The organism is Microbacterium sp. (assembly GCF_035556355.1).
Classification (GTDB): Bacteria; Actinomycetota; Actinomycetes; order Actinomycetales; family Microbacteriaceae; genus Microbacterium.
In genome coordinates this window covers 54,969-111,525 of record NZ_DATMFG010000045.1, presented here as the reverse complement: position 1 = coordinate 111,525, position 56,557 = coordinate 54,969, and the positions used below count along the sequence as shown (strand labels likewise).

The 56,557-nt window shown below is 70.0% G+C and carries 50 protein-coding genes and 2 tRNA genes (1 of these 52 running past the window's edge); 30 read left to right on the top strand and 22 right to left on the bottom strand.

Annotation, left to right across the window (positions count from 1 at the left end; all coding sequences use genetic code 11):
* Positions 1-155: 155 nt before the first annotated feature.
* Entirely contained in the window at positions 156-1,799 is a 1,644-nt protein-coding gene (gene pgm / locus VNR19_RS13395; RefSeq protein ID WP_325727539.1) for a phosphoglucomutase (alpha-D-glucose-1,6-bisphosphate-dependent), read from the bottom strand.
* Positions 1,800-1,895: 96 nt separating this feature from the next.
* On the bottom strand, positions 1,896-2,924 hold the full coding sequence (locus VNR19_RS13390) for an Ltp family lipoprotein (protein WP_325727537.1): 1,029 nt from the start codon (positions 2,922-2,924) through the stop codon (positions 1,896-1,898).
* A gap of 294 nt (positions 2,925-3,218) precedes the next feature.
* Here VNR19_RS13390 and pheA point away from each other — a divergent pair, with 294 nt between their 5' ends.
* Genes pheA through menC form a run of 4 tightly spaced genes read left to right on the top strand, consistent with a single transcriptional unit; the run spans position 3,219 to position 6,844 of the window.
* On the top strand, positions 3,219-4,178 hold the full coding sequence (gene pheA / locus VNR19_RS13385) for a prephenate dehydratase (RefSeq protein WP_325727535.1): 960 nt from the start codon (positions 3,219-3,221) through the stop codon (positions 4,176-4,178).
* Positions 4,178-4,621: a pyridoxamine 5'-phosphate oxidase family protein gene (locus tag VNR19_RS13380; protein ID WP_325727533.1), complete on the top strand. Its 444-nt coding sequence runs from the start codon at positions 4,178-4,180 to the stop codon at positions 4,619-4,621. The genes pheA and VNR19_RS13380 overlap by 1 nt, the downstream gene beginning before the upstream one ends.
* Positions 4,618-5,712, top strand: coding sequence for a M20 family metallopeptidase (locus VNR19_RS13375; RefSeq protein ID WP_325727531.1), 1,095 nt, complete (start codon positions 4,618-4,620; stop codon positions 5,710-5,712). The genes VNR19_RS13380 and VNR19_RS13375 overlap by 4 nt, the downstream gene beginning before the upstream one ends.
* Before the next feature lie 22 nt (positions 5,713-5,734).
* The gene (menC, locus tag VNR19_RS13370) at positions 5,735-6,844 is read left to right on the top strand and encodes an o-succinylbenzoate synthase (protein ID WP_325727529.1); all 1,110 of its coding nucleotides are present in this window, start codon (positions 5,735-5,737) and stop codon (positions 6,842-6,844) included.
* Positions 6,845-6,863: 19 nt separating this feature from the next.
* Here the strand turns inward: menC and VNR19_RS13365 are convergent, their stop codons facing one another.
* A complete protein-coding gene (locus VNR19_RS13365; RefSeq protein ID WP_325727527.1) occupies positions 6,864-7,955 on the bottom strand; it encodes an LLM class flavin-dependent oxidoreductase in 1,092 nt (363 codons plus the stop codon).
* Between the two features lie 201 nt (positions 7,956-8,156).
* Between VNR19_RS13365 and VNR19_RS13360 the strand changes: the two genes are divergently transcribed.
* The 5 genes from VNR19_RS13360 (at position 8,157) to VNR19_RS13340 (ending at position 14,532) form a co-directional block, all read left to right on the top strand.
* Positions 8,157-9,164 (top strand): LacI family DNA-binding transcriptional regulator, encoded by a 1,008-nt coding sequence (locus VNR19_RS13360; protein WP_325727525.1) that lies wholly within the window; start codon positions 8,157-8,159, stop codon positions 9,162-9,164.
* A gap of 192 nt (positions 9,165-9,356) precedes the next feature.
* Entirely contained in the window at positions 9,357-11,150 is a 1,794-nt protein-coding gene (locus VNR19_RS13355; protein ID WP_414684180.1) for a glycoside hydrolase family 13 protein, read from the top strand.
* A gap of 32 nt (positions 11,151-11,182) precedes the next feature.
* Positions 11,183-12,556 (top strand): ABC transporter substrate-binding protein, encoded by a 1,374-nt coding sequence (locus VNR19_RS13350; RefSeq protein ID WP_325727521.1) that lies wholly within the window; start codon positions 11,183-11,185, stop codon positions 12,554-12,556.
* A 129-nt stretch (positions 12,557-12,685) separates the two neighbouring features.
* Positions 12,686-13,654, top strand: a complete 969-nt coding sequence (locus tag VNR19_RS13345; RefSeq protein WP_325727519.1) for a carbohydrate ABC transporter permease — start codon at positions 12,686-12,688, stop codon at positions 13,652-13,654.
* Entirely contained in the window at positions 13,651-14,532 is an 882-nt protein-coding gene (locus tag VNR19_RS13340; RefSeq protein ID WP_325727517.1) for a carbohydrate ABC transporter permease, read from the top strand. Before VNR19_RS13345 ends, VNR19_RS13340 begins: the two co-directional genes overlap by 4 nt.
* 18 nt (positions 14,533-14,550) lie before the next feature.
* Here VNR19_RS13340 and VNR19_RS13335 read toward each other — a convergent pair whose 3' ends face one another.
* Complete coding sequence (locus VNR19_RS13335) at positions 14,551-15,756, bottom strand: diacylglycerol/lipid kinase family protein (protein ID WP_325727515.1); 1,206 nt, start codon at positions 15,754-15,756, stop codon at positions 14,551-14,553.
* 63 nt (positions 15,757-15,819) lie between these two features.
* Here VNR19_RS13335 and serS point away from each other — a divergent pair, with 63 nt between their 5' ends.
* The 5 genes from serS to VNR19_RS13310 all read left to right on the top strand — a co-directional run bounded on the left by serS (position 15,820) and on the right by VNR19_RS13310 (position 20,853).
* Entirely contained in the window at positions 15,820-17,085 is a 1,266-nt protein-coding gene (serS, locus tag VNR19_RS13330) for a serine--tRNA ligase (protein ID WP_325033399.1), read from the top strand.
* Positions 17,082-17,990, top strand: a complete 909-nt coding sequence (locus VNR19_RS13325; RefSeq protein WP_325727512.1) for an HAD family hydrolase — start codon at positions 17,082-17,084, stop codon at positions 17,988-17,990. Before serS ends, VNR19_RS13325 begins: the two co-directional genes overlap by 4 nt.
* A 160-nt stretch (positions 17,991-18,150) precedes the next feature.
* Positions 18,151-18,235: transfer RNA gene (locus VNR19_RS13320), tRNA-Ser, on the top strand.
* A gap of 16 nt (positions 18,236-18,251) precedes the next feature.
* Positions 18,252-19,544: an LCP family protein gene (locus tag VNR19_RS13315; RefSeq protein ID WP_325033397.1), complete on the top strand. Its 1,293-nt coding sequence runs from the start codon at positions 18,252-18,254 to the stop codon at positions 19,542-19,544.
* Between the two features lies 1 nt (position 19,545).
* Positions 19,546-20,853, top strand: coding sequence for an LCP family protein (locus VNR19_RS13310; protein ID WP_325727510.1), 1,308 nt, complete (start codon positions 19,546-19,548; stop codon positions 20,851-20,853).
* Between the two features lie 21 nt (positions 20,854-20,874).
* Here the strand turns inward: VNR19_RS13310 and VNR19_RS13305 are convergent, their stop codons facing one another.
* Entirely contained in the window at positions 20,875-21,573 is a 699-nt protein-coding gene (locus tag VNR19_RS13305; protein WP_325727508.1) for a hypothetical protein, read from the bottom strand.
* Positions 21,574-21,735: 162 nt separating this feature from the next.
* Between VNR19_RS13305 and VNR19_RS13300 the strand changes: the two genes are divergently transcribed.
* Positions 21,736-21,827, top strand: a tRNA-Ser gene (locus VNR19_RS13300).
* 21 nt (positions 21,828-21,848) lie between these two features.
* Here the strand turns inward: VNR19_RS13300 and VNR19_RS13295 are convergent.
* Both VNR19_RS13295 and VNR19_RS13290 read right to left on the bottom strand, forming a co-directional pair.
* The gene (locus VNR19_RS13295) at positions 21,849-23,081 is read right to left on the bottom strand and encodes an alpha/beta hydrolase family protein (RefSeq protein WP_325727506.1); all 1,233 of its coding nucleotides are present in this window, start codon (positions 23,079-23,081) and stop codon (positions 21,849-21,851) included.
* 57 nt (positions 23,082-23,138) lie between these two features.
* A complete protein-coding gene (locus tag VNR19_RS13290; RefSeq protein WP_325727504.1) occupies positions 23,139-24,098 on the bottom strand; it encodes a GlxA family transcriptional regulator in 960 nt (319 codons plus the stop codon).
* 111 nt (positions 24,099-24,209) lie between these two features.
* Between VNR19_RS13290 and VNR19_RS13285 the strand changes: the two genes are divergently transcribed.
* Both VNR19_RS13285 and VNR19_RS13280 read left to right on the top strand, forming a co-directional pair.
* Complete coding sequence (locus VNR19_RS13285) at positions 24,210-24,650, top strand: hypothetical protein (RefSeq protein WP_325727502.1); 441 nt, start codon at positions 24,210-24,212, stop codon at positions 24,648-24,650.
* 17 nt (positions 24,651-24,667) lie between these two features.
* Positions 24,668-25,240: a dihydrofolate reductase family protein gene (locus VNR19_RS13280; RefSeq protein ID WP_325727500.1), complete on the top strand. Its 573-nt coding sequence runs from the start codon at positions 24,668-24,670 to the stop codon at positions 25,238-25,240.
* Positions 25,241-25,257: 17 nt separating this feature from the next.
* Here VNR19_RS13280 and VNR19_RS13275 read toward each other — a convergent pair whose 3' ends face one another.
* A complete protein-coding gene (locus VNR19_RS13275; protein ID WP_325727498.1) occupies positions 25,258-25,908 on the bottom strand; it encodes a response regulator transcription factor in 651 nt (216 codons plus the stop codon).
* Positions 25,905-27,107 (bottom strand): sensor histidine kinase, encoded by a 1,203-nt coding sequence (locus VNR19_RS13270; RefSeq protein ID WP_325727496.1) that lies wholly within the window; start codon positions 27,105-27,107, stop codon positions 25,905-25,907. The genes VNR19_RS13275 and VNR19_RS13270 overlap by 4 nt, the downstream gene beginning before the upstream one ends.
* Positions 27,108-27,226: 119 nt before the next feature.
* On the opposite strand from VNR19_RS13270, the gene VNR19_RS13265 reads away from it, so the two are divergent.
* Positions 27,227-28,027 (top strand): GAP family protein, encoded by an 801-nt coding sequence (locus tag VNR19_RS13265; protein WP_325727494.1) that lies wholly within the window; start codon positions 27,227-27,229, stop codon positions 28,025-28,027.
* Between the two features lie 43 nt (positions 28,028-28,070).
* Here VNR19_RS13265 and VNR19_RS13260 read toward each other — a convergent pair whose 3' ends face one another.
* Positions 28,071-28,727: a hypothetical protein gene (locus tag VNR19_RS13260; RefSeq protein WP_325727492.1), complete on the bottom strand. Its 657-nt coding sequence runs from the start codon at positions 28,725-28,727 to the stop codon at positions 28,071-28,073.
* A gap of 408 nt (positions 28,728-29,135) precedes the next feature.
* Between VNR19_RS13260 and VNR19_RS13255 the strand changes: the two genes are divergently transcribed.
* The 5 genes from VNR19_RS13255 (at position 29,136) to VNR19_RS13235 (ending at position 33,453) form a co-directional block, all read left to right on the top strand.
* Entirely contained in the window at positions 29,136-29,534 is a 399-nt protein-coding gene (locus VNR19_RS13255) for a DUF7144 family membrane protein (RefSeq protein WP_325727490.1), read from the top strand.
* A 31-nt stretch (positions 29,535-29,565) separates the two neighbouring features.
* A complete protein-coding gene (locus VNR19_RS13250; RefSeq protein ID WP_325727488.1) occupies positions 29,566-30,204 on the top strand; it encodes a hypothetical protein in 639 nt (212 codons plus the stop codon).
* Between the two features lie 117 nt (positions 30,205-30,321).
* A complete protein-coding gene (locus tag VNR19_RS13245; RefSeq protein ID WP_325727486.1) occupies positions 30,322-31,044 on the top strand; it encodes a glycosyltransferase family 2 protein in 723 nt (240 codons plus the stop codon).
* Between the two features lie 108 nt (positions 31,045-31,152).
* A complete protein-coding gene (locus VNR19_RS13240) occupies positions 31,153-31,776 on the top strand; it encodes a DUF3159 domain-containing protein (protein ID WP_325727484.1) in 624 nt (207 codons plus the stop codon).
* Between the two features lie 177 nt (positions 31,777-31,953).
* Positions 31,954-33,453, top strand: a complete 1,500-nt coding sequence (locus tag VNR19_RS13235) for a cytochrome b (RefSeq protein ID WP_325727482.1) — start codon at positions 31,954-31,956, stop codon at positions 33,451-33,453.
* 12 nt (positions 33,454-33,465) lie between these two features.
* Here VNR19_RS13235 and VNR19_RS13230 read toward each other — a convergent pair whose 3' ends face one another.
* Positions 33,466-34,131 carry a class I SAM-dependent methyltransferase gene (locus tag VNR19_RS13230; protein WP_325727480.1) on the bottom strand — a complete coding sequence of 222 codons (666 nt, stop codon included), beginning with the start codon at positions 34,129-34,131 and terminating at the stop codon, positions 33,466-33,468.
* A gap of 70 nt (positions 34,132-34,201) precedes the next feature.
* A complete protein-coding gene (locus tag VNR19_RS13225) occupies positions 34,202-35,233 on the bottom strand; it encodes an alpha/beta fold hydrolase (protein WP_325727478.1) in 1,032 nt (343 codons plus the stop codon).
* Between the two features lie 170 nt (positions 35,234-35,403).
* Here VNR19_RS13225 and VNR19_RS13220 point away from each other — a divergent pair, with 170 nt between their 5' ends.
* Both VNR19_RS13220 and VNR19_RS13215 read left to right on the top strand, forming a co-directional pair.
* Positions 35,404-36,012: a MarC family protein gene (locus tag VNR19_RS13220; RefSeq protein WP_325727476.1), complete on the top strand. Its 609-nt coding sequence runs from the start codon at positions 35,404-35,406 to the stop codon at positions 36,010-36,012.
* Between the two features lie 53 nt (positions 36,013-36,065).
* Entirely contained in the window at positions 36,066-36,737 is a 672-nt protein-coding gene (locus VNR19_RS13215; RefSeq protein ID WP_325031668.1) for a VOC family protein, read from the top strand.
* Between the two features lie 18 nt (positions 36,738-36,755).
* Here the strand turns inward: VNR19_RS13215 and VNR19_RS13210 are convergent, their stop codons facing one another.
* Entirely contained in the window at positions 36,756-37,781 is a 1,026-nt protein-coding gene (locus VNR19_RS13210) for a 1-aminocyclopropane-1-carboxylate deaminase (RefSeq protein WP_325031669.1), read from the bottom strand.
* Between the two features lie 141 nt (positions 37,782-37,922).
* Between VNR19_RS13210 and VNR19_RS13205 the strand changes: the two genes are divergently transcribed.
* Positions 37,923-38,582 carry a GntR family transcriptional regulator gene (locus VNR19_RS13205; RefSeq protein WP_325031670.1) on the top strand — a complete coding sequence of 220 codons (660 nt, stop codon included), beginning with the start codon at positions 37,923-37,925 and terminating at the stop codon, positions 38,580-38,582.
* 117 nt (positions 38,583-38,699) lie between these two features.
* Here VNR19_RS13205 and VNR19_RS13200 read toward each other — a convergent pair whose 3' ends face one another.
* Positions 38,700-39,410: an alpha/beta fold hydrolase gene (locus tag VNR19_RS13200; protein ID WP_325727473.1), complete on the bottom strand. Its 711-nt coding sequence runs from the start codon at positions 39,408-39,410 to the stop codon at positions 38,700-38,702.
* A gap of 185 nt (positions 39,411-39,595) precedes the next feature.
* Complete coding sequence (locus VNR19_RS13195; RefSeq protein WP_325727471.1) at positions 39,596-40,267, bottom strand: GAP family protein; 672 nt, start codon at positions 40,265-40,267, stop codon at positions 39,596-39,598.
* Between the two features lie 62 nt (positions 40,268-40,329).
* On the opposite strand from VNR19_RS13195, the gene VNR19_RS13190 reads away from it, so the two are divergent.
* Entirely contained in the window at positions 40,330-40,539 is a 210-nt protein-coding gene (locus VNR19_RS13190) for a hypothetical protein (protein ID WP_325727469.1), read from the top strand.
* Between the two features lie 10 nt (positions 40,540-40,549).
* Here VNR19_RS13190 and VNR19_RS13185 read toward each other — a convergent pair whose 3' ends face one another.
* From VNR19_RS13185 to VNR19_RS13175, 3 genes are all read right to left on the bottom strand, one after another.
* Positions 40,550-42,592, bottom strand: a complete 2,043-nt coding sequence (locus VNR19_RS13185; RefSeq protein ID WP_325727468.1) for a vWA domain-containing protein — start codon at positions 42,590-42,592, stop codon at positions 40,550-40,552.
* Positions 42,593-42,631: 39 nt separating this feature from the next.
* A complete protein-coding gene (locus VNR19_RS13180) occupies positions 42,632-44,020 on the bottom strand; it encodes a sigma 54-interacting transcriptional regulator (RefSeq protein WP_325031675.1) in 1,389 nt (462 codons plus the stop codon).
* A gap of 70 nt (positions 44,021-44,090) precedes the next feature.
* On the bottom strand, positions 44,091-44,420 hold the full coding sequence (locus VNR19_RS13175; RefSeq protein WP_325031676.1) for a DUF7882 family protein: 330 nt from the start codon (positions 44,418-44,420) through the stop codon (positions 44,091-44,093).
* Positions 44,421-44,590: 170 nt separating this feature from the next.
* On the opposite strand from VNR19_RS13175, the gene VNR19_RS13170 reads away from it, so the two are divergent.
* Positions 44,591-45,037, top strand: coding sequence for a MarR family winged helix-turn-helix transcriptional regulator (locus VNR19_RS13170; RefSeq protein WP_325031677.1), 447 nt, complete (start codon positions 44,591-44,593; stop codon positions 45,035-45,037).
* A 24-nt stretch (positions 45,038-45,061) separates the two neighbouring features.
* On the opposite strand, the gene VNR19_RS13165 is transcribed toward VNR19_RS13170, so the two are convergent.
* Entirely contained in the window at positions 45,062-45,406 is a 345-nt protein-coding gene (locus VNR19_RS13165) for a hypothetical protein (protein ID WP_325031678.1), read from the bottom strand.
* A 109-nt stretch (positions 45,407-45,515) separates the two neighbouring features.
* On the opposite strand from VNR19_RS13165, the gene VNR19_RS13160 reads away from it, so the two are divergent.
* Both VNR19_RS13160 and VNR19_RS13155 read left to right on the top strand, forming a co-directional pair.
* A complete protein-coding gene (locus VNR19_RS13160) occupies positions 45,516-45,941 on the top strand; it encodes a CrcB family protein (protein ID WP_325727466.1) in 426 nt (141 codons plus the stop codon).
* Positions 45,938-46,309 (top strand): fluoride efflux transporter FluC, encoded by a 372-nt coding sequence (locus tag VNR19_RS13155; protein ID WP_325031680.1) that lies wholly within the window; start codon positions 45,938-45,940, stop codon positions 46,307-46,309. The genes VNR19_RS13160 and VNR19_RS13155 overlap by 4 nt, the downstream gene beginning before the upstream one ends.
* Positions 46,310-46,321: 12 nt before the next feature.
* On the opposite strand, the gene VNR19_RS13150 is transcribed toward VNR19_RS13155, so the two are convergent.
* The 3 genes from VNR19_RS13150 to VNR19_RS13140 form a co-directional block, all read right to left on the bottom strand.
* On the bottom strand, positions 46,322-51,184 hold the full coding sequence (locus VNR19_RS13150; RefSeq protein ID WP_325727464.1) for a hypothetical protein: 4,863 nt from the start codon (positions 51,182-51,184) through the stop codon (positions 46,322-46,324).
* Positions 51,185-51,188: 4 nt separating this feature from the next.
* Positions 51,189-55,124 (bottom strand): hypothetical protein, encoded by a 3,936-nt coding sequence (locus tag VNR19_RS13145; RefSeq protein ID WP_325727462.1) that lies wholly within the window; start codon positions 55,122-55,124, stop codon positions 51,189-51,191.
* Between the two features lie 110 nt (positions 55,125-55,234).
* A protein-coding gene (locus VNR19_RS13140) for a S8 family serine peptidase (RefSeq protein ID WP_325727460.1) crosses the window boundary here: on the bottom strand, positions 55,235-56,557 show its 3' portion. 2,607 nt of this gene lie beyond the right edge of the window; only the last 1,323 of its 3,930 coding nucleotides appear in the window; its start codon lies beyond the right edge, outside the window; it ends in the stop codon at positions 55,235-55,237.

The following is a 56,557-nucleotide window of genomic DNA, read 5'->3' as shown; positions in this document are numbered from 1 at the left end:
TTTGGCGCGGGGTGAGCGCCGCGTTAGCGTGAGACACGAGAACCTCCTGGTTCAGAGCGGATGCGGTAGCAGCTCCACTCTGCCGGGAGGTTCTCGTCACATCAGGGAAGCCAGATCAAACAACCTCCCTGGGCAGTACATCTAGAGAGAGACCGTCACACCCCGCCGAGGGCCTCCGACACGACCGCGCGCGCCTCCTCCTGCACCTGCGCGAGGTGCTCGGGGCCGCGCAGCGACTCGGCGTAGAGCTTGTACACGTCCTCGGTGCCGGAGGGGCGCGCGGCGAACCACGCGTCATCCGTCACGACCTTGAGTCCGCCGATCGCCGCGCCGTTGCCGGGCGCGTGAGACAGCTTCGCCGTGATGGGCTCGCCGGCGAGCTCGGTCGCGGTGACCGCCTCGGGCGAGAGCTTGGCGAGGGCCGCCTTCTGCGCCGGAGTGGCGGGCGCGTCGACGCGCTGGTACGCCGACGACCCGAACTGCGCCTCGAGCTCGGCGTACCGCTGCGACGGGGTCTTTCCCGTGACGGCGAGGATCTCGGACGCGAGCAGGCACAGGATGATCCCGTCCTTGTCGGTCGTCCACACCGAGCCGTCGCGCCGCAGGAACGACGCTCCCGCGGACTCCTCGCCGCCGAAGACGATCGACCCGTCGAGCAGCCCCGGCACGAACCACTTGAACCCGACCGGCACCTCGTACAGCCGGCGTCCGAGCGCGGCGACAACCCGGTCGATGATCATCGACGACACGAGGGTCTTGCCGATCGCGGCATCCGTGGGCCAGTCCGGCCGGTGCGTCATGAGGTAGTCGATCGCGACCGCGAGGTAGTGGTTGGGGTTCATGAGCCCCGCGTCGGGCGTCACAATGCCGTGCCGGTCGGCGTCGGCGTCGTTGCCCGTGAGCAGGTCGTAGTCGCCGCGTCTCGCGACGAGGGCCGCCATCGCGTACGGCGACGACGGGTCCATGCGGATCTTCTCGTCCCAGTCGAGCGTCATGAACTTCCATGTCGGGTCGACGTCGGGGTTCACGACGGTGAGGTCGATCCCGTACATCTCGGCGATGAGCGCCCAGTAATCGACGGATGCTCCGCCCAGCGGGTCCGCGCCGATGCGGATGCCCGACGCGCGGATCGCCTCCATGTCGATCACGTTCGCGAGGTCGCGCACGTACGCGTCGCGGAAGTCGTACTCGCCCAGCGCATCCGCGTCGATGTCGGCGAACCGCGTGCGGATGACGCCGTCGAGTCCCGCGGCGATCAGCTCGTTCGCGCGCTGCGCGATCCGGCTGGTCGCGTCGACGTCGGCCGGTCCGCCGTCCGGCGGGTTGTACTTGAAGCCGCCGTCCCGCGGCGGATTGTGGCTCGGTGTGACGACGATGCCGTCCGCGCGGCCCGGATCGTCGGCGGCGCGGCCCCGGTTGTGGGTGAGGATCGCGTGGCTCAGCGCCGGCGTCGGAACCCACGAGTCGCGCGCATCCACCCGCACGTCCACCCCGTTGCCGACGAGCACCTCGATCGCGCTGCGCTCGGCCGGAAGCGACAGTCCGTGCGTGTCGCGTCCGAGGAACAGCGGTCCGGTGATCCCCTGCGACCGCCGGTACTCGACGATCGCCTGCGTCGTGGCGAGGATGTGGTCCTCATTGAAGCTCGTCGTGAGGGCCGAACCGCGGTGACCGCTCGTGCCGAACGCGACGCGCTGGGCCGGGTTCGAGGCATCCGGTTTGCGGTCGTAGTACGCGGCGATGAGTTCGTCGACGTCGATGAGGTCGGATGCTTCCGCTGGCTGTCCTGCACGAGTCATGCGTTTAGTCTGCCGCGCGGTACGCGGTTCTGTCGCCGGGTTGCATCCGGGCGCGTGAATCGTCACACGCCCGGATGCCCCGTCATCGCGAGTCGATCAGTAGCCGACCGCGGCGAGAGCGAACTCGATCTGCTCGGGTGTGAACCCCTCGAAGGCCAGCTGCTCGTACAGGCCCTGCCGCGAGAACGCCGTGTAGTCGAGGTACGACTGCGCAGTCTCGGCGGCCTCGGCGTTCCAATCGGCATCGACGAAGTCGACCGCGAACGTTGCATCCTCGGTGGAATAGCCTTCGAATTCGAGCTGGCCGATCAGGCCCTGCCGCGAGAACCCGCTGTAGTCCAGATACGACTGCGCGTCCTTCACCGCGTTCTGCTGCGCGAGCGTGAGGACGGGCTTCGGCGCCTCGGCGGTGACCAGGATCTCGGTGCCGGGGTCGGCCTGGCGCCCCTCCGACAGAGTCTGCGTCAGGACGACCCAGTCGTCGCCGGTGCCGTCCGGCACAGCGAGCACGAATCCGGCGTCCTCGACCGCGGCACGGGCTTCCGCGACGGTCAGGCCGACGAGGCCCGGGACCGCCTCGCGGTCGTCCACCGGGGCCGGTTCTTCGACCACGGGCTCTTCGCGGGAGATCTGCGTCGTGTCGGTGGGCGACGACGCGGTGCCGAGACTCGCGGCGATGGCGCCGTTCACGGCGCTGATGACGATTCCGAGTGCGACGATCGCACCGGTCACGATCCACGCGACCTTCTTGTACCGGTCGTATCCGTCGAGCGGGCGTCCGTCCTTGTCGCGCGCCGCGCCGGCGAGGATCAGGATGAGGTCGATCAGCCACCAGATGCCGAATCCGCCGAACGTGATCAGCTTCAGGATGCCGGTGCCGACCTTCCCCAGGTAGAAGCGGTCGACGCCGAAGACCCCGAGGAAGTACGACAGCAGCCACGCGGCGATGAACTGCTTGCCGGGAACACCGGGCGCCGCGGGCGCTTGGTACGGCGGCGGTGACCCCGGCGCGGCGTACTGCGGTGCGGAGTACTGCGGTGCCGAGTACTGCGGTGCGGAGTACTGCGGCGTCGCGTCGGGGGCCGGCGCCGGCGCGGCCGGCGGGACCGGAGGAATGCTGTTCATGGACGTTCCTTCGTCGATGCGTCAATGGGGAAGGGATGGAGCGGGCGGATGCTCCCCAAGCGACTTCGCCCGCGCACGCGAACCCTCGCCGCATGCAGTGAAAGCGGTCGGGCGACTTCCATCGACGAGGTGACCCACAGGGTTCAGCCGAATCGTTCGCTCTCCGTCGTCCCGACCGCTGACTTCATGCTCGCCGCGCACGAGGGTCGCGGTTGGGACGAAAGGCCCGTCGCGTTGCAGCGTCGGCCCCGACGGCCGAGCGACGTGTCTTCGCCCCGGACTAGGCTGAACGCCGTGACCGACCAGCCCGAGGCTCCCCGTCGCCGCACGTACAGCTATCTCGGCCCGGCGGGCACCTTCACCGAAGCGGCGCTCGCACAGGTTCCCGAGGCGCGAGACCAGATCTGGCGGCCCGTGCGCAACGTGGGCGAAGCGCTCAACGACGTCATCGAGGGCACGTCCGACGCCGCGATGATCGCGATCGAGAACTCTGTGGACGGCGGCGTCTCGACGGCGCAGGACGCGCTCGCGACCGTTCCCGGCCTCCGGATCGTGGGGGAGTACCTGGTCCCCGTCGAGTTCGTCCTCGTCGGTCGCCCGGGCACCCGCCTCGAAGACGTGTCGCTCGTGGCGGCGCATCCGGTCGCCTACGCGCAATGCCTGCAGTGGCTCACCAAGACCCTGCCCGCGCACGCACACATCCCGGCGGCGAGCAACGTGGCCAGCGCCGTCGGCCTGATCGACGGGACGAGCGACGCGGATGCCGCGATCGCCCCACCCGGGATCCTCGAGCACCACGAGCTCGAGCTCCTCGCCGAGAACATCGGCGACAACCCGAACGCGGTGACCCGCTTCGTGCTCGTGGGGCGCACGGTTCCGCCGCCCCCGCCGACGGGAGCCGACAAGACATCGCTCATCGTGGAGCTGCCCGAAGACCGACCGGGCGCGCTGCTCGAGATGCTCGAACAGTTCGCGACGCGGGGCATCAACCTGTCGCTGCTGGCGTCCCGCCCCATCGGCGACGCCCTCGGCCGGTACCGCTTCGTGATCGATGCCGACGGGCACATCCAGGACGAGCGCATGGCCGACGCACTGCTCGGACTCCGGCGCTTTAGCCCGAAGGTGGTGTTCCTCGGGTCGTACCCGCGCGCGGACCGGGTGGTCGTCCACTATCCCGAACGATATTCCGACGACGTGTTCGTCGAGGCCCGCGACTGGCTGCGCGGGCTGCTCAGCGGAGAACCGGAGGTCTGATGCCGGCGAAGCTCGAACTCGATCCCACGAACGAGATCCACGCCCGCACGCTGGAGCGGCTCGAGACGGATGAGATCGGCTGGCTCGGCACCAACGGGCGCAACGGGTACCCGCACGCCGTGCCGGTCTGGTTCTTCTGGCACGAAGGCAAGATCCTCGTGTTCGTGCAGCCGCACTCGGTGAAGACGCGCAACATCCAGGCCGACCCGAAGGTGCTGTTCCACCTCGAGACCGACGGGGTCGGCGACGACGTGCACATCATCCAGGGCACGGCGGCGATCTCGCCCGAGTCGACGAGGGTGTGGCTCGACCGCCTCGGTGACGCGTACTGGGCGAAGTACCGGGCCGGCCTGGACCGCCTCGGGTGGAAGATCGACCGCATCAAGGACGAGTACTCGGTCGCGGTCGTCATCACGCCCGAGAAGTTCATCGGCTGGCTGTGAACCTCGACCTGCCGTCGATCGTCGACACGATCCGCGTACTCGTCCAGTGCGAGTCTCCGTCCGCCGACCACGCCGCCGTGGCGCGATCGGCCGATGTTGTCGCGGCACTCGGCGGACGGCTGCTGGGCGCGGCGCCTGAGCGCTTCGTGATCGACGGCGTGGCGCACCTGCGCTGGCGATTCGGCGACGAGACCCGCGTGCTGGTGCTCGCGCACCACGACACGGTGTGGCCGATCGGCACGATCGAGCGGATCCCGTTCGCGATCTCGGGCGACGTCATGACGGGTCCCGGATGCTTCGACATGAAGACCGGCCTCGCGATGGCCCTGCACGCCGTCGCGTCGCTCGACGACCGTGACGGCGTGACGCTGCTCGTGACCGGCGACGAGGAGGTGGGTTCGCCGAGCTCGCGTCGCCTCATCGAAGACGCCGCGCGCGGAGCGCGGGCCGCGCTCGTGCTCGAGGCCTCAGCCGACGGCGGCGCGCTCAAGCTCGAGCGCAAGGGCGTCTCGCTCTACGAAGTGGTCGTCGACGGGCTCGCCGCCCACGCGGGTCTCGAGCCCGAGAAGGGCGTGAACGCGACCGTCGAGCTCGCCCACCAGGTGCTCGCCATCTCGGCGCTTGCCGACCCCGCGCACGGAACCTCGGTGACGCCGACGGTCGCAGGCTCCGGCTCGACGACGAACACCGTGCCGGCACGTGCCTCCGTGTGGGTCGACGTGCGTGCGCGCACCGCGACCGAGCAGCAGCGCGTCGATGCGGCGATCCGGGCGCTCGCTCCGGTGACACCGGGGGCGGAGGTGTCCGTGCTGGGTGGTGTCAACCGGCCGCCGCTGGAGGCCGCGGCATCCGCCTCTCTGTTCGCTCGTGCGCAGGCGCTCGCCGCGGCACTCGGCCTCGACCCGCTCGTCGGCGTGGCGGTCGGCGGCGGAAGCGACGGCAACTTCACCGCCGGCATCGGCGTCCCGACCCTCGACGGCCTCGGTGCTGTCGGCGGGGGAGCGCACGCCGAGCACGAGCACGTCATCGTCAGCGGGATCGCTCCGCGCACGGCCCTCGTAGCCGCGCTCGTCGCGGAACTGGCATCGTGAGACCCGAAGGGGGAACCGCCCGATGAAGATCGAAGGCTTCGAGCTGCGGCGCGTCGCGATGCCGCTCGTGTCGCCGTTCCGCACGTCGTTCGGCACGCAGACCGCGCGCGACATCCTGCTGGTGAAGGCGGTGGCGGATGCGGCATCCGGCTGGGGCGAGTGTGTGACGCTTCCCGACCCGATCTACTCGCCCGAGTACACCGAGGGCGCCGTCGACGTCATGAAGCGGTTCCTCATCCCCGCGCTCGCGGCGGCGGGGGTGTCGGATGCCCCGTCGGTCGCCGAGGCGCTCAAGAAGTTCAAGAGCCACCGCATGGCGAAGGGCGCGCTCGAGATGGCGGTGCTCGACGCCGAGCTGCGCGCCGAAGGCCGCTCGTTCGCGCGCGAGCTCGGCTCGGTGCACGATCGCGTGCCGTGCGGGGTCTCGGTCGGGATCATGGACTCGATCCCGCAGCTGCTCGACGCCGTCGGCGGTTACCTCGACGCGGGGTATGTGCGCATCAAGCTCAAGATCGAGCCCGGGTGGGACATCGAGCCCGTCCGCGCCGTGCGCGAGCGCTTCGGCGACGACGTGCTGCTCCAGGTCGACGCGAACACCGCGTACACGCTGGGCGATGCGCGGCACCTCGCGAAGCTCGACGCGTTCGATCTGCTGCTCATCGAGCAGCCGCTCGAGGAGGAGGACCTGATCGGCCACGCCGACCTCGCCAAGGTCGTGAAGACCCCGATCTGCCTCGACGAGACGATCACCTCGGCGCAGACGGCGGCTGCGGCGATCCGCCTCGGCGCGACGCAGGTCATCAACATCAAGCCCGGCCGTGTCGGCGGGTACCTCGAAGCGCGCCGCATCCACGACCTCGCCGCGGCGCACGGCGTACCGGTGTGGTGCGGCGGCATGGTCGAGTCGGGCATCGGGCGCGCGGCGAACGTCGCGCTCGCGTCGCTGCCCGGTTTCACGCTCCCCGGTGACGTGTCGGCGAGCGACCGCTTCTATGCAACCGACGTCACGCCGCCGTTCGTCATGCACGACGGGCACCTCGGCGTCCCGCAGGGGCCGGGGCTGGGCGTGGAGCCGATTCCGGAGATCCTCGACGAGATCACGACCTCGGTGGAGTGGGTGCCCGCCGCCTGAAACGCGGCGGCCGGCGGGCTCAGCCGGCGAGGTCGAGCTCGGCCGCGAGCAGCTCGAGCGTCTGGGTGCGGCCGGGTGCGGCATCCGTCGGCTCCGCGTCGTACGACGCCGCGATCGGCGAGATCATGACCTCGTCGACGTCGTGCTGCTGCGCGAAGGACGACAGGGCGGATGCCACGTCAGCCCCCGTGCCGACGAACCACTTGGCGCGGGCGGAAGCCATGACGGACTGCGCGAGCCCGTCGAAGCTCTCGTTCGCCTTCGCCTGCTCGACCGTCTCGAGCGGCACGAGCGGCATGTTCGTGCGCAGGCGCGCCATCATGTGCAGCTGGGGGAGTGCGCGATCCTCCGCCTCTTCGGCGGTCGGCGCCGCGATGACGTTGGCGGTGAGGAACGTGCGGGGTTCGGGGTGCTGCTCGTTCGGCTGGAACTGCGACCGGTACAGGTCGAGGGCGCGCTCGAGACCCTCACCCGAGAAGTGGTTCGCGAACACGTACGGCAGCCCGTAGGCGGCGGCGAGCTGCGCGGAGTAATCGCTCGACCCCAGCAGCCACACCTCGGGGGCGCTCGTCGCGGCCGGCGTCGCGTGCACGCCGTACGTTCCGCCGGACGTGTGGTTCGACGGGCTCACCAGCCGGATCGACGCTCCCTCGCTCGACACGAGCGCGACGATGTCGGCGACGTTGTCGGGGAAGCGGTCGACATCGCTCGTCGTGCCGCTCTGCCGCAGCAGCTGTGTGATGACGGGGTCGCTGCCGGGCGCGCGGCCGATGCCGAGGTCGATGCGCCCCGGTGCGAGCGCCTCGAGCGCCGCGAACTGCTCGGCCACGACGAGCGGTGAGTGGTTCGGAAGCATGACGCCGCCCGACCCGACGCGGATGCGCTCGGTGCGCGCCGCGCCTGCCGCCGCCAGCACGGGGGGAGTCGTGGAGGCGACAGCAGGCATGTTGTGATGCTCGGCGAACCAGTAGCGGCGGTATCCGAGGCGATCGGCGGTCTGCACGAGATCGACGGATGCCGCGATCGCCTGCGCGCTCGTCTGCCCCGCGCGCACCGGCACGAGGTCGAGAACCGAAAGGGCGAGGCGGGGCGCAGGCGTGGAAGTGCTCATCTCCGAGAGCAACCCGCGGACGCATCCGCTCATTCCTGTTCCCACCTGTTCCCATCTTTCGCGAGTGCACGACTTCGCGCCCGATGCACGACGTAGCCACGTCGCCATGCGGTGCACTCGACGCCACGTCGTGCACTCGCGGCCTGGGGAGCCCTTGCAGGGGCTTGCGCTGAGACGCAAGTTCTTGCGTACACTGAGCGCATGTCGAAGCGTCTCGCCGAAGTGGCGCGCAAGGTGGGGGTCAGCGAAGCGACCGTCAGTCGCGTGCTCAACGACAAGCCCGGGGTGTCGGATGCCACGCGCCAGGCCGTGCTCACGGCCCTCGACGTGCTCGGCTACGAGCGCCCGACGAAGCTGCGCGGCGGACGCGCGCGCCTCGTGGGTCTCGTGCTTCCCGAGCTGCAGAACCCGATCTTCCCCGCGCTTGCCGAGATCATCGGCGGCGGCCTGACGCAGAACGGCTACACGCCTCTGCTGTGCACGCAGAACGCGGGCGGCATCACCGAGTCCGACTACGTGGACCTGCTCTTGCAGCAGCAGGTGTCGGGCGTGGTCTTCCTGGGCGGCAACTACAGCCAGGCGGATGCCCCGCACGCCCACTACGAGCGGCTGCGCCAGGTGAACCTGCCGACGGTGCTCGTGAACGCGCGCATCGACTCGCTCGACTTCGCGACGGTGTCGACGGATGACGGCGCCGCGGCGGAGCAGGCGATCCAGCATCTGCACCAGCTCGGGCACCGGCGCATCGGTCTGCTGCTCGGCCCGCCGGATCACATCCCGTCCCAGCGCAAGCTCGCCGCGGCGCGACCCCTGCTCGAGAAGCTCGGCTCGCCGCTCGGCGAGGAGCTCATCGTGCACGGCCTGTACTCGCTCGAGTCGGGTCAGGCCGGCGCTTCGCGCCTGTTCGCGTCGGGCGCGACCGCGATCGTGTGTGCGAGCGATCCGCTGGCGCTGGGCGCCGTGCGCGCGGCCCGTCGCGCGGGTCTGCGCGTTCCGGAGGACGTGAGCGTCGTCGGGTTCGACGACTCCGCACTCATGAGCTGCACCGAGCCGCCGCTCACGACCGTGCGTCAGCCGATCGAGTCCATGGGCCGCACCGTCATCGAACTCCTCCTGTCGCAGGTCGCCGGCACGACCGAGGCCGGCGATGAGCTGCTCTTCGAACCCGAGCTCGTGCTGCGCGGTTCGACGGGCCCCGTCCCCGAGTAACCGCCGGCCGTTCCGCCGCCCGGTCGCTGCGCTCGCTCAGCGTCCGGGAAGGAGCCTGCGCGCGCGTCGCTCCGCCCTGCGAGCGCGCTCCCCGATCCGACAGCGATCATAATCTTGCAAAGATTCATCACAGTCTTGCGTGTGCGAAGCGGACACACTACCGTCATCTCTACCGAACTTACGTTGATTCCGATGACGAGGAGCTCAGTGGACAGCGACGTCCTGACCCGCGCGAGCGAGGCAGCTGAAACCCGTGGCGCTCTCACGCCCAGCACCGATGATCCGCAGTGGTGGCGGTCCGCCGTCATCTACCAGGTGTACGTGCGCAGCTTCGCCGACGGGAACGGCGACGGCACGGGCGACCTCGCGGGCGTACGGCAGAGACTCGGCTACCTCAAGAAGCTCGGCGTCGACGCGCTGTGGTTCAACCCGTGGTACCCGAGCCCGATGGCCGACGGCGGGTACGACGTGCAGGACTACCACGACATCGATCCCCGGTTCGGAACTCTCGCCGAGGCGGAGGCGCTCATCCAGGAGGCGCTGGCGCTCGGCATCCGCACGATCATCGACATCGTCCCGAATCACGTGTCCGACCAGCATCCGTGGTTCCAGGCCGCGCTCGCGGCAGGTCCTGGCAGCCCCGAGCGCGAGCGGTTCTGGTTCCACCCGGGCAAGGGCCCGAACGGCGACGAGATGCCGACGCGGTGGGTGTCGAACTTCCAGGGCGAGACGTGGACGCGCACGACGAACCCCGACGGCACGCCGGGGGAGTGGTACCTGCACCTGTTCACGCCCCAGCAGCCTGACCTGAACTGGAACCACCCCGACGTGCGGCGCGAGCACGAGGACATCCTGCGGTTCTGGTTCGACCGGGGTGTCGCGGGCGTGCGCATCGACTCGGCGGCACTGCTGATCAAGGATCCCGATCTGCCCGAGGTCGGCGAGAAGCAGGGCCCAGGCTCGCACCCCACCGAGGACCGCGACGAGCTTCATGACGTCTACCGCTCGTGGCGCGCCATCGCCGACTCGTACCCCGGTACGCGTGTGCTCGTGGGCGAGATCTGGCTGCCCGACATCGTGCGGTTCACGAACTACCTGCGTCCCGACGAGATGCACACCGCGTTCAACTTCGACTTCCTCGCGCGGCCGTGGGGCGCGGAGTCGTTCCGCGAGTCCATCGACGCGACCCTCGCGGCGCACGCCCCGGTCGGCGCACCGAGCACGTGGGTGCTCAGCAACCACGACGTCACGCGCCCCGTCACGCGGTACGGCCGCGAGGACACCGCGTTCGCCTTCCTCAAGAAGCGCTTCGGCGTGCCCACCGACCCCGAGCTCGGCCTGCACCGCGCCCGCGCCGCGGCGCTCCTCGTCGCGGCTCTGCCGGGCAGCCTCTACATCTACCAGGGCGACGAGCTCGGCCTGCCCGAGGTGGAGGACCTGCCGATCGAGCTGATCCAGGATCCGATGCACCATCGGTCCGGCGGCGTCGATCCGGGACGGGACGGATGCCGCGTGCCGCTGCCCTGGTCGGGCGAGCGCCCGCCGTTCGGATTCAGCCCCGACGGAGTCCAGACGTGGCTGCCGCAGCCCGAATCGTGGCGGGCGCTCACGGTCGAGGCGCAGGAGGCGGACCCCGCATCGACCCTCAACCTCTATCGCGAGGCGCTGCGCGTGCGCCGTGACCTCGATCCCGACGTGCCGCTCGAGTGGTGGCACGACGCCGTTCCCGCCGGCACGCCCGGCGCCGACGACGTCCTGGCCTTCCGACGCGGCGACTTCGCGTGCGTCGTGAACACCGGCGGGAGCCCCGTGCCGCTGCCCGTCGGCGCGGAGCTCCTGCTCGCAAGCGGCCCGCTCGACGGCGGGCGACTGGCGGGCAACTCCACAGCGTGGCTGCGTGTCTCCGACGAGACGACGGATGCCGGCGCATCCGACGCGGCGACGGGCACCACACCGCACATCCCGGAGGATGCCGCGGCAGCGTGACGCGGCATCCGCCCACCAAGAAAGGAAAGACGATGAAGTCACCAGCAAGGGTCCTGCTCGCCGGTGTCGCCGCGGTGGCGACCGTCGGCGCACTCGTGGGCTGCTCGACGAGCAGCAGCGGGGGAAGCGGCGAGAGCGGCAAGGTCGAGCTGCGCGTCGCGACCTTCCCGCCCGGAGCGGACGCGGCGGCCTACGAGGCGTTCGCCGCGCAGGAGAAGCAGTTCGAGGACGAGCACCCCGACATCGACATCATCGGCGTCGAGTACGAGTGGGAAGGCCCGACGTTCGCCGTGCAGCTGGCCGGCGGCAGCCTGCCCGACGTGTTCACGGTGCCGTTCACCGACTCCAAGACGCTGCTCGAGAACGGGCAGCTCATGGACGTCACCGCCGAGATCAAGGAACTCGGCTACGAGGACGCGTTCAACCCGATCATCCTCGACGGCGTGAAGGACTCCGACGGCAACATCTACGGCTTCCCGCGCCAGGCCTACGCGATGGGCCTGCACTACAACCGCGACCTCTTCGAGCAGGCCGGGCTCGACCCCGACCAGCCGCCCACCACGTGGGACGAGGTGCGCGAGTACGCGAAGAAGATCACGGATGCCACGGGCAAGGCCGGCTACGCGCAGATGGCGATCAACAACACCGGCGGCTGGCAGCTGACGGCGCAGACCGTCGCGCGCGGCGGTCGCACCCAGGTCGACAACGAGGACGGCTCGGCCGAATCGACGATCGACAACGCGGCCACCAAGGCGACGCTCGAGTTCCTCCACGACCTGAAGTGGGAGGACGGTTCGTTCGGATCGAAGGTCGACCTCGACTGGGGCACGATCAACCAGGAGTTCGCCGCGGGCAACATCGGCATGTACACATCGGGTTCCGATGTCTACACGGCGCTCGTGCGCGACTTCGGCCTCGAGCCCGACGTCTACGGGCTCGCGGTCGTCCCGATCGAGGGCGACGACCCGGGCACTCTCGGCGGCGGTGACATCGCGGTGATCAGCCCGACCGTCGACGACGCCACGAAGGCGGCGGCGGTCGAGTGGATCGACTGGTATTACATGCAGAAGCTCCTCGACGAGGACGCCGCGGTGCAGGACGCCAAGACGCTCAACGACTCCGGCCAGGCCGTCGGCACGCCGGTGCTGCCCGTGCTCAGCCGTGAGCTGTACGAGGAGTCGCTCGTGTGGATCGAGGACTACATCAACGTGCCGCGCGACCAGATGAAGCCGTTCATCGACAGCATCTGGGACCAGACGCCGGTCGGCGAGCCGAAGAAGGCGACGCAGGAGATCTACGCGCTGCTCGACACCGTCGTGCAGACCGTGCTCACCGACGAGAACGCCGACATCGACGCGCTCCTCGCGCAGGCCCAGGCCGACGCGCAGGCGATCCTCGACCAGTGATCCGGTAGGCGGCGCTTCGTCTCGGCTCCGCCCTCGCTGAGCCACCGGGTTCCCCGGTCCGGACGCTGAGCGAGCGAAGCGAGACGAAGCGCCGCCGCCGGACGGCCCATCGAACAACGAAAGCCCCGCATGACTGCGACCATTCCGGAACGCCCGGCCGCGGCATCCGTCGCCCCCGCCCCACCCCCCGAGCGCCGACCCACGCGACGCACACCGCTCACGTGGTACCGCGGCGGCGGTCTCGCGAACCTGCTGTTCGTGCTGCCGATGGTCTTCGTGTTCTTCTTCTTCTCGTGGTCGCCGATCGTCCAGTCGGTGATCATGAGCCTGCAGAAGACGAACCTCATCGTGAGCGAGTGGGTCGGGTTCGACAACTACGTCGCGGTGCTCACCGACCCGCAGCTGGGTCGCGCCGTCATCAACACGCTGTTCTTCGCGCTGCTCGCGCTGCTCTTCGGGTTCCCGCTGCCGCTGTTCATGGCGGTGCTCATGAGCGAGGTGCGGCGCGCCAAGGGCCTGTACTCGGCGCTCGCGTACCTGCCGGTCGTGATCCCCCCGGTGGTCGCGGTGCTGCTGTGGCGCTTCTTCTACGACTCGTCGCCGAACGGCGTCTTCAACACGGCGCTCTCGTGGTTCGGCATCCCGCCGCAGCCGTGGATCTCATCGGCCGTGCAGGCGATGCCGTCCCTCGTTCTCGAGGCCACATGGGCGGCGGCGGGCGGGTCGATCATCATCTACCTCGCAGCCCTGCTGTCGGTGCCGCCCGAGCTGTACGACGCGGCCGAGGTCGATGGCGCCGGCATCTGGCGCAAGGTGTGGCACGTCACACTGCCGCAGCTGCGCGGAATCCTCTTCATCATGCTGATCCTGCAGATCATCGCGACCGCGCAGGTGTTCCTCGAGCCGTTCCTGTTCACGGGCGGAGGGCCGGCCGGGGCGACGAAGACGATCCTCCTCTACATCTACGACAAGGCGTTCCGGAACTCGCTCGGCGGCGACTACGGCGAGGCGACGGCGGTCTCGGTGCTGCTGGCGATCGTGCTCGCGATCCTGTCGTGGCTCTACTTCAAGCTGACGAACCGCTGGAGCGCCTCATGAGCGAGCGCACGATCGTCTCGGCATCCGAACGTCGCCGACCCGGCACCCGCGCGGGCCTCGCCGTCACGCACGTCTTCCTGTTCGCGACGCTCGTGATCGCGGGCCTCGGGCCGATCCTGTGGCTCGCGAAGGCGGCCGTGACCCCGACGCAGGACACGCTGCAGCAGCCGTTCGCGCTGTGGCCGAACGGCATCGACTGGGAGAACCTGTCGACGGCGTGGAACGACATCCACATCGACCAGTACTTCTTCAACACGATCGTGATCGCGGCGGGGGCCTGGCTCACGCAGCTGTTCATCGCGACGACGGCCGGTTACGCGCTGTCGGTGCTGCGGCCGAAGTACGCGCCGATCCTCAACGGGCTCGTGCTCGCGACGCTGTTCATCCCCGGCATCGTCCTGCTCGTGCCGCTGTACCTCACGATCGTCAACCCGCCTCTGCTGGGAGACGTGAGCCTGCTCAACAGCTACCTCGCGGTGTGGCTGCCGATGGGCGCGAACGCCTTCAACATCCTCCTCGTGAAGCGCTTCTTCGACAGCCTCCCGCGCGAGGTGTTCGAGGCGGCGAAGACCGACGGCGCCGGACCCTTCCGGCTCTTCTGGTCCATCGTGCTTCCGATGTCGAAGCCGATCCTCGGGGTGGTGTCGGTCTTCGCGATCATCGCCGCCTGGAAGGACTACCTGTGGCCGATGCTCGTGCTGCCCGATCCGGCGGTGCAGCCGCTGTCGGTGCGCCTGCCGGCGGTGCAGTCCCAGACCGAGCTCGACGTCTTCCTCGCCGCGCTCGCGATCGCGACGCTCATCCCGATCGCGATGTTCCTCCTGTTCCAGAACGTCTTCCTGCGGTCGGCGGGCCTCGGGGGAGCGGTCAAGGGCTGATCGATCCGGTCCTCGCCGTCAGAGGCCGTCTACTTCATGCCCCTTCGGCACGGTCACGATGAGGTCGCGCGGCGCGATGCGCGTGCGCACGTGCACCGCTTCGCCGAACTCGTCGCCGTCGAGCTGCACGGGCTGCGCCTCGGTGGGCGCCAGCTCGATGCCCTCGCCGCGCGTGTAGAGCACGGAGTTGTCCCGCGTCGTGATCGCGAGCACCTTGCGGCCCGCCCGGAAGCGGCGCAGCACGCTGTTGTCCCACGCGACGCGCCGCCACACGAAGAGCCAGCCGAACGCGCCCTTCGGCTGGAAGATGACGATGTCGAGGGCTCCGTCGGTCACGGATGCCTCGGGGATCAGCTCCAGGCCGGCGGGGAGCGACCCGCAGTTGGCGAAGAGCACGCTCTGCACGCGCGCGGAGTGCAGTCGGCGTCCGGGCAGCTGGTACACGACGCGGAAGGGCTTCGCGCTGGCGAGCGAGCGTGCGGCGCCGTCCACGTAGGCGACCCATCCGACCGTCTTCTTCAGCTGCGGGTTCGTGTTGGCGATCATCGCCGCGTCGAGGCCGATGCCGCCCATGACCACGAATGCATGCTCGGCGGTCTCGCCGTCGGGTCGGCGCAGGGCCGCCCAGCCGAGGTCCATCTCGAGTCTGTCGCCGTCGAAGGTCGCCGCCACCATGGCATCCGGATCGTCCAGCGGCAGCCGCAGATTCCGCGCGAGCAGGTTGCCCGTTCCGCTCGGCACGATCGTCAGCGGAACGCCCGATCCGCCCATCGCCTCGCTCACGGCGCGCACGGTTCCGTCGCCGCCCGCGACGAGCACCGCGTCGACCTTCTCGTCGAGGGCCTGCCGCGTGACATCGTCGCCGAGGTCTTCGACCGTCGTCTCGTAGAAGAGCGGCTCGGCCCATCCGGCGGCCTTCGCGTGGTCGGCGACGCTCTTGCGCAGGGCGTCCGCGTCGACCTTGGTCGGGTTGTACACCAGAGCGGCGCGCTTGCGCGGCTCCTCCTCGGCGGGGAAGGGCTTGCGCTCGCCCTCCTCGCCGACGCGGCGGGCCTCGCCCTCACGCCCGGGCTTGTCGGGCTCGACGTCCTCCGGCTCGCGGATCGTGTCGTCGGGTGCGGCGGCGCGCTCGGGATCCGGCGCATCCGTGTGCTCGTGCACGTCGGCGGGCTGGTCCGGATCGTCGCGGCGGGGCTCGTCCCCGGACCCGGATGCGGCTGTCATGGCTCCAACCCTAAGACCGCACCGCCACGGTGTGCGCGAAGTTCGCCCGACTAGACTCGTGGGGTGATCGATCCAGTGCTTCTTCGCGAGAATCCCGAGCTGGTCAGGCGCTCGCAGGAGGCCCGGGGGGAGTCGCCCGACACGGTCGACGCCGCGCTCGCCGCCGACCGGGCCCGCCGCCAGGCCATCGCCGCCTATGAGGAGCTGCGCGCGCAGCAGAACGCGCACGGCAAGCGCGTCGCGCAGGCTCCGAAGGAGGAGAAGGCGGCGCTCGCCGCCGAGGCGAAGGAACTGAGCGTCCGGGTGAAGGAGGCCCAGCAGGCCGTCACCGTCGCCGAGCAGGCCGCCGACGAGGCGATGGCGCGCATCGAGAACGTCATCATCGACGGTGTGCCGGCGGGGGGCGAAGCGGACTTCGTCACGCTGCGAACGCACGGCGAGGTTCCCGCGTTCTCGTTCGAGCCGCGCGACCACCTCGAGCTCGGCGAGCTGCTCGGCGCGATCGACATGGAGCGCGGCACCAAGGTGTCGGGCAGCCGCTTCTACTTCCTCACCGGGATCGGTGCGCGCCTCGAACTGGCGATCATGATGCTCGCGCTCGATCGCGCGCTCGAGGCGGGCTTCACGCCGCTCACGCCGCCCACGCTCGTGCGGCCCGAGGTCATGCGCGGCACCGGGTTCCTCGGTCAGCACTCCGACGAGGTCTACCACCTCGAAGACGACGACCTCTATCTCGTCGGCACGAGCGAGGTGCCCCTCGCCGGGTACCACATGGGCGAGATCATCGACCTCTCCAAGGGCCCCAAGCGCTACGCCGGCTGGTCGACGTGCTACCGCCGCGAGGCGGGGTCGTACGGCAAGGACACGCGCGGCATCATCCGGGTGCACCAGTTCAACAAGCTCGAGATGTTCGTCTACACGACCCTCGAGGACTCGGAGGAGGAGCACCTGCGGCTCCTCGCCCAGCAGGAGCGGATGCTGCAGGACCTCGGCCTCTCGTACCGCGTCATCGACGTCGCCGCGGGCGACCTCGGCTCGAGCGCGGCGCGCAAGTACGACATCGAGGCGTGGGTGCCGACGCAGCAGGCGTATCGCGAGCTCACGTCGACGTCGAACTGCACGACCTACCAGGCGCGTCGCCTCGACATCCGTCACCGCCCGGACGGCGGCAAGACGCAGCACGTCGCGACGCTCAACGGCACGCTCGCGACGACCCGCTGGATCGTCGCGCTGCTCGAGACCCACCAGCGGGAGGACGGCTCGGTCACCGTGCCGGAGGTGCTGCGGCCGTACCTGGGCGGGCTCGAAGTCATGGAGCCCGTGTCTTGACCGAAGCTCATCTTCCGCCCACGGGCAGCGTCAAGGTCGTCAAGCCGAAGAAGGCGGCCAAGCTCGTCGAGCGGGTCGCGCGCGACACCGAGGACCCGGCGGTCGTCGTCGAGCGGCTGCTCATCGTGCTCGACATCGACGGCACCGTGCTGCTGGAAGACGAGTCGCTCAGCCCCGGGGTCGTCGAGGCCGTCGAGCACGCGCACAAGGCGGGCCACGAGGTCATGATCGCGACCGGGCGCAGCTGGGAGGGCACGCGAGGCATCCTGCGCGTGCTGCAGATCGCGCCCGAATACGTCGTGTGCTCGAACGGCGCGGTCGTGCTCAAGCGCATCGACGCCGACGAGCTGAAGTACGAGCGCTTCCACACCGAGACGTTCGACGCGCGCGAGGTGCTCACGATCCTGCACGAGCATCTGCCCGAGGCCCGGTACATGGTCGAGCTGCCCGACGGGCACCGCCTCTACACCGAGTACCTCGAGGACTGGAACCTCGTGAACGCGCGCCGCGTCCCCTTCGATGAGCTCGGCGCGCAGCCGGTGTGCCGCGTCGTCGTCGTCTCGCCCGACAAGCGCGAACGCGACTTCCTCGAGCTCGTGGAGCGGATCGGACTGAACCAGGTCTCCTACGCGATCGGCTGGACCGCATGGCTCGACATCGCGCCGAAGGGGGTCGACAAGAGCACGGGGCTCGAGATCGTGCGCCGCGAGCTCGGCATCGACCCCGAGCACGTGCTCGTGATCGGCGACGGACGCAACGACGTCGGCATGTTCCGCTGGGCTCTCGAGAACGGCGGTCGCGCCGTCGCGATGGAGCAGGGTCCGAAGGAAGTGCGCGAGGCGGCGGGTGAGACGACGCTGTCGGTTCACGACGGCGGCGTGGCCGAGGTGCTCCGCAAGCTCTAGTGTGGGCGCGCTCCCATCCCTGTCGCCGCGCGGATCGGTTGAGCCGCCGCACGCGCGTCTTTCAGAGCTTGTCCAGACACCGTTGGAACAATGGCACGACAGCGCTGTCGGCTAGACTCGACGCCTGATCGACGGATGCCGCGAAGCCGGCTTCCCGACGGGAGGGTTGTCCGAGCGGCCGATGGAGCTGGTCTTGAAAACCAGTGGGCAGCGATGTCCCGTGGGTTCGAATCCCACACCCTCCGCTAGAAGAGAGCCCTTGTGACCAAGACGACCCGGCCCGCACGACGTGGGCGCCGCACAGTGGCGCGCCACGGCGAGCTGTCGTCCCCGCATCCGTTCTCTCTGCTTCTGAAGGTGCTCGGCGTGATCGTCGCCGTGGTGCTCGCCTCCGGTGCGGGGATCGCCGCGTACGCCGCGTACGACATCACGGCGAGCTTCGCCGAGGGGGCGGTCGACCTCGAGGATCAGGGTCCCGTCCCTCCCGACATCGGGGCGATCGAAAGCGAAGTCGATCTCTTCATCGCGGGCACCGACGCGTGCGAACCCGAGTATGCGCAGTTCTTCGGAAGCCGCTGCACCGGCGCCGACGCGGGCGGCGAGCTGAACGACGTCAACCTGCTCGTGCACATCTCGGCCGAGCCGCGGCGGGTGACCGTCGTGTCGTTCCCCCGCGACCTCATGGTGCCGATCCCGTCGTGCACGCGCGCCGACGGGTCGCAGACGTCCGCGATGAGCAAGCAGATGATCAACTCCGCCTACATGTACGGCGGCCTCTCGTGCGTCGTGAAGACGGTCTCGCAACTCGCGGGGCGTCCGATCCCGTTCGCCGCGAAGGTCACGTGGGGCGGGGTCATCGAGATCACCAACGCGATCGGCGGCGTCGAGGTCTGCATCGGCAACGGCGGCATCCGCGACCGCTACACCGGCATCGACTGGCCGGCCGGTCCGCGCACGATCTCGGGCCTGGAGGCGCTGCAGTTCCTGCGCACGCGTCACGGTCTCGAGAACGGCAGTGATCTGGCCCGCATCAGCAACCAGCAGCAGTACATGTCGCGCCTCGCGAAGAAGATCATGAGCGAGGACGTGCTGTCGGACCTGCCGACGCTCCTCAAATTGGCGACCACGGCGGTCGACAACGTCACGCCGAGCGAGTCGCTCACCAACCCCGTGACGCTCATGCAGATCGCACTCGCGGTGAAGAACGTCCCGTTCGACGACATCGTCTTCGTGCAGTATCCCGTCAACGCCGACCCGTCCGACCCGAACCGCGTCGTGCCGAACTACGAGGCGGCCGAGCAGCTGTGGGCGGCGATCGACGCGAACGTGCCGATCAGCCTCACGGGCGACCCGAGCCGTGGCGGCGGCGTGATCGTGGTCGACCCCCAGCCCTCGGACCAGCCGGCCGAGACTCCCGCTCCGACCGAGCCGACGCCCGGTGCGACCGAGACGGCGACTCCTGCGCCGACGCCGGTCGAGCTGCCGTCGTCGATCTCGGGCTTCAGCGCCGACCAGGAGACGTGCTCCGCGGGCAATCTGAGGGCCAACGGCTGACGTGGCGGGTGGTTCCGCGCGGCGCGGGCCGCGGCATCCGATCGCCCGTCATGGGGCGCTCTCGGCACCCAACCCGCTTCTGCAGCTTCTGGCGATGCTCGGCGTCGTCGTGCTCGTCGCGGTCGTGAGTGCGGTGGGCGTCGGCGCCTTCGCCCTCCTGGACTCCGCACGGGCGGTCTCGGATCACGCGGTCGATCTCGAAGGGGACGAGCCGCTCCCACCCACGATCGGCGAGATCGAGGGCGGCGTGAACGTGCTGCTCGTCGGCACCGACTCGTGCGACGGCGCCAACGCCGCGCTCTCCGGCGCGTGCCAGGCCGGCGACACCGAGGGCGAGCGCAACGACGTCACGATGCTCCTGCACATCTCGGACAACCCGCGTCGCGTGACGGTGGTGTCGTTCCCGCGCGACATGCTCGTGCCGATCCCCGCGTGCCCGCGGGCCGAGGGCGGCGAGTACTCGGCGATGAGCTCGCAGATGCTGAACGCGTCGTACATGTCCGGCCTCGCGTGCACCGTGAAGACCGTCGAGGCGCTCACGGGCGAGGACATCCAGTTCGCCGGCGCGATCCGCTGGACGGGCGTAATCAACATGTCCGACGCGATCGGGGGCGTCGACGTGTGCGTGACGGGCGACGTGCACGACCCCCACACAGGGCTGACGCTCACCGCCGGCACGCACACCCTGCAGGGCGTCCAGGCGCTCCAGTTCCTGCGCATGCGTCACGGCGTCGCCGACGGATCCGACCTCGGTCGCATCTCGAACCAGCAGCAGTTCATGTCCTCGCTCGTGCGCAAGCTGCAGGGCGACTCCGTCCTGTCGAACCCGTCGACGCTGTTCTCGCTCGCGACGACCGCGATGAAGCAGGTCACCGAGGGCCAGCTCCTCCTGAGCCGGTCGCTCACGAACCCGACGCTCATGGTGCAGATCGCGATGGCCGTGAAAGACGTCGACTACGCCGACATCGTCTTCGTACAGTATCCGACGCGGTACATCCCCGGCGACGGCCGCAGCGACGTCCTTCCCGTTCGCGATGCGGGCGACGTGCTGTTCGCCGCGCTGCGCGAAAACAAGGCACTCGTCCTCACCGGCTCGACGAGCGCGGCCGCGGGTGCCCCGGAGGTGGCAGGCGAGGCCACGAAGCCGACGCCCGAGGCATCCGTCACGCCGACGCCCGGCACGACCGACGCGGCGACGGACCCGACGGATGCCGCGGCCCCGCCCCCCGCGGATGCCGCGGTCGAGCTCCCGTCGTCGATCACCGGCACGACCGCCGCGCAGGTCACCTGCTCGCAGCCGCAGCGCTAGTCCGTCGCGCGGCGAGGAGCCTCAGACGGCGAACCCCTCGCGGTCGACGCGGCGGTGGTACCGCATTCCGGTCGCACCACCGAGGAGCGCGCCGGCGAGCGTCACGACAGCGGCGCCCACCGCGGTGAGGATGCCCGCGGTCGTCGCGGTCTCGGGAGTCACCGGGATGCGCGGGAAGCCGCCGAGGGCGCCCAGGATGTCCCACTGGGCTCCGCCGACCGCCGTGACGACGGCGACGATGACGGCGATGATGATCGCCCACAGCCACACCGCGAGCCCCTGCTTGACGCCGCTGAACCGGGCCATGCGTCCGGCGACGTAACCGCCCGCGAAGTACGAGATGAACAGCACGAGGGCGAGCGCGATCGCGCCGACGATGGTCGCGACGCGCATGTTGTCGGCGGCGGCGTTCGCTGCGTCCTCCGCCGCCTCGGGGGCGACCGCGCCGATGGCACCGCCGATCGCGGCGATGAGGGCGGTCAGCAGGAGCGCGAGACCCATCGCGGCGATCCAGCCGAAGAACGCGGAGCCGAACTTGAACCCACCGAAGCGCTCCTCTTCGCGGGCGAGGACCTGTTCGCGGAGGGCGCGATCGTCGGTGTGCGCGGATGCGACGTCGCTGTCGTAGCGGGCAGCGGCGGTGTCGCGATCGTATGTCGAGGTGTCGTCGAGGCGCTGGGTCGGGGCGACCTGCTCGTGGCGGTCAGGTGTGTCGGTCATGGCACAGAGTCTGGGGCCCCGGAGCGGTGCAGACAGCGGGGTTGCGGGCGCGGCATCCGGGTCGTACCCTCGCGCTCCCGGAGCCGTCCTCGGTTCTTGCCACGCGCGGGTCCGGGTTATGATTGCTGAGCGCATCTGTATGGCTTCGGCGAACGGATGCCTGGAGACGTCGCATAGTCAGGCCTAGTGCACCACCCTGCTAAGGTGGAGTCCCCTCCGGGGGACCGAGGGTTCAAATCCCTCCGTCTCCGCCAAAAACAGCCCAGGTGACTGGGCTATTTTCTTGCCCGGGCATCCTCCAGCCGGTCGTCGAGCCAGTCGAACATGCGCTCAGCAGTGACGGCGCGGGCGAGCGGCTGACAGTGTCCGTCCGCGCCTTCGGCCGCCGTGAAGCTGAGCAGCGTCGATACGCCCCGAGTGAGTTCCGCGAGGCGCTGCGGCTGCCCGGGCCAGAACTGCTCGTTCTCGGGGTCGATGACCAGCAGAGGCGTGGTGATCTGGTGCGCCACCTCGGTGGCGTCGTACTCGCGGACGGCGGTGAGCGTCTCCGCGTAGCCGGTCGTACCGTAGGGCCGCGCCCGGAACGCCCAGGTGCGCCCCGCGGCGGGGAAGAACTTCATCGCGAGGGCCATCTGCTCGTCGAACTTCTCGACGTCGCCGTTGTCCAGATGCTTCAGCAGGCTCGCCGGGATGTGTGCCGTCCACGACGTCGACACGTCGAGCACGCCGGGGTCGACGACGGCGGCGGCGAAACGATGCTCGAACGCGATCGCGCGTGTCACCCAGTAGCCGCCCTGGCTGATTCCGTACACGGCGATCCGCGCGCGATCGACGTCGTCGAGCGCGGCGATGAAGTCGTAGACCGGCGTGAGCACGTGCTCCCAGTCCGGGCGGAAAGGGACGTTCTTCTCGAACAGCTGGGACTGCTGGCCCGGCCCGTCGAAGACGAGCACGTCGTAGCCGCGCTCGAGGCCTGCGGCGACGCAGCACCCCCACAGCGCCGCGAGCGAGCCGTCGCTGCCGTTCACGGCGACGAGCAGAGGGTTCCCGTTCGCGTCGCGCGTCGGTGCGCGGAACAGGTATCCGGGCAGGGGGTCCTGTTCATACGGGATCTCGACGGGCGTCACATCGACCGACGTGTGTTCGATGAACCCCCGCCAGGCCGCCTGCTGCCGCTCGAACGCCGCCGTCAGCCGCCCGGAGTCATCGAGCGAGCTCGCCGCGTTGACCGCGTTCGCGTAGTACGCAGACGCCCGAAGGTAGGCGGATGCCGCGCTGACCCGGTGCCCGCCCTCCGCGGATCGCTCGGCGGCTTCCCTCGTCCGATCGGCGAGCGCTCGCCACGCCGAGAACCAGCCCTCCTGATCGTTCTTCTTGACGCGTTGCGTGGCCGCGAGGATCTCTCCGGGGTCGCCTGCTCCCGCAACGCTCAGACCGAGCGCGATCCGGATCTCGAAGTCGAAATCCGGGTTCTTCGAGAACGGGGAGATGGGTGACTTCGTGCTCATGCTCTGCGCCCCTCCACATGGTTCGTCAGCCGTTCGGGACCGACGTTACTCATGGCGCTACGGGCGTGTCTGCGTCGCACGGAACACGCGGGGACTGACGCCGTACTTCGCGACGAACGCCTGCCGGAACGTCTCCGCCGACGAGAATCCGCACCGCCGCGCGACCTGCGAGAGGGGGAGCCTGGTCGTCGCCGTCAGGCGGGCGCCGATCTCGAGGCGGATGCGGCGCACCGTCGCGCCGGGCGACTCGCCCAGGTGCTCGCGGAACAGCCGCGTGAGATGCCGGGTGCTCACGCGCGCGTGCGCGGCCAGGGACGAGGTGGTGAGGTCTGCTTCGGGATGGGTGAGGATGCGATTGAGCGCGCGCCGCACGACGAGGTCGTCCGGATTCGGCGCGGTCGTGAAGATGCTCATCTGCGCCTGGTTGCCCGGTCGCTGGAGGTAGGCGACCATGCCCATCGCGACGTACCGCGCGAGCTCTGGGCCGTGGTCCTCCTCGATGAAGGCGAGCGCGAGATCGAGCGACGCCGTCACTCCGCCCGATGTGGCGATGTTCCCGTCCCTCACGAAGACCGGCGAGGCGTCGACCTGGACGGCGGGGTGATCGGATGCGAGCTCGGCGGCGTACAGCCAGTGCGTCGTCGCACGCCTCCCGTCGAGGAGTCCCGCACCGGCGAGCACCGTGGCGCCGGTGCACACCGACGCGATGCGCCGCGCCGTCGCCGCCAGACGGCGGACTTCGCGGACGATCGCCGGGTCGTGCGCAGCGCGCCGGTGACCGTCGCCGCCGGAGACCACGATGGTGTCGGCGTTCTCGATGGCCTCGACCGCGGCATCCGCACGCAGGACGAGCCCTGTCTCGCACCGGATGTCTGCGCCCTTCACGGTCGCGAACGTGACCTCGTACTTCGGGTCGGCGCCGAGCCTGTTCGCGAGGCCGAAGGCGGTCGTCACGCAGGCGATGTCGACGAGTTCGGCTCCCTCGTACCCGATCACGACCACTTTGGGCTGGTTCACGCGTCCAGGCTAGGCCGGGCGGGGCAAGACGACGAGACTGGTATCCCAGGATTTCGGACATCGCGGCGCTTACGTGACGACACCGCGGTCGACCGCGATCACGATGGGCGCATGACCAAGCCGCTGCTCATGATCTCCGCCGCGTACCTCGCGGTCATCGGACTCGCCCTGCTGATCTTCCCGGCGCAGTTCGGAATCGACGCCGTGCCCGACGACCCGTCGACGGAGCTGCTCGCCTTGCTGCGGCTGCTCGGCGGTCCTCTGCTCGGCATCGCGGTGCTGAACTGGATGTCGCGCAACGCCGACCCGCCGTCGATCAGGAACACGGTGATCCTGGCCGATCTCGTCGGCTTCGGCGGCGTCGCCGCCAACGATGTCGTCGGCGTCGCCACCGGCACCGCGCGCGCCGCAGCCACCTACTTCCTGATCGTCCACTTGGCGTTCGCGATCGCCTTCCTCATCGCCTGGGTGCGTGCGCGCTCCGCCGCCGGCCCGGGTGGTGGCGGAGCATCCGTGCCGAAGGAATCCCACGAGAAAGGACGCACCTCGTGAGCAGGACGATTCTCGACATGTCCATCTCTGTCGACGGGTTCATCGCCGGTCCGAACGAGACGATCGACAACGGACTCGGCGACGGCGGGCAGCGCCTGCACGACTGGGTGCTGCCGCGCGACGCGGACGGCCGCTTCCTCGAGAGCGGGCCCACCGGGGTCGACGCCGAGATGATGGCCGCATATCAGTCGGTCGGCGCTTCGGTGGCCGGCCCTGGCACGGTCGATCCGGCCGGTGGCTGGGGCGGGGACGCGTACGAGGGCCCGCCCGTGTTCATCTACGCGCGCCGACAGCCGGGTCGGGGTGAGCCGCGCTGGTCGAAGTTCACCTACGTCGACTCCATCGAGGAGGCGATCGGCAGCGCACGGGAGGCAGCCGGCGACGCCGACGTGAGGGTGCAGGGCGCGGGAACGGGTCAGGCGGCGATCGACGCGGGCCTGATCGACGAGGTGCAGCTGCACGTCATGCCGGTCCTGCTGCGGGAAGGGCGGCGACTCTTCGACCTCGGCCCGGGCGCGCCGCTCGACCTCGAGCTCGTCGAGGTGCGCCAGGGTGCCGCACTCCACGTGCGCTACCGCGTCCGGCGCTGATCTCCCGCGACCGCGATTCAGGTGTCGGTCGCACCTGACATGAGCGCCACCGCGTGTGAGCGGCTGCGTGCGCCGAGCTTGGCCAGCACGTTCGACACGTGGGTCTTGACCGTCGCGACGGAGATCCCGAGATCATCGGCGATCTGGGAGTTGGAGCGCCCGGCGCGCATCGCGTCGAGCACCTCGCGCTCCCGCGCGGTGAGGTTCTCGGTCAGGCTGCGGCCTGCGTCCACGTCGTCGTCGTCCCGGGGAATCAGCGCCAGCGCGCGCCGGGTGACACGCGGATCCAGGACCCCTTCGCCCGCCGCGACGCGTCGCACGGCGTCGACGACGGTCGCGGCATCCGCCGTCTTGAGGAGGAAACCTGCCGCACCCGCTCGGAGTGCCCCGGAAACGAGCTCGTCCTCGTCGAAGCTCGTGAGCACCAGAACGTGCGCCCAGCCCGCGGCGGCGATCTCTCGCGTGGCGGCCACTCCGTCGACCGACGGCATGCGCAGATCCATCAGCACGACATCCGGGCGCAGAGCCGCGGCGTTTCGCACGGCGACCGCACCGTCGGCGGCCTCGCCGACCACCTCGATGCCGTGCGCTTCGAGCATGATGCGCAGACCTTCGCGGATCGCGACGTGGTCGTCCGCGAGGAGCACGCGCGGGATCGGACCGGTCACGCCGGCACCTCCATCGGCAGCGTCGCCCGCACCGACCAGCCGTCTGGTCGGGGTCCGGCCTCGAGCCGGCCGCCCAGCGCGCGCGCCCGCTCGCGCAGCAGCTCCAGCCCCCATCCGCTTCCGAAGATCTGCGGGCTGGTCACGGCGGCACCGCCTCGCGAGTCCACGCGCACGAGCACGCGGCCCGCGTCATCCGCTCGCAGCGTGATCTCGACGTCCGCGCCGGCAGCGTGACGTACGCAGTTCGCGAGGGACTCCTGGACGATGCGCGTGACCGCCTGGTCGACGGGCGCCGGGATGCGGGGAGGCAGCGAGTCCTCGACCCGCACCGTCAGTCCATCGCGACGCGCGTCCGCCACGAGGTCTCCCAGCGAGTCTCGGCGCGCACCGGCGACCGCACCGTCGCCGGTGCGAAGGACCGCGATCATCGAGCGCAGCGCCTGATGCGCCGCGAGGCTCGAGTCGCGCACCGCGCGCAGCGCCGCGCGATCGGATTCCGCCGAGCCGTCGATCGACAGTGCCGCCTCGGCACGGATCGCGATCGCCGAGACATCCCCGGCGACGAGGTCGTGGAGTTCGCGGGCCATCTGCTCCCGCTCCCTGCGCACAACCGCCGCGCGTTCGTCCTCGGCCTTCCGTGCGGCCTCCTCTGCGCGCTCGCGATGCAGTGCCACGAGCTCGTGCGCCTGCGCTACCGACGTGGCGTACCAGTAGCACGTGCCGGCGAGGGCACCCAACTGGAGCCCCATGAGCACGCCGATCCGCACGTCGCCGGTGAGGACGAGCGCGATCGCAGCAGCCGCCACGACGGCGATCGCGACGCCGACGAGGATGCGGCGCCGTCGCGAGGCAGAGGCCGCGAGTGTGGCCGCGTACAGCAGATCGAGCGCCACGATCAGCGTCGTGACGCCGCCGACGGTGAGCAGATCGACGACGAGCAGCGCGAGCGCCACGCCCAGGAGAGCGAGCGGTGCTCGGGCGCGGAAGAGCACCAACGCGCACGCCGGCAGACCCGTCACCAGCGACCACCACGGCGACACGGGCTGGGGCAGCAGGGAGAACACTGACCACAGCCCGACCAGTCCGAGGGCTGCCGCGGCGATCGTGAAGACCGCGTAGCCGAGCGCGTCCGCCAGAGCGCGATGCCCGCGCACCCACGCGACCACGGTCGTCACGAAACCGGCCGGTCTCTCCCTCACGCTCTCCATGCAACCACGCCGCCGGATCGGCGGTATCCGTCGAAAGAACGAGACGGCGCAGGCGTCAGCTCCGCCTTCTGCCCGATCCGCGTCGCTCCCAGAGCGACCAGCCTGGACCCATGGATTTCCTCTCCGACGCGCCTCTCGCGATCACGCTGGGCGTGCTCGCGCTCCTGGACGGGCTCAGTGTGGGCACGCTGCTCATCCCTGTGTTCCTGCTGCTCGCTCCAGGCCGAGTGCGTTCGCGCCGGGTGTTGCTGTACCTCGTCACGATCGCGGCGTTCTATCTCGCGGTGGGCGTCCTCTTCATGCTCGGCCTGGTGAATCTCGTCGATGTCGCCCAGGAGTTGCTGTCGTCCACGACGGGGCAGATCGCACGGCTGGTCATCGGCGGAGGACTGCTGGTCATCGCGATCTTCATGGGAGGTTCGAAGCCGGCCGCGCCGCCCGCAGCCTCCGGCGCATCGTCCCCGCCGGCCGAGGCGGTGCCCGCGGCATCCGCCACCGCGACAGCGTCGGCAACGGAAACCCGGCTCACGCGCCGGCGCGACCGGCTGCTGTCTCCCGACGCGTCGGGTGGTGCCGTGATGGCCGTCGCCATCGGCGCCGGGCTCGTCGAGGTGGCGACGATGCTGCCGTATCTCGTGGCCATGGGCATGCTCGCCGAGGCCCCCCTCGCCATGCCGGTGCGGTTCGCCGCCCTGGCGGGGTACTGCGCGGTCATGATCGTGCCGGCGCTCGTGCTTCTGCTGCTGCGGATCGTCGCGGCGCCACTCGTCGAGCGTCCCCTCGCGCGCCTCGCCGCGTGGATGGAGCGCGCCGGTCGCGAGAACACGGCCTGGATCATCGGCATCGTCGGCTTCCTCATCGCGCGTGCCGCCGCGAACGAGCTCGGCATCTTCGAGCGGCTGGCCGGATGATCCGCCCGAATCGACTCCGAATGCGGATCCACCGCGGCCGTGATCAGCCGCGGAGGATCGCGTAATCCTTGTCGCTGACGGTCGCGTAGATGACCGCGTGGGGGTCGACCTGCTGCGCGGCACGGTAGAGAGTGTTCTCGGCCTTCGAGATCTCGCGCCGGAGCTTGCCCGTGGTCAGGTCGAAGAGGCCTTTCGCGAGCTGAGAGTCCTTGCGCTGGACCACGATGATGGGCATGTCGTCCTCCTCGTTTCGTACGGTGATGGGGTTGATTCGGACCTTCGCGAAGCCCGCGGGCGCGTTCCAGGGGTCGAAGTCGCCGACGTGCCATCGTTCCTGAGGCGTGACGAAGTCCATGCGGAATCCGGCCAGTCGGCACAGGCTGACGAACCGTGCCCAAGCGAGGAATTCGTTCCCGGGCGCCAAAGCGCCCCAGTTCTGCACATCGATCGCCATGCAGTCGGAACCCCGGAACACACCGCCGTGCGAGGAGAATCCCGGCACCGCGGCCATGATTCCGAGCCGTTTCCGATACAGCACCTGAACGTCCAGCGGCCGGAACAGGTTCCAACCCGGAGTGACCCGGAGGGTCACGCCGTACTTCGCCCGACCCGTGGCGACGACATGATTCCACCGCGCGGCCGTCCCAGGCGGCGCGAGGTGTTTCCAGGGGCCGTCCTCATTGCGGCCCTTGTCCAGCACGATGAGGTGGGACTCAGGGATCTGCCCGTTGGGGAACCTCGGCATGGCGCACCCCCGCTTCAAGATGCTCTCGGCGGAACAGTCGGAGACCGCGCACCTCGTCGCTCGAAGCGTTCCTCATGTGCTTCCGTCGCGTATCGCCCAACATGCCCCAGCGCGGTACGCCCGCGCCCTCACAACGCCCATAGTGCCGCACGGGACCGCTCGGGGCCATAGGGCGATCGCACCGGTGGGCGGCTCTGTTCGCCTGCGGACGCAATTCGGCGGCGGGCATCGTTCGAGTGATTTCACGCGACTTGCGTGACGCGCGGGCGTTCGGCGTGCTCCAAGAATCGTTTTCGACGCCGGGGCCCCACGCACGGCGTCAGCGGAGCCGAGAGGCTCCACCGACGCGAAAGGATCACCCGAATGACTGACAACACCGTCACCGGCTGGGTGGGGTGGGGCGTGTTCGCCGCCGTCATCCTCATCATCTCCGGCCTGCTCAACATCTTCCACGGGCTGCAGGCTCTCATCGGGCCCGACTCCCTCTTCTTCACCACGGAAGCGGGGTTGTTCTCGGTGGACATCCAATCCTGGGGCTCGTTCCACCTGATCATCGGCATCCTGCTGCTGCTGATCGGCGTCGCGCTGCTGGGCGGCGCGACGTGGGCGCGCGTGATCGCGATCGTCCTCGTCGCGTTGAACGCGCTGGCGCAGCTGACGCTCATCGCTGCCCAGCCGTGGCTCTCCCTCGCGGTCCTCGCGATCGACATCCTGGTGATCTATGCGCTCACCGTGCACGGGCGGGAGCTCAAGGCGCGCTGATGCCAGGCCCGGACGGCACGAGGGGGGTCGAATGACGGCGTCGCCGCAACGAGACCCAGCCGCGACCCGCGTGCTGCGCGTGTCGCTCGCGCTGGGCGGAACGGCGATTCTGGCGCTGGGCGTGCTCGCGGTCGTCATCTCGATCGAAGGGCGGTTCGGGCCGACGCCTCTTCTCGGCGTCCTGGGGCACATATGGGAGATCATCTTCGCTGTCGCGCTCATACCGACGTTCGTGGCGATGTTCCTCGTAAGTCGGGGCGCCCGCTCCGTCAGCTCCTCGGCCATCGCGATTCTCGCAGCGCTCAGCTTGGGCGCTGCGGCACTCGTCGGGATTCTTCGCCTTGCCGGACTCGTCGAGCTGTTCCTGCCGCTTGCGAACTGGCTGCCCGGAACGCTTCTGCTGGCGGCATGGGGGTGGGTGGCCGCCCGTGCCGCAGTGCGGGAGGGGCACCTGGGGCAGGGGACGCGTCGGTTGGCGGGGGCCGTGCTGATCGCTCAGATCGCTCTCGTCGTCTTCTCCTCGGCCGCGGTGCTCGTCGGCGGCACGACCTCGATGGCGGCCAACATCTCCGCAGGTGCGGCGGCCGGCGCCCTCTGGATCGTCCTCGGTGCGAGTTGGCTGGCATTCGCGGCGCAATGGCACGGGCAGACGCACGTCGTGGCGAGTTAGATTTGAGATATCGGGGCGGCGTGCGGCATCCGTTGCTCCGCCGTCACGCCGTACCGATCACAACTCCAGAAGTCAATGGGATCCTTTCGAGGAGCTCTCTGCGTGAACATCATGCGGATGACGGAAGAACGAGTGAGCCTGAGCGTCGTCATCCCGGCGCGGGATGAGGAGCGGATTCTCGAGGCGTGCCTGCGGGCGCTGAGCCTCCAGTCCGACCCGGTGGGCGAGATCATCGTCGTCGACAACGGGTCGAGCGACAGGACGGCCGAGATCGCTCGCTCGCACGCCGGCGTCGTCGTGCTGACCGAGCCGCGCCCCGGCATCACCTACGCCCGCAACACCGGGTTCGACGCGGCGACGGGCGATGTCATCGCGCGCATCGACGCTGACACGATCGTCACAGCCGGTTGGGCGGCTGCCATACGCAAGGCGTTCGAGGCGGATGCCGGGCTGGCCGCCCTCACCGGCCCGGCGGGCTTCACCCGGCTCTCGTCGGGCGACCGCGTCGTCGGTCGCACGGCCTACGGTCTGGTGAAGGCGGCACATGAAGTGCTCATCGGCGGCGGCCCGGTTCTCTACGGCCACAACATGGCCCTGCGGCGCGAGGCGTGGGAGGCCATCCGAGACGTCGTGACGGTCGGAGACCACGTCATCAGCGAGGACCTCGACGTGACCTTCGCGCTCCAGCACACCGGGCAGCGAATCGGCTACGAGCCGGACATGCTCGTCACGATCGACGTGGAGCGCACACTTCGGTACGAGAAGATCGCCCGCTACCGCCGCACGAACCGCCTCACCGCGGAGAAGTACCGCAGACGCCGGCTCGAGTCCGCGGCGTAGGGCGACCGGCGCGGCATCCGTCTCATCGTCGCGACCCGACCGAATGTACGACCGGGCGTACACCGATCGGTGGATCCGGCGCGGGCGTCGCGTCACGAGACTCGAGGCATGTCCCCTTCAGCCACCGCGCTCCGCCGCCCCGGGCTCGTGCCGGCGCTGATGTCGCTCCTGCCCACCGCGGCGTTCCTGATCGTCGACGCGTGGCTCGGGCTCGTGCCGGCGATGATCGCCGCCAGCGCCCTCACGGTCGTGCTCATCGTCGTGCGGCGGATCGGGGGCCGCCGGATCGGGCTCCTCCTGCCGCTCGCCCTCGCCTACGTCGTGCTCAAGGCGGTCGCCGGCATCCTCACGCAGTCGCACGTCGTGTACTTCGGCGCAGGCGTGGCACTCAGCGCCCTCACCGCGATCGCCGTCGGAGTGACGGCCTTCACGCGCACGCCGGTCGCCTCGTACCTGATCCCTCTCGTGACGCCCTACCGCCGGCTGACTCCCGACCACCCCGTCTACCGACGGGTCGCCGCCCACGTCACGCTCGCATGGGCCGTCGTCGAGCTCGGGATCGTCGCGTGGGAGGGCTGGCACCTCACGGTCGCGTCGGCATCCGAGTTCGTGATCATGCGGACCGTCGGACCGTGGATGGCGATGGGCGTGCTGATCTTCTGCCTCATCTTCTACGTGCGCTTCCGTCTCGATCGGCACGAGTGGGCCCTCGCGCGCGAGGAACCCGCGTAGCGATCACCGGCGGCGCCTCCGCCTGTCACTTGTCACAGATCGCCGCCGAGCGGTGTCTTACAGGTGAGGGCAGGAGGCAGAACGATGCCAACGATTCTCGACCGGAAGAGACACCATTCCATCACCGACCGTCTCGAGCGCGTGATCACCCATTCGGCGCCGGGTCGGGGATTGCGGATGCTTCGTGCGAAGCTCGCCGCACGCCGCGTGCCGCTGCACTGGACGAACATGTTCGGTGTCATCGCGCTCGCGTGTGTCTTCGTGCTGTTCGTGACCGGCGCCATCCTGATGTTCGCGTACGCGCCGTCGAGTGAGACCGTGGCATACCACGGCCCTTACGTGCCGCTGGCGGGTGCGGAGATGTCGAAGGCGCTCGAGTCGACGCTCTACATCTCGCTCGAGATGCCCGGAGGAATTCTGCTGCGCCAGGCGCACCATTGGGCCGCCCTGCTGCTGCCGGCGGCGATCATGCTGCAGATGGTGGTCGCGTTCTTCACCGGTGCGTTCCGGCGGCCGCGGCGGCTTTCGTGGCTGCTGCTCTTCGGGCTCCTGGTCGCCGCGCTCTTGGGCGGATGGAGCGGCTACGCGCTGCCGGACGACATGCTCTCCGGAACCGGTCTGCGGATCGTCGAGGGCATCATGCTCGGCATCCCCGTGGTCGGCACCTGGCTGTCGCGTCTGCTGTTCGGAGGTGGGTTCCCGGGTCAGATCATCGAGAACCTGTATCCGCTCCACCTCGCTTCCGGCGTGCTGCTGGTCGTGCTCCTCGTCTGGCGCTGGTGGGACGCGTACGGCCGTGAACCGGCACGGTTCCCCGGAGAAGCGCGCACCGTGCCGGCCTGGCCGAACTTCGCCGTCCGCGCCGGCGGGCTGTTCGCCGCGGCGACGGCCCTCCTCTTCCTCATCGGCGGTACCGTGACGATCGCGCCGGTCTGGCTGTACGGTCCCGCGTCGCCGGGCGACGCATCCGCCGGCAGCCAACCGGATTGGTACACCGGATTCCTCGACGGAGCTCTGCGGCTCGTCCCGCCTGGGTGGGAATTCGAGTTGCTCGGCCGCACGTGGACGCTCGCCGTCATCGTGCCGCTGCTCGTCGTCGGCGCGTTCCTGATGCTCGTCGCGGTGTACCCGTTCATCGAGGAGTGGGTGAGCGGTGACTCCCGTGCCCAGGACGTCCTCGACCGGCCGCGCAACGTCCCGATCCGCACGGGCATCGGGGTCGCGGGAATCGTCTTCTTCGGGGCGCTCTGGGGTGCCGGTGGCGCCGATGTCATCGCGGCACAGCTGAACTTCTCGCTGGAGGGCGTGATCACCGCGTTCCAGGTGCTCGTCGTCCTGGGTCCGATCATCGCGTTCGACCTCACGCGTCGCGTGTGCGTCGCGCTGCAGAAGAAGGACCGCGAGACCGTGCTGCATGGTTACGAGACCGGGCGCATCGTTCGGATGCCCGGCGGGGGATACGTCGAGGTCCACCGCGAGTTGGACGCGCAAGAGCGCGGCCGCCTGGTCGGGCCCGCTCCGATCGAGCCGTTCATCGCCCGGCCGAACAGCGACGGACGTGTGCCTCTCGTCAACCGCGTGCGGGCCCGCGCGTCGCACCTGTTCTACGAAGACCGACTCGCGCCGTTGGGCGGTCAGTCCCGACCCGCTCTCCGCGCGATGGAGCAGGGCCGCTGATGCGGCCCTCCTTCACGCCCACGCCATACCCACGATCTGCGTGTTGAACGGCAGGAAGGGGGAGTGCACGCGATACGGCTCGGCCCAGACGTTCTCGAATCCCGCATCGCGGATCACGGCCTCGAGGTCGCGCTCGCACGAGCAGCCCTCGAACGTCCAGGCCCAGGGGCGGCGGAGCATCCGCTGAGCCCACCGCGTCACCGTTCCCTCGGGTGCGGCGACGTGCTCGAGGAACCGGAAGGTGCCGCCCGGATGCAACACGCGCCGCACCTCGGCGAGGACGGCCGCGGGGTCCTGCACCGAGCACAGCGCGAGCGATGAGATCACGCAGTCCGCGCTGTTGTCAGGCAGACCGGTGACCTCGGCTCTGCGGGTGCGCAGGTCGAGTTCGACGCCGCGACGGCGCGCCGCCTCTTGCAGCGGCTCGTGCATCGAGGGGTTGGGCTCGATGGCGATGAGGTTCGTTCCCGGCGAGAGGTAGCGGAGGTTCGCGCCGACGCCCGGGCCGATCTCGACGACCTCGCGGGGGAGGTGCGCGAAGATCCGCTGCTTGCGACGACGCAGGGTCCACTCGATGTACGGGCCCATGAGCCGGAAGAAGGCGGCGTTGAAGCGCCCGCGCAGGGAGTGCCGTTCGAAGTCCACTCCGAACGGTCGAGGGGTGGTGATGTCGGTCATGTCGACTCCTCTGTGTGGTGTCGACACCAGCGTGCTCGGCTCCGGCCGCCGGAACAGGCGTGGAACTACCTCACTTCGGCGGTGACGGCGCGGCGCCCTGGGCGGCGTACCACGCGGCGATCTGCGCCCGCGACGAGAAGCCGAGGCGCATCCGGATGCGCTCGACATGGCCCTCGGCCGACCGCTCGTCGATGCCCAGCCGCGTCGCGATCTCGCGGTTGGTGCACCCCTCGCTCACGAGAGCGGCGACCTCGTTCTGTCGCGGGGTCAGGGCGCGCGGTCCGCGACGCAGCGTGCGCAGGCCGAGGTGGCGCCGGATCGGCACCACGAGGCTGTGCACGTCGCCCGCGAACGGGAGATGGGAGCGGCCCGGCACGACACGAAGCTCCGCATCCCGGATGCCGGCGGCCAGCGCCTCCGCCTGCGCGACGGGCGCCGCCCGATCCTCCGCGCGGTGCAGCACGAGCGTCTTCGCCTCGACCCGCGGAAGCTGGTCGCCCACGTCGAGGTCATAGCTCATCGCGAGCAGGGAGCGTGCTGTCTCGGCGGTCGAGGACGCGCGTTGGTAGCGCGCGACCTGCCGCCGCATCACGGCGGTCGCGTCCGGAGCGAAGATGTCGGTGAGCACGTCCGACCCGAGACCCCAGTGCGACTCGACGAGCCCGAGCAGGTGCGCGCGCACATCCGGCTCTGCGATGTCCGGTCCCGACACCCAGCCGCCGTAGAGCACGAGACGACGGACCGACTCCGGATGCTCCGCCGCCCACGCCGCCGCGACGAGCGCGCCCATCGAGGAGCCGATCACGTCGAACCGGTCCGTGCCGAGCGTGCTCGCGACGGCGGACAGCTGCTCGAGCTCGTACTCGAGCGACGGCGGTCGCCCGGATGCCGGTGACAGCCCGCATCCGGCCCGGTCGTACCTCACGAGCCGGCATCCGTCCGCGATGCTCTCGTAGAACGCGCGCTCTTCGGGCAGCGCCCAGCTCAGTTCGAGGTGACTGAGCCATCCGCTGACGTACACCACCGGGCGCCCTTCGCCCACCGAGGAGTACGCGATCTCGGTTCCATCGGTCGCGGTCACACGCCCGAGGCGCTGCTGCACGTTGCCATTATGGCGGCGGGCGCCGGTTGACCGGCCGCGGCAGGCGCCGCCAGTGCCATCCGAACCGCACCCGTTCACACGAACGTGGCGCAGATCATGAGAATATGCATCCGGCAAGGGTGCCGAGGCGTTCCACGCTGGGGCTGTGACCGTCGAGACGGGCAGGGGTAATGGACGAGACGACACTCATCACCGCCGGCGTCGCGCTGTTCACGATCTGCAACCCGATCGGGACGATCCCCGTGTTCCTCAGCGTCACCGCGAACATGGAGCCGGCCAAGCAGCGCCGCATCGCCCTCGTCACGGGTCTCGGCGTCTTCGCGGTCCTCACGCTGTCGCTCATCCTCGGCGCGGTGATCCTGCAGTTCTTCGGGATCAGCGTCGCGTCATTGAAGATCGCCGGATTCCTCTTCGTCGCCACGATCGCGTGGGCGATGCTCACGAAGACGGGTTCGATCCTCCCGACGCAGAACCAGGGTTCGCCCGCGATCGTGCCGCTGGCCATGCCGGTCGTCGCGGGTCCGGGCGCGATCGCGCTCGTCATCGCGTTCGGCAAAGACAACCCGGGCCTCGTGGACTACCTGTGGGGCATCCTCATCATCGCGGTCTCGGCGATCGCGACCGCCGTCATCTTCTTCTTCGCCCCGTACCTCGCGAAGGCGCTGGGCCCTGCGGGCATGGAGATCTTCCAGAAGCTGTTCGGTCTCATCCTGCTCTCGATCTGCGTCGAGCAGATCCTCACGGCGATGCCGCACATCTGGCCGGGGCTCGCGGGCTGACGCGTGTCGGCGCCCCCGAGTAGGGTCGGGCGGCATCGAGCGAAGGAGCTCCCATGGGCGAGTCAGCGAGCCGGTCCGGACTGATCACGGCGGCCGAGTTCCACACGGCACCAGAGGTGTCGGACTGGCGCGGCACAGGAACCGGCCCGCAGGTCATGTACAGGGCGAGTTCCTTGGCGGATGCCGCGCGACTGGTCCCCGCGATCGTCGACGCCGCGGAGCGGTTCAGCATCCTCGCCGACGTCGACCTCCGCCCCGAGGGGGTCGTGGTGCGCGTGCCGTACCGCGATCCCGAAGGCCTCCCTGCGGCGGCACCGAAGTTCGCGGCGGCGGTCTCGGCGGCTGCCGCCGAACTGGGGCTGACGGCCGATCCCTCGCGGGTTCAGTCGGTGGGCATCTACGTCGCCCAGCATTCGCAGACCGACGCCCGGCCGTTCTTCGTCGCCGCGCTGGGATACGAGGACTTCGGCGACACGGATGCCGTCGACCCGCTGCGCTGCGGACCGCAGCTCGCTTTCAACCCGATCTCCGGCGATGTCCCGGGCAGGGGCCGCACGCACTTCGACGTGTACGTGCCCGCCGATCAGGCGCAAGCGCGAGTCGCCGCTGCGCTCGCCGCCGGGGGCCGGCTCGTGGACGACTCGCGCGCGCCGCTGTGGTGGTCGCTCGCGTCGCCCGACAACCACGGGGTCGACATCGCTGCGCACCCCGACCTGCACGACTGACGCCGGCCGCGCCTCCGGTCACGCGTGCGTGAACAGCGCGCTGTACGCGTTGAGCGCGGGCTGTCCGCCGAGGTGCGCGAAGAGCACGGTGCTGTCGCGCGGGATCTCGCCGTTCGTGACGAGCTCGATGAGCCCCGCCATCGACTTCCCCTCGTACACGGGGTCGAGGATCACCCCCTCGAGTCGGCCCGTGAGCCGGATGGCGTCGATCGTCGACTCGACGGGGATGCCGTAGCGGTCGCCGGCCCACTCGGCGCGGAGCACGATCTCGTCGTCGCGCAGCGGCCGGTCGACGCCGATCAGCGCCGCGGTGGCCCGCGCGATGCGCGTGACCTGGTTGCGCGTCTCGTCGATCTTGGCGCTCGCGTCGATTCCGATCACTCGGCGTGGGCGGCCGCCCGCATCCGCGAGCGCAGCGAACCCCGCGATCATGCCCGCGTGGGTGGAGCCCGTGACGGAGCACACGATGATGTGGTCGAAGAACACCCCGAGGTCCTGCTCCTGCTTCTGCACCTCGTAGGCCCAGTTCGCGAAGCCGAGCCCGCCCAGCGGATGGTCGGAGGCGCCGGCCGGGATCGCGTACGGCTTGCCGCCGCGCTCCTCGACGCTCGCGATCGCCTGCTTCCACGACTCCTTGAACCCGATCCCGAAACCGGCGGAGTCGAGTCGCACGTCGGCCCCCATGATGCGGCTCAGCAGGATGTTGCCGACCCGGTCGTTGACGCTGTCGGGCCAGTCGACCCATCTCTCCTGCACGAGCACCGCCGAAAGTCCCAAGTGCGCCGCGACCGCCGCCACCTGCCGGGTGTGGTTCGACTGATACCCGCCGATCGAGACGAGCGTGTCCGCCCCGTGGGCGAGCACGTCCGGGACGATGTACTCGAGCTTGCGGGTCTTGTTGCCGCCGAACGCCAGTCCGGAGTTGACGTCCTCGCGCTTCGCCCAGATCTGCGCGCCGCCGAGGTGCTCGCTGAGGCGTCGGAGAGGATGGACGGGACTCGGCCCGAACGTGAGCGGATAGCGGGGGAAGTCGGCCAGCGGCATGGTCGCCTCGTCTCTAGACTGCGTGCAGTACGCAATATATTACGTCGCCCGGATGCGCGGGCACCGATGGTCCCACGCTGTGAGAGCAGGTCCGGGCGTGGCGGCTTGACGAGCGCACGGGATCGGCATGCAATACATTGCATGCCGATCCCTTCGTCCTCTCCGATGAAAGGCCGCACGCTGCTGCGGGACGACGTGTACCGCCAGCTGCGCGACGCGATCGTCGACGGCACGCTTGCGCCGGGGGAGAGCCTTCGCGACGGCGAGCTCGCCCAGTGGCTCGGAGTCAGCCGGACCCCGGTGCGCGAAGCGCTCCTGCGTCTGAGCGAGAGCGGGCTGGTCGTCGCCCGACCGGGCCGCTCCACCACCGTCGCCGTGGTGGACGAGGAGTCCGTGCGCAACGCGCGCGACGTCGTCGCAGCGATGCAAGCGCTCGCCGCCAGGCTCGGCGTGCCGCGGCTCACGGAGGAGCAGCTTCAGGCGATGCGCGATGCGAACGACCGCTTCACCACGGCCATCGAGGCGGAAGACGCGGAGGCCGCCCTGGCGGCGGATGACGCCTTCCACGATGTGCTCGTCGTCGCAGCCGAGAACCCGGCGATCGTCTCCGTGCTGGAGCAGTACACGCCCGTGGTCCGCCGAGCGGAGACGCTCCGCTTCCTGTCGATCGATCGATTCGCGTCCGCGGAACGTCACGCCCAGCTCATCGACCTGTGCGCGGCCGGCGATGCAGAGGGCGCCTCCCGGCTCGCGTTCCACACGTGGCACAGTCTTCCGGTGGGCGACCCCGGCTCCGATTGAGCCCCTGCCCGCCGGGCCCAGCCGCGAGTGCACGACTTCTCGTCGAGTGAACGGGCAACTCCCGTCGGCAGGGCGTGCGTTCGGCGAGAAGCCGTGCACTGGGCGTGAGGCGGTGCGTCAGCCGACGCCAACGAGGGCGTGCTCCGCGGCCTTGACGATCACATCGGCGACCTCGTCGGAGTGCGAGATGTAGAGCGCGTGGCTCGCGCCGGGCACCACCGTGATCTCGGCGCCGGCGCGGTTCGCCATGTGCAGCAGCATCGCCTGGTCGAACGACTGGTCCTCGCCGGCGATGATCGCCCAACTCGGCTTCGTCCGCCACGCGGCAGCCTTCACGGGCGTGGCGAACACCGACATGTCGATCGGCACCTGCGAGTCGCGAAGGAACGCGGCATCCGCATCGCTCAGGTCGGCGGCGAAGCCGATCTTGAACTTCTCCACGTTGAGGAACCCGAAGCCGTCCTCGACGGTGTGGATCGGGAAGTTCGGCGTCGGGGCGAAGCCCTCGTACTGCTGCGCAGTCGTCTGGCCCTCGTCGGGCGCGAGCGCCGAAACGTAGACGAGGCCGGCGACCTCGGGGTGCGTGCCGGCCTCGGTGATGACCGTACCGCCCCACGAGTGGCCGACGAGGATGGTCGGGCCGTCCTGCAGGTCGAGCACGCGCTGGGTCGCTGCGATGTCGTCCTCGAGCGAGGTGAGCGGGTTCTGGACGATCGAGACCCGGTAGCCGCGGCCGGTGAGGTTGTCGTAGACGCGACGCCATCCGGAGCCGTCGGCGAAAGCGCCGTGAACCAGCACGACGTTCTTGATGCCCTGGTCGTTGCTCATTGTTCTTCTCTCTTCCGATTTGGTGGGGTGATGGTGAACAAGCGGGCTGGTCCGGCGAGCTAGCCTCACCTGCGGGCAATATATTGCATGCAGAACACACGGACAAGAGCATCTATTCCGGGTGGTCACGGCGCGCGCGAGCGCGCGGAATCAGCGGATGCGCCGCGCCCGCGTGCGAGCGATCGTCAGAAGCCGGCGATGCCCTTGCCGATGAGGCTCACGCCGATGACGAGCAGCAGGACGGCCATGATGACCGCGTTCTCCTTCTCGAGCCAGCCGCGAAGGGCATCGAGGGGGTCGCGCAGCTTCGACGCTGCGACGAGGTACCCGACCACAGGCACGAGCACGGTCGAGGCGGCGATCACGGTGAACACCGCGATCACGAGGACGATCTCGCCGACGGCGAGGCCGGCCGAGCCGATGTCGACGCCGGCGCCCGCGCCCATCAGGAGGTTCTTCGGGTTCACCGCGGACAGCACGAATCCGAGCCCGAACGCGACGGGGAACGTCATCTTGTCGATCGCCTGCATCCACTTCGGCATCGCCGGCTCCACGCCCCGCCGCGGCCTCTTGCGCCATTGCCCGACCGCGAGAAGCAGGAGGAGGGCGCCCAGGATGAGCTGGATCGTTCCCTTTGCCGGGTTCGAGGCATCCGAGTCCTGCTCCGGGAGTATCGACGACAGGAGCGTGAAGACGGTGACGGCGACCACGATGCCGAGGACCCAGCCCAGCAGGAAGCCGACACTCGTCACGCGCGCCCTCGGCGAGAGCAGCATGAGGATCGCGGCGATGATCGGGATGGGGCTGATCGCGACGCCGAGTGCGAGGGGAAGGATCTCTCCGATTGCTGCGCCCATGTTCGCTCCTGTCACGCACACTAGCGCGGTCGCGCGGATTCCGTCTGGCATACCCTCGAACCATGGGCGGTGGACCGGAGGGCTTCGAGTACACGGTGCGCGGCGACACCGTCGAGATACGCCACCACGGCCGTCTCGCGACGACGCTGCGGAGGTCGGTTGCCGCGAAGTTCCTCGACGACGTGGAGCGCGTCGATCCTCAGCTCGTGATGGCGCGGGTCACCGGCAACTACAAGCGCGGGAACGAGCGGTCGGCCTCCCACCGCCCCTGACCGGCCGCGGTCACCACCACCACGAGCGGCCGCGCAGCATGTCGCCGAACTCCTCCGGCGTGCCTCGGCCGGTGTGCCGTGAGCCGAGGTAACTGTCGACGACCGCCCGACCGAGGTCGTCGAGCTCGGGCGCGACCACCTGGCCGCCCGCGCGCCGCGCGAGCGCGTCGATGAAGCGTGCCAGACCGGGATCGTCGCCGAGACGGAAGAACGTCGTCTGCGCACCGAGGCGCTGCACCGTGTCGAGCTCACGGACGGTCGCGGCGACCGTGCGGGCCGACGGCGGGTAGGCGAAGTGCGTGCTCCCGTCCTGGTCGAGATGAGAGGTCGGCTCGCCGTCCGTCACGATGAGCAGGACCGGCTGCGCGAGCGGATGCTTGCGGAAATGGCGCCCGGCGAGCATCAGGGCATGGTGCAGGTTCGTGCCCTTGTCCCACACCGCGTCCTTCGCGGTCAGCTGCTCGATGTCGATGACCTCCGCGTATCGCGCGAACGAGATGAGCTGGAGCGTGTCGCCGCGGAACCGCGTCGAGATGAGGTGGTGGAGCGCGAGCGCGGTGCGCTTCATGGGCACCCAGCGGCCGTCCATCGCCATGGAGAACGATGTGTCGACGAGCAGCGCGACCGCCGCCTGTGTGCGCTGCTCGGTCTCGACGACCTCGACGTCGCTCGTGTCGAGCCGGACTCCGCCCGACGGGTCGCCGCCGTCGGCCACGGTCCGCAGCACCGCGTTCGAGATCGTGCGGGGGATGTCCCACGGCTCGGTGTCGCCGAACGCCCACTCGCGTGTCGCCCCCGTGCGGTCGCCGGCCGCTCCCGCGTGCCGGGTCTCGCGGCGTCCTGTGCGGCCGGTGCTGCGCGTCGCGACATCGCGCAGCAGCGCGCGCCCGAGCTGGCGCATCGCGCGCGGCGTGAGCCGGAGCGACCCGTCCGACGCGCGCTGCACCATGCCGGTGTCTGTCAGCTCCTGCTCGAGGTCGCGGAGCGTGCGGGCGTCGACCGCCGCGTCCTCGCCGAAGAGGCGCTCGAGCGCGTCGAGGTCGATGTCGTCCATACGCGCGCCGGGGTACGCCTGGGAGAGCTGATCGGTGAGCGAGTCGAGGTCCGACAGGTCCTGCATGAGGCCCGTCGCCTCCCCGAGCCCGACGGGCTCCTCGCCCGAGAACGACGCCGAGCCCGTCCAGTCCTCACTCGGCCGCAGGGAGCGCAGGTTGTCGTCGAGGCGCGCGAGCGAGCGCATGAGGTCGGGTGAGCCGAACGCCTGCTGCGAGAGGTCGATCAGTTCCTCACGCTGCTCCGGCGTCATCGAGTTGAGCATGCGCTGCGCCGCCGCCGAACGCTCGGCGAGCGCGTCGAGCAGTTCGTCGAGGTTCTTCGGATGCTCCGGGAACCGGTCCCCGTGTTTGCGCATGAACTCGTCGAAGTCCTCCTGCGTGTCCTCGCCGAGACGCCGCTTCTCGAGCAGGTCGTTGAGGTCGTTGAGCATGTCGCGGATCGCCTGCCGGTCGGCATCCGTCGCGTTCTCCAGCGCGTTCTTGAGCCCGGCGAACCGCTGGTCCAGCAGCTCACGGCCGAGAAGATCGCGGATGCGGTCGTAGTCCGCCCGGGCGCTCGGGCTCTGCCACTCGTAATCGGCGAGCTCGGTCACGGCCGCCGCCGTGCTCGCGGGCAGGTTCTCGAGTCTCATCTCGGAGAACGCCCGCACCTCGTCATCGAGATCCACGTCCTTCACGAGGTGCTTGCGCTCCTCGAGCACCGCGCGGTCCAGCAGCTCGCGGACCTCGTCGAGTGTGCCGTCGAGCCGGTGCCTGCGCACGAGCTCGGCGCGCCGCTCGCGCACGCGCCGCGCGAGGTCGTCGAGCCCCTGCTGGTCGCGGCTTCCGCGTCGCAGGTACTCGCGCACCGCGCGCTCGACCGATGTGCCCGACATGACGTCTTGGCCGATCGCCTCCAGCGCCTCCCGCACGCGCACCGGCGGGGCGAGCGGATCGCCACCCGTATAGCGCCCGTAGCGCGCGGTGTGCGCGGGCACGCGGTGGAAGCTCCGCACCATCAGCGGAGCCTTCCGAGGGGCGCGGTGCGCGGCATCCGGTCATCCATACACGGTCTCTCCTGCGACGGTGTCCTTGCCGATGCGACGCTCGAGGTAGAGCGACTCGAGCAGCAGCTCCATCGCGCCGGCGCGTTCGCTCGGGGTGTTCGCACCGAGGCGTCGCGCGGCTTCGTCGTACAGGTCGGATTCGCCGAGCACGGGCATCGCTGCGAGCACGTCCGCCGCCGAGACCTGCTCACCGGTCATGACTGTGACGCCCTCGCGCAGCGCCTCGACGAGCACGGTCGAGTCGAGACCGCGGAAGTACGAGCGGGCGGTGTCGGCGATCGCGGTGCGCAGAAGATGCTCGAGGATCGCGTGCTCGCGACCCTCCTCACCGGTCTCGAACTCGATCTTGCCGCCGAGCACGTCGACCGCGGTCTCGAGGTCGACCGGGCGCGCGACCGCGACCTCTTCGCGTTGCCGGGTCGCGCGGTGCAGCGCGGCCGCGGCGATCGTCTCGGCGCCGGCGATCGCGAAGCGCGCCGAAACACCGGCACGCTGGTCGACGGCCTCGGATTCGCGCAGGTTGCGCGTGAAGCGGGCAAGCACCTCGAGCAGGTACTCGGGCACCTCGGCGACGAGGTCGGCCTCCTGCCGGATGACCGCGATCTCCTCGGCGATCGTGAGCGGGTAGTGCGTGCGGATCTCGGCGCCGAAGCGGTCCTGCAGCGGCGTGATGATGCGTCCGCGGTTCGTGTAGTCCTCGGGGTTCGCCGTCGCGACGACGAGCACGTCGAGGTCGAGGCGCAGGAGGTACCCGCGGATCTGGATGTCGCGCTCCTCCATGACGTTCAGCAGCGACACCTGGATGCGCTCGGCGAGGTCGGGCAGCTCGTTGATCGCGACGATGCCGCGGTGGCTGCGCGGCACGAGGCCGTAGTGGATCGTCTCGGGATCGCCGAGCGATCGCCCTTCGGCGACCTTGATCGGATCGATGTCGCCGATCAGGTCGGCGACGGACGTGTCAGGAGTCGCGAGCTTCTCCGCGTAGCGCTCCGAGCGATGCTTCCAGGCGACCGGCAGGTCATCGCCGAGCTCGGCGGCCCGGCGGATCGAGACGGGTGTGATGGGGTGGAACGGATGCTCGCCGAGCTCCGAGCCCTCGATGACGGGCGACCACTCGTCCAGGAGCCCCACGAGGCTGCGCAACAGGCGCGTCTTGCCCTGACCGCGTTCGCCGAGGAGCACGATGTCGTGCCCGGCGAGGATCGCGCGTTCGAGCTGCGGGATGACCGTCGCGTCGAAGCCGTGGATGCCCGGCCACGGATCCCGCCCCTCGGCGAGCGCGGCGAGCAGGTTCTCGCGCAGCTCCTCGCGCAACGGGCGGAACGTGTGCCCTGACTCGCGCAGCTGTCCGGTCGTGGTGATCGCGGAAGGCGACGTCATGACCAGAGATTAGGTCGCCCGGAGGACATGAGGGGCCGAATCGGCGAAATCCTCATGGATCCGCGCGGGATCAGGAGATGCGGACCAGTCCCGCCTCCTCGACCCACGAGTCGACGTCGACGTTGAGTCCCCCAGAGGAGTTGGCCTGGTTGACGAAGTCCTGCAGGGCCGAAGCTCGAAGCTGCTCGGGGTCGGGCGTATCGAACACGAAGCGCAGCGGGATGGAGGGCTGCAGCCAGATGGCGGATCGGCCGGGCTGGCCGGTGCCCTCGTGGCGCCATGCGAGGGTGAAGCTCTCGCCGCGGCGCAGCTTGGTCGTGATGACCACCTTGAGGTGGGCCAGAAGACTGTCGGGAATCTCGATCGGCTCGCTCGTGCTGCCGTAGTACAGGTGCCCCATGTTCACTCCTTGATCGGCCTGAATGCGATGGGGCGACGCCGTGTGCGTCGAACTCGTCCAGGACCTCTCACACTAGCAGGTATTTCACTCATCTAGGTAAATGAGCTAAATCTTCACTGAATTAACTTCAACCGCTACACTGATCGAGATACCAAGCCGAGGAGTTATCCGTGACAACCGGACGAACGAGCCGATCGAAGGTGCGCGCGGCCCTGCTCGCCTACGTGCAGGCGCGTTCCGACGCGCTCTCGCGCGCGCGCCGCGAGCTGGGCATCGGCGAGGGCGACGCGAAGGCGCTCCTGCACATCGCGGCGAATCCCGGCATCCGTCCGTCGCAACTCCGCGATCACCTCGGGATCACGTCGCCGGGAGTCACCGCGCTCATCGACCGTCTCGTCGAACGGGGCATCGTGCGTCGCGACCTCGACCCCCACGATCGGCGCGTGAACCGCATCAGCGTGACCGTAGACCTCGCCGAGGAGCCCTGGGCGGGCCTGACGCGGTTCGACACCGCGTTCGACGACGTCGTCTCGGCCGGCGACGAAGAGGAGGCGGCGCGCTTCGCGGAGCTGCTCGAGTCGTGGACCGCGTCGACGAACGGCAGTCGGGTCGCCTGAGTCCCGCGGACTCGAGCCGATGCTTCAGGGCGCGTCGGTGCCGACGAACGAGGCCGACTTCGCCTGGAGGAACGTGCAGAGCGCGGACAGGACCTGGAGCTCGTTCGACAGCTCCATCACCGCCGCCGCGTCCAGACTGATCGACTCGTCGCGCGGCTCCATCGTGACCACCCATCGCGGGGAGTACGGAGCGTCGGGGTGCACGTAGATCGACGTCGACGCGTTCGCGAGCTGCATCCCGACGAGGCCGGTGTTCGCCCCGTCCTCGCCGTCCTGCTGCATGACCTTGACCGAGCCGGCGATCGTGTACCCCAGCGAGCGGAACTCGCCCAGCCACTCCTCGAGGGTCTCCTTGCTTCGGAAGGGCATCGCGCGACTCTTTCTCGACGGCACGGGCGACCGTCCTGAGCCAAATGTAGGCGCTCGTCCGCGATTCGCCTACCGTCGTCTCACGCGTGTGATGCGGCAGAGTGGTGCTGTGCGCTTCGTCGGTCTGGCTCTTCTCGTCGCCGTCGGCGCGACGGTCGGCACGCTCCTCCGGGCCTCGATCGAGCTCGTGTTCCCGCACGCGCCGGGGGAGTGGCCGTGGGCGACGTTCGCGATCAACATCCTCGGGAGCCTCGCGCTGGGCGCGCTCATCGAGGCACTGGCGCTGCGCGGTCCCGATACCGGGAGACGGCGGATGCTGCGCCTCGGCGTGGGCACGGGCGTGGTCGGGGGCTTCACGACCTACAGCACGTTCGTCGTCGAGATCGACCGGCTCGCGACCGCGGGCGCCGTGTCGATGGCGCTCGTGTACACGCTCGCGAGCGTCGTGCTGGGCGTCGTCGCCGCGGCGATCGGCGCGGGGGTCGCGGCATCCGTCTTCGGTCGTCGTGAACCAGAGGGGGAGGGCGCCGCATGATCCTCGTGCTGACGGCGCTCGCGGGCGGTCTGGGCGGGGCGCTGCGGTTCCTCGTCGACACCGGTGTGGGGCGTGTGAATCGCACGTCGGTGCCGCTCGGGACGATCGTCGTCAACGCGACGGCGTGCTTCGCGCTGGGTCTCGTGACGGCGTCCGCGTCGGCGCACTTCGGAGCGGACGACGTGCGGTCGATCCTCGGGGTCGGGCTCCTCGGCGGCTACTCCACCTTCAGCACGGCGTCGGTCGAGGCGCTCGGTCTGCTGCGCAAGGGGCGCTGGCTCGCGGCGATCGCGCACGCAGGCGGCATGCTCGTCGCGAGCATCGGCGCTTCGGTGCTCGGCCTGCTCGCGGGCGCCCTCATCCCGTGAGCGCGGTGCCGGTCAGAGGTAGATCTCGTCCGCGAACACGAGCCGCTGCTCCCACACGGGAGGCGGTGCGGCCGTGCCGACCGGGGAGTCGGCGAGGGGATCGCCGGGGAACCTCTCCCATTCCTCGACCGTGACCCGCCAGCCGGATGCCTCGGGCCCCGGCCGTCGCAGCGGGATCTCCTCGTCGTCCGAACCGAGGGTCGTGCCCCATGCGATGAGGTGCTCCGCCGGCTGGTAGTTCGCCACGACGAGCCTGCGCGTGTCGACGGTGATCCACCCCAGGTCGCCCGGCATCCCGGGGTCTGCCCTCTGCAGTCGCGCGACGACGAGCCTGCCCAGCTCGATCGATGCGAGGTCGGCGGCGACCGGGTCGTGCGCCGGTCCATGCCGCACCGGCACGGGACCGCTCACCACGACGCGCACCTCGTGCTCGTCGAGCCGGCTCACCAGGGCTGTGCGCTCGGGCGGAACCTGCACGTAGTCCGTCGACACGGGGCTCGAGAGCTCCAGGCCGGGGACGCTCTCGGGCTGATACCGCGCCACGGCGAGCCGCAGGAACGGCCACGACACGGCGCCCGGGTTGAGCGCGACGTCGACGTACCAGAGCCTGCGCTCGGGGTTGTACTGCGGGCGATAGGCGAGCACCGACGCCGTGTACGTCTTCGTGTCGCCGGCAGCGGTCGGCAGCGGCAGACCGGTCTCGGCGCCGACGGGCTCGCCGGGGGTCCACACGTCATCGACCCCGGCGACGCGCCAGAAGTCGACGAGCGTGAGGGGCGAGAGGTGCGGGTTGTCCCACGTCGCGCCGATCCAGATCGGGTCCTGCGCGTAGAGCGTGTACGGTCCGGCGGCCGGTGACGTGCCCAGCAGCACGGCGAGCAGCTCGCCCTCGCCCGACGAGAACCACGGGCGCTCGAGGTAGATGCGCACGCCCGCGCGGCGGGTGTGGCGCTCCGCGATGGGCTGTCCGGGATGGACCGTCCCCGCGTCGTCGGCGGGCGGGGCCGCGGCATCCGGATCATCGTGCGACCAGCGGAACAGCGGGACGACCGAGTGCACGACCGGCGGCTCGGGACGCGCCGAGGACGGCACCGACAGCCGCAACGTCTCGCTCACGACGCTCGACCCGTCGTCGAACTCCGCCGCCCCGTCGGCCGGCGTCAGCAGCGACGGCGGGAAGTGCTCGCGGAACCGCGTCGACGCGCGGAGGCGATAGTCGACCATGCGGTGCTTCGTGTCGCCGAACTCGTGGCGCGTGCCGTGGATGCGGATGCTCGGATCCGCGGGCCAGTCGAGATCGCCGGAGGGCAGGAAGTCCTGCGCGAACAGCACACCCAGCCGCTCGTTCTCGGACACGCGCGTCGTGCATGCGGTGCCGCGGCTCGCGCGCTCCTCCCAGACCGGGAGGCCCACGTCGTCGACGGGCTCGGACCACGACGCCTCGATCGTGAGCTGCTCCGTGCTCGGGCCGTGCACGTGCACCCCGCCGAAGAAGCTCGCATACGTGGCGGACGCGGAGCGGACGGAGCGGACGTTGACCGGCCGTGGCGCCCGCACCGGCCGCGGCACGGCGTGCACGAGGAGTACGTTCTCCTTCGGCGTGAGCGACCACAGGTAGCCGTCGCGCGCGGCCTCGCGCACGATCTCGAGCCCCTGGATCACAGCAGGGAGGCTCCGCCACATGCCGAGCACGTCGAGCGCGGCGGGGCGCGGGCAGCTCGAGAGCCGGAACCGCTGGATGGTGCCGGCGGGCAGCGCGATGTCGATGACGCGGTCCTCGACCTCGGCTCGCGGCGTCGGCCCGTCGGTCAGCGTGAGGCGATACGGATGCACCACCGGCCAGCCCCGCGCGTCGACCTCGTAGTCGGCGGTGAAGCCTTCGATCCCGAACGGCAGCGGCAGGGCGGGGCTGGTGGTGGCGTCGGGGAACACGAGCGACACACCGCGCGCGAGCGGATCCGGCAGGTACGGCACGATCATGTCGTCGACGTCGTGCACGACGTACTGCCCGGCCGGCGGCGACTCGCCCTGTGGGAGCGGCAGCGTCACGATGTCGCTCGGGTCGACGCCGGGGTCGTGCACGAGCGCGACGCCCGGCACGGGGATCCTGGCCCCGGGGTTGTCGAGGTCGGCGACGTCGATGTCGGTGAGCGCGCCGTTCTCGCGGAGCGCGACGCCGAGGGCCGCCTTGAGCCCCGCGGCCGACCCGTCGCCCACGAGCGCGTCGAATGCCCCGTGGTGCTCCGCCTGGAGCTGGCCGACCTTGGGCGGCACGAGGTGGCGCTGCCCCACCGCCTGGAACGCCGAATCGGGGTTGTCCGCGAGCACCGCCGTCCGGTATTCCTGGGGGTCTGTCACCGTGACATCCAGCGTGTCGGGGTCCTGTGTCACGCCGCTGCGGATGACGACGACGCGCTGCGATTCGCCCTCGCTGTAACGGGCGCGCGGCACGAGCGTCGGGGGCGGCACGGGGTCCCACCTCAGGAACGGCCGCGGGGCCGTGATGGTCTTGAGCGCCTCGAGCACCACCGCAGCCGTGATGCCGCTGGGGGTGAGCGTCGCCGTCGCGCGCCCGAGCTGCCCTGCGACGGCAGGCAGGAGCGTGTCGGCGTCGAGCGAGGCCGTGACGCCGAACGCGGCTCCCTTCGTCGAGGTGAGGGCGGACCGCATCGCCTGCGTGACCGCGGATGCCCGAGACGGCGTCGCCGTCGCGAGGGCGTCGCCCGACAGGGCCGCGCCGACATCGGTCCGGCCGAGCACGTTCGCGATCTCGGACCGCAGCGCCGCCTGCTCCTTGCGTCCGAGGGTCGGCGCGGCGCGTTCCGGCACGACGGGCCGAGGGTCTTCGACGGCCTCCACCGCGGCGTCGCGCAGCACTTCGGCGACGGGCCCGAGGCGTCCGAGTCCCGCCGCGGCCTCCCACCGCACGGAGTCCCGCTTCACGTTCGTCTCGACGGCCTTGCGCAGTCGGTCCTGGAGCTCGACCGGGACCTCGACGCGTCCGAGGCCCGCGCGCAGCCGTGCGACGGCGGCGGCGTCGAGGCGTCCGACGGCTCCCGCGCGGGTGACGCCGCGGCCTGGCTGGGCGCCGCCCGGCGTCATCGGGCCCCCGCTGTCACCGGGTGCCGACGGACCGGATGTCGCGGGAGCGGGCGGTCGCACATTGCCCGCGAGGTCGACGAGCCACGCGCGGAACGAGTAGTCGCGCCCGTACCGCAGTCGCGGCAGCGAGTTCGGCACGATCGTGTGAGTGAACCCGATGGGGTTCGTCGCGTCGACGGGCACCGCGGTCGGCGGCGGCTCGACGATCTCCTCGAGCTTCTGCGATCCGTCGGGCTGGGTGACCAGCTCGCTGCGCACGCGCTTGCCGGGCTTCGGCACCGACAGGCTCCACCCCTCCCAGCCGAACACCGCCTCGTGCACGTTGACCGGCGGCGGTTCGACCGGCTCGCCGACGGGGACGGACTGCTCGGCGGGCGCGCCCTGCGCGAAGCCGTGCCCCTCGCCGAGGTCGAGCGGCTTGCTGAGGCCCACGATCTCGGCGACGGTGTGGCGCTCGTGCACCGAGCGCCACTCGCCGTCGGTCGCGTCGAACACCTCGACACGGATGCCGCGGGCCACGTCCTCGCTCGTGAGGAGCATGCCGCCGCCGCGCGGCGGCGTGGACGTGCCGAACTGCTGCTCGAGCTTCTCCTGTCGTCCGAGCCGGTCGAAGAGGATCTTCGCCTGCGCCTTCCGTGCGATCGTGAACCCCGGCGACCGCAGTCCCGGCGACGCGGCGTCGACCGGCTCGCGGTTCGCCTGCCGCAGCATGAGGCGCGGCAGCACGCGGAGGTACTGCTCGGTCTTGATGGCGGTGCCGTCGGCATCCGTGTCGAGCACCGCGAAGCGGTCGGTGTCACCGAGCGCCATCGCGCCCTTGATCCACTCCGGTGTCGCGGGCACGGTCACGAGCGCGCCGTCGGCGACGGCCTCGCACTGCACGCGGGGGGCGCCCGACGCGACCGTGCGGCCGTCGCGCTCGACCGACACCTTCGCGCTGAGCCACTGCGACTTCTTGAGCCGGTTGACGTCCTCGACGACGAGGTCGATCACGAGCCCGAGCGTGCGCAGCAGCGCCGGGTGATCGCCGACCGTGGCGATGCGCTCGTGGAACTCGGGCTCCTTCGGCTTGAGCGGGTCGGGGGGTGGGGCATCCGGCTCGGCCTTGTAGTCCGTCTTCGACTCGGGCCGGTCGTAGTAGCGCCGCACCTCGTGCAGCGACGCGAGCACGCCGTACATGCCCGTCGGCGTCCCCGTCGAGGGGATCGGCCTCGGGCCCTTGCGGTCGCTGCCCGTCTCGCCGATCTCACGGTCGAAGATCTCCGTCCATCGCTCGTCATCGACCTCGCTGATGCCCTGGCGACCGGTCAGGATCTTGAACTCGCGGAGCGTCGCCACCAAGAGCTGCCCGAGCGCGTGCGAGCCGGGTGCGGGCGGGTCGACGGCGGAGGTGACCGACGTCAGCAGGCCCACGAACTTGCCCGTGTCGTGCACGAACTGCGCGTCGAACGAACGCCAGCGCCGGTCGGCGAGCGGCGGCACCCTGTTCGAACGCACGGGAGTCGTGTCGGGGAACAGCGCGTCCCACACGGCAGGGTCGACGGGGTCGAGGATCGGCGTGCACGGTATGGAGCCGGTGTCGTCGCGCAGTTCGACCGTCAAGGACTCGCGCACGGCGTTCGCCCAATGCGGGAAGACCGCGAAATCCGACAGGATCGCGTCGGAGCCGGTGTCGCCCGCGAGCTTCGGTGTGATGAACACCGAGACGTGGAACCCGTCGGTCTTGCGTGCGGAGTAGGGGAGTGCGAGCGAGATCAAGTGCTCCGTGACCATGACGTCACGCTCCTTCCAGCGCGAACGCGCGCCAGTACTCGTCCCACGCGGGAGAGGTGTTGTCGGGTTCGAGCAGCTGGTCTCTGAGCGACGGATCGCCCTTCGAGCCTGCGAACTGCCGCGTGCACTCGATCGTGACGCTGCCCGAGAAGAACAGCACCGAGATCTCGATCGTGAGTCGCGCGGTGCCGATCATCTTGCCCGAGTCGAAGTGGTACGTGAGTTCGAGGTACAGCTCGATCGAGGCCGAGATGAGCCCCAGCACATCGACCTCGCCGCGTAGGCGGAAGTACCCGGTGAGCTGGCCCTTCTCGGCTTCGAGACGCATGTAGACGCCGAGGGTCGCCGAGATCGAGCCGGATGCCACGCCGAAGTCCACCGCGAGCATGACGCCTGCCTCGAGCCCGAGCTCGAGCACAGTGAGCCCCTTCGGGTTGAGGCGGAACAGGAACCAGCCGCCTCCGCCGATGCACATGACCGACAGGTTGAACGGACGCTCGCGCGTGCAGAAGTTGAACCCGAAGCTCAGCGCCTCGCCGAGGAACGGCACCTGCACGTCGGCGCCGAGCGAGATGTTCGACAGGTTGAAGACGCCGACCGAGACGCTCGGGATCGGCAGCGTGAACCCCGCCTGCAGGCCCGACGAGTCGACCTCGAGGAAGGGCGGGTCGCTGAATCCGTCGAGCGGGATGAAGTCCTTCAGCACCTCGACGAAGCTCAGCACTCCCAAGAAGGTGAGCTCGCCGAGATTGACGTCGACCTCGGCCTTGCCGTCGGTGCCCGCGATGAACGAGATGTTCTCGAACGGGATGCGCACGAGCGGCGCCGCCGAGCCCTGACCCGGCTTGCCGAACAAGTGCAGCGTGAGCCCGCGGATCTCCGCCATCGCGCGCACCGCGGCGTCGCCCGTCCCCGACACGCGCCCCTCGACGGCGAGCGTGAAGCCGTCGGGCGGCAGCTCGATGAGCGTGAAGCCCGCGCTCGGCCAGTGCGTGAACAGCTTCGGATGGAAGTCGTATCGGAACGACGCCTCGAGCCGGCCGGGCTCGAGCGTCTCGAGCAGCCGCGTGAGCTGGCCGATCATGTCGGTCGCACGCGCGGCGGTGTTGATCGCCGATACGAGACCGGCGAGCGTCGTGCGGACGACGGGAGGAATGAGCGGATGCGTCGTCGGCACCGCCGCGACGGCATCCGCCACGTCTTCGAACGCGTCCGCGAGCTTCTGGATCCGCGTGCCGACCGGGTCGGCGTTCGTCGGGCTCAGGAGGTCGCCGATCGCCGAGAACACATCCTCGATGGGCGTGAGCGCGGACTGGGCGGCGTTCGCGGCATCCGCCGGCGCCGTCGCCATGACGTCCTGCAGTGTGCGGATCAGCTTCTCGATGTCGTCGACGAGCTTCGTGACGGCCTCGATCGCCTCGCTCGCGAGGCTCGGCATGTTCGCGAGATCGGTGACGTTCTCGATGAGCTCCCACAGGTCGACGAGTCCGAACAGCTTGGGGAACGCGCCCTTGAAGAACTCCTCCGGGTCGAACTGGAGGTTCTCCATGTTCGCGGGGTCGCCGACGGCGCCCGTGAGCGTCGACAGACCGCGGATCGGCAGGTCGGGGGTCACGAACCCGCCCGCGCGGTCGCTTCCCGCCGACGGTGTCCCGAACGACACGGAGGGAAGCGACACGGTCTGGTCGAGCGCCGCCTGCGCCGAGGTCTTCGCCTCGGGCAGCAGCACGTTCGCCCACAGCTGCCCTCGGTTGGCGTCGCCGACCTTCTCGCCGAGTCCGTTCGCGAGGTAGGTCTGGTTGTAGACGATGCGGATCGGGCCGACGTTCGACAGCCGGCGCGCGGCCTCCATCACGACGTCCGCCGAGCTCAGGAACGGCGTCGACTCGCCGCGCGCGGCGCGCCCGCGGAACCGCAGCACCTGCGTCTCGGTGATCGAATCGCCGGCCTTGGACCGCGGTGTGAAGGCGAACCGCTGCCCATTCGCGGGGACGACCCGCTTCGCGTCGCCGTCGTACTCCGCGTCGACCTGGTTCGGCTTGTCGAAGTGCTCCGCGACCCACAGCAGCGGCGCGCGCAGGCTTCCCGGACGGTCGTCCTTGTCCCACACGTCGAGGTCGAACACGAAGAACGATCCATCGCCGAGCTGCGGCCAGAAGTACGTCTGGCTGCTGTACGGGTCGTTCGCGACGGCATCCGGATCGGCCAGCGGTGGTGTCGTCGTCGGGCGGACGTCGATGCGCTTGAAAGGCCAGTCCGGGGCCGTGTACGGGCGGCTCGGCTCGCTCACGACGAGGAACTTGATCTGGTACAGGCTCGCGACGGCGGGGTTCTGCGTGACGCGGCGCTCGGTGATCTTCACGAGGGCGGCCGGATGCCCCAGCGGATAGAGGTACCCGGGGTAGACGACGCGCACCCACTGGTCGCGTCCGAGCGGGGCGATGTGGTCCCACGCGAGCACCGACGGCATGCCCGGATTCAGGTTGGAGTACTCCTTCGTGTACCAGGCGCCGTGCAGGTCGAGGTACGCGCCGAGCGACGACAGCCACAGCTTGTCGACGCGCACGGGACGCACCGAGCGCTCGTCCCTGATGCCCGGCCAGCGCTCGGAGGTCTGGCGCACGATTCGGTGTCGGTCGGCGCGGTTGAGCGAACCGCGGAACGGCTGGTCTGCGGTGCCCTGCGGCGTCGAGAGGGGGTGGGTGAGGTCGCTGTCCTCGTTCTTGCGCCACACGCTCGACGTCAATCCGTCGCGGTCGCGCGTCCAGATCGCGCGGACGATGCGGCGGTCGTTGTCGTTGCGCTCGGTCGTGGCGCCCGAAGAGGTCGCCTGACCGAGGCGGCTATGCCACAGCTCGACGTTCCGGGCGGTGTCATCGGATGCCACGGGCGCTTCCGCGTGCACCCACCGGCCCTCGCTCGACGGGGAGATGACGAGGCGGTAGGGCGCCTCGATCGCGGTCTGCTCGTCGGTCGGCGGGCTCGAGTAGGTGCCGCGATCGGGGAGCACGACGATCGGCGGCCGGTCGAGGATGTCGCGCAGCGGCCCCGGGATCTCGGCTCGCGCGCCGAGCGAGGCGCCGGCCGCGAGCGACAGCCGCGCGGAGTCGACATGCACGTCGCGAAGGTTCTGCGCGAAGCGGAGCGCTCCACCCGGCGTCGACGCGTCGGGAGGCGGCTGCGTGCGTCGGTCGGCCGCGGTCGGTCGTTCGAGCCGGATCCGCGTGGCCGTGTACCGCGCGATGAGGTTCGGTGCGATCCACACGAACGTGAGCGCGTCGGTCGAGTCGTCGATCGTGCCGCTCTTGCCAGGCGGCTCCGCGTTCGGATGCAGCACCGGCGTCAGCTCGGTCATCGCGCGCAGGATGCCGGCGCGGGTGAACTCGATCCTGTCGTTCCCGCCGATCGCGAAGACGAGCCGACTCGCGCGCGCCGGTCGGTAGCCGACGGGCATCGAGGGTGGGGCGTTGTCCGACACGGTCGCCGCCGGCTGGCTCGGCGGCGTGGTCGTCGTCTGGGTCGGATCGATCGGGTCGGGGTAGATCGGCTTTCCCTGCGAGCCGGTGTCTGTGACGTACTGCGCCTGCTCGTGGGCGTGCTGGTACGGGAACATCACCACCATCAGGTGCGCGCCCGACGCGCTGTTCCGCCGCACGGACGGCGGCGCGCCGCTGTCGTCGGTCTCCAGCCGAGCCCCGAAGAAGTCGACCTGCAGCGCGACGAGGTCGCGCCCGCGTACGACGTCGACGGAGATGTCGGGTCGGCGCGGTGCGTCGCGCCATGGCGGCAGCGTCAGCCGCTCCTCATCCGGCAGGAAGCGCCAGCCCGCGTGGAAGCGCACTGACGGGTCGGTGCGGACGATCCGTGTCGCCCGGTCGCGCGCGATGTCCCCGATGCGATCCTTCTCGGCCATCTCGATTCCCCGATTCGTCGACAGCATCGTCGTTCTCGTCGGGTACTCATCGGGTGGGGATGAGCGGGAACGGCGCTCACGATACTCCGCCGCGCGCGTGCGCGACAGGTCCCGTGAGCGCCGTCCCCGCTGCCGGATCAGCCGGCGTGCGGGGGTCCGCCGTGGCCGGGTCCGCCGTCACCGGGTCCGCCGGGTGCGCCGGGCCCTCCGGCACCGGGTCCGCCGGGCCCTCCGGCGCCGGGTCCGCCGGGTCCGCCGGGGCCGCCGGGGCCGCGGTCCTTCACGGCGATCGCGTCGATCACGGTCTCGGTGAACGTCGCGCCCGCGCTGTCCCACGCCTTCACGCGCAGCGACACCGAGGAGACGTCCTTCGGAGACGAGATCGTCGCCGAGACCGCTCCTTCGCCCTTGCGCTTCTTCACGCGGACGGGCGTCCACGTCGCGCCGTCGTCGAACGACGACCACAGCTCCAGGCCCTCGATCCGACTGCCGGTCGAGCCGTCCTGGTGCGAGACCGTGAGCTTGAGGTCGCTCTTGCGGTCGTCGGTGTTGAGCGGGTCGAGCCCTTCGACGCCGTAGTCGATCTGCAGCAGCGGCAGCACGGTCGCACCGTCGGTCGTCGACGAGGGGAAGGTCCATTCGCTCGACACGGCCGTGGACTGGTTCCACCACTCGACGTCGCGCGACGTCTCCAGCAGCATCCGGTACACCGTCTCGTCGGCGGGCACGAGCCCCGACCCGTTCGCGTACTCGCTGTCGACGAGCAGCGTGTCGCCGGCCCAGAACCGGAACCGCGACGTCGTGTCCTGGTCGGGACCCCACGACTGGGCGTGGCCGTCGTCATCGATCCGATAGGGCAGGTCGACGACGAGGACGTCGCCGTCGCGGAACACGGATGCCTCCTGCGGCGTCGCCGGCGACGGCCAGAAACCGCCGTGGTGCACCTGCGCCAGCATCGTCTCGGTCGTGCGCTGGCCGGGCTTGTAGGTCCGCGGTGCACCTGCGAACTCCGCCGGATACACGCCCAGGTACTCCGCGGGCTTGACCGTCCGGTGGAACGTGATGTCGGGGTGCGTCGAGTAATACACCGTGCGGTCGGGGAGCGGCCCCGTGAACAGGTACGGGAACCCGGTGTAGATGCCGCCGCCGATCATCGTGGCGTACTCGATCGTGCGGGCGCCATCGAGGAAGCCGCGCACGTCCAGGTCGACCTGCGCCGTGTTCCTGGCATCCGCGCGATAGGACAGGCTCTTCGGATCGCCTTCCTGGATGTAGCCGAGCGCGTACTGGTACCCGGGGTCCTTGCGCCCGTCGCCCGCGATCTTGGCCTTGCCGGTCTCGGCGAGCTCGACGAGCTCGAGACCGACATCGCGCGGCAGCGTGAGGGTCGGCAGCACCTTGTCGCTCATCGTGTTGAGGTGGCGGAAGTCCACCGACTCGAAGAACGCACCGGGCGTCGC

What these genes read in the sequence shown, in the direction of transcription:
- VNR19_RS13335 (WP_325727515.1), bottom strand. Translation starts at nt 15,756, where the DNA reads ATGACAGCCGCATCCGGGTCCGGGGACGAGCCCCGCCGCGACGATCCG.
- pgm (WP_325727539.1), bottom strand. Translation starts at nt 1,799, where the DNA reads ATGACTCGTGCAGGACAGCCAGCGGAAGCATCCGACCTCATCGACGTC.
- VNR19_RS13365 (WP_325727527.1), bottom strand. Translation starts at nt 7,955, where the DNA reads ATGAGCACTTCCACGCCTGCGCCCCGCCTCGCCCTTTCGGTTCTCGAC.
- VNR19_RS13165 (WP_325031678.1), bottom strand. Translation starts at nt 45,406, where the DNA reads ATGCCCTTCCGAAGCAAGGAGACCCTCGAGGAGTGGCTGGGCGAGTTC.
- VNR19_RS13230 (WP_325727480.1), bottom strand. Translation starts at nt 34,131, where the DNA reads ATGACCGACATCACCACCCCTCGACCGTTCGGAGTGGACTTCGAACGG.
- VNR19_RS13145 (WP_325727462.1), bottom strand. Translation starts at nt 55,124, where the DNA reads ATGCTGTCGACGAATCGGGGAATCGAGATGGCCGAGAAGGATCGCATC.
- VNR19_RS13215 (WP_325031668.1), top strand. Translation starts at nt 36,066, where the DNA reads ATGGGCGAGTCAGCGAGCCGGTCCGGACTGATCACGGCGGCCGAGTTC.
- VNR19_RS13220 (WP_325727476.1), top strand. Translation starts at nt 35,404, where the DNA reads ATGGACGAGACGACACTCATCACCGCCGGCGTCGCGCTGTTCACGATC.
- VNR19_RS13345 (WP_325727519.1), top strand. Translation starts at nt 12,686, where the DNA reads ATGACTGCGACCATTCCGGAACGCCCGGCCGCGGCATCCGTCGCCCCC.
- VNR19_RS13185 (WP_325727468.1), bottom strand. Translation starts at nt 42,592, where the DNA reads ATGGTGCGGAGCTTCCACCGCGTGCCCGCGCACACCGCGCGCTACGGG.
- VNR19_RS13380 (WP_325727533.1), top strand. Translation starts at nt 4,178, where the DNA reads ATGCCGGCGAAGCTCGAACTCGATCCCACGAACGAGATCCACGCCCGC.
- VNR19_RS13250 (WP_325727488.1), top strand. Translation starts at nt 29,566, where the DNA reads ATGACGGCGTCGCCGCAACGAGACCCAGCCGCGACCCGCGTGCTGCGC.
- VNR19_RS13190 (WP_325727469.1), top strand. Translation starts at nt 40,330, where the DNA reads ATGGGCGGTGGACCGGAGGGCTTCGAGTACACGGTGCGCGGCGACACC.
- VNR19_RS13195 (WP_325727471.1), bottom strand. Translation starts at nt 40,267, where the DNA reads ATGGGCGCAGCAATCGGAGAGATCCTTCCCCTCGCACTCGGCGTCGCG.
- VNR19_RS13245 (WP_325727486.1), top strand. Translation starts at nt 30,322, where the DNA reads ATGACGGAAGAACGAGTGAGCCTGAGCGTCGTCATCCCGGCGCGGGAT.
- VNR19_RS13295 (WP_325727506.1), bottom strand. Translation starts at nt 23,081, where the DNA reads ATGAGCACGAAGTCACCCATCTCCCCGTTCTCGAAGAACCCGGATTTC.
- VNR19_RS13280 (WP_325727500.1), top strand. Translation starts at nt 24,668, where the DNA reads ATGTCCATCTCTGTCGACGGGTTCATCGCCGGTCCGAACGAGACGATC.
- VNR19_RS13155 (WP_325031680.1), top strand. Translation starts at nt 45,938, where the DNA reads ATGATCCTCGTGCTGACGGCGCTCGCGGGCGGTCTGGGCGGGGCGCTG.
- VNR19_RS13265 (WP_325727494.1), top strand. Translation starts at nt 27,227, where the DNA reads ATGGATTTCCTCTCCGACGCGCCTCTCGCGATCACGCTGGGCGTGCTC.
- VNR19_RS13350 (WP_325727521.1), top strand. Translation starts at nt 11,183, where the DNA reads ATGAAGTCACCAGCAAGGGTCCTGCTCGCCGGTGTCGCCGCGGTGGCG.
- VNR19_RS13240 (WP_325727484.1), top strand. Translation starts at nt 31,153, where the DNA reads ATGTCCCCTTCAGCCACCGCGCTCCGCCGCCCCGGGCTCGTGCCGGCG.
- VNR19_RS13205 (WP_325031670.1), top strand. Translation starts at nt 37,923, where the DNA reads ATGCCGATCCCTTCGTCCTCTCCGATGAAAGGCCGCACGCTGCTGCGG.
- VNR19_RS13255 (WP_325727490.1), top strand. Translation starts at nt 29,136, where the DNA reads ATGACTGACAACACCGTCACCGGCTGGGTGGGGTGGGGCGTGTTCGCC.
- VNR19_RS13235 (WP_325727482.1), top strand. Translation starts at nt 31,954, where the DNA reads ATGCTTCGTGCGAAGCTCGCCGCACGCCGCGTGCCGCTGCACTGGACG.
- menC (WP_325727529.1), top strand. Translation starts at nt 5,735, where the DNA reads ATGAAGATCGAAGGCTTCGAGCTGCGGCGCGTCGCGATGCCGCTCGTG.
- VNR19_RS13180 (WP_325031675.1), bottom strand. Translation starts at nt 44,020, where the DNA reads ATGACGTCGCCTTCCGCGATCACCACGACCGGACAGCTGCGCGAGTCA.
- VNR19_RS13360 (WP_325727525.1), top strand. Translation starts at nt 8,157, where the DNA reads ATGTCGAAGCGTCTCGCCGAAGTGGCGCGCAAGGTGGGGGTCAGCGAA.
- VNR19_RS13175 (WP_325031676.1), bottom strand. Translation starts at nt 44,420, where the DNA reads ATGGGGCACCTGTACTACGGCAGCACGAGCGAGCCGATCGAGATTCCC.
- VNR19_RS13150 (WP_325727464.1), bottom strand. Translation starts at nt 51,184, where the DNA reads ATGGTCACGGAGCACTTGATCTCGCTCGCACTCCCCTACTCCGCACGC.
- VNR19_RS13305 (WP_325727508.1), bottom strand. Translation starts at nt 21,573, where the DNA reads ATGACCGACACACCTGACCGCCACGAGCAGGTCGCCCCGACCCAGCGC.
- VNR19_RS13355 (WP_414684180.1), top strand. Translation starts at nt 9,357, where the DNA reads ATGACGAGGAGCTCAGTGGACAGCGACGTCCTGACCCGCGCGAGCGAG.
- VNR19_RS13285 (WP_325727502.1), top strand. Translation starts at nt 24,210, where the DNA reads ATGACCAAGCCGCTGCTCATGATCTCCGCCGCGTACCTCGCGGTCATC.
- VNR19_RS13200 (WP_325727473.1), bottom strand. Translation starts at nt 39,410, where the DNA reads ATGAGCAACGACCAGGGCATCAAGAACGTCGTGCTGGTTCACGGCGCT.
- VNR19_RS13340 (WP_325727517.1), top strand. Translation starts at nt 13,651, where the DNA reads ATGAGCGAGCGCACGATCGTCTCGGCATCCGAACGTCGCCGACCCGGC.
- VNR19_RS13210 (WP_325031669.1), bottom strand. Translation starts at nt 37,781, where the DNA reads ATGCCGCTGGCCGACTTCCCCCGCTATCCGCTCACGTTCGGGCCGAGT.
- VNR19_RS13390 (WP_325727537.1), bottom strand. Translation starts at nt 2,924, where the DNA reads ATGAACAGCATTCCTCCGGTCCCGCCGGCCGCGCCGGCGCCGGCCCCC.